At 39.7% G+C, this 56747-nt stretch carries 65 protein-coding genes (1 of these 65 running past the window's edge); 50 read left to right on the top strand and 15 right to left on the bottom strand.

What is annotated here, in order from left to right:
- The 4 genes in view from BUC01_RS09220 to BUC01_RS09205 are tightly spaced (at most 53 nt apart) and all read right to left on the bottom strand, a layout consistent with a single transcriptional unit that may run on beyond the window.
- Positions 1–4, bottom strand: the 5' end (the start) of a protein-coding gene (locus BUC01_RS09220) for an OmpA family protein (protein WP_025835507.1). Its footprint begins 1121 nt before the window's first position; the window shows 4 of its 1125 coding nt (coding positions 1–4); its start codon is at positions 2–4; its stop codon lies beyond the left edge, outside the window.
- Between the two features lie 53 nt (positions 5–57).
- Positions 58–807 (bottom strand): YjbH domain-containing protein, encoded by a 750-nt coding sequence (locus tag BUC01_RS09215; protein WP_025835509.1) that lies wholly within the window; start codon positions 805–807, stop codon positions 58–60.
- A gap of 51 nt (positions 808–858) precedes the next feature.
- The gene (locus BUC01_RS09210) at positions 859–3054 is read right to left on the bottom strand and encodes a peptidase associated/transthyretin-like domain-containing protein (protein ID WP_159106544.1); all 2196 of its coding nucleotides are present in this window, start codon (positions 3052–3054) and stop codon (positions 859–861) included.
- A 16-nt stretch (positions 3055–3070) separates the two neighbouring features.
- Positions 3071–4093 (bottom strand): hypothetical protein, encoded by a 1023-nt coding sequence (locus BUC01_RS09205; protein ID WP_243462769.1) that lies wholly within the window; start codon positions 4091–4093, stop codon positions 3071–3073.
- Between the two features lie 300 nt (positions 4094–4393).
- On the opposite strand from BUC01_RS09205, the gene BUC01_RS09200 reads away from it, so the two are divergent.
- From BUC01_RS09200 to rplT, 12 genes are all read left to right on the top strand, one after another.
- Positions 4394–5533, top strand: coding sequence for a site-specific integrase (locus BUC01_RS09200; protein WP_025835513.1), 1140 nt, complete (start codon positions 4394–4396; stop codon positions 5531–5533).
- 842 nt (positions 5534–6375) lie between these two features.
- Complete coding sequence (locus BUC01_RS09195; RefSeq protein ID WP_025835514.1) at positions 6376–7623, top strand: hypothetical protein; 1248 nt, start codon at positions 6376–6378, stop codon at positions 7621–7623.
- Between the two features lie 10 nt (positions 7624–7633).
- Positions 7634–9124, top strand: a complete 1491-nt coding sequence (locus BUC01_RS09190) for a peptidase associated/transthyretin-like domain-containing protein (RefSeq protein WP_073313474.1) — start codon at positions 7634–7636, stop codon at positions 9122–9124.
- Positions 9125–9170: 46 nt separating this feature from the next.
- Positions 9171–9917 (top strand): YjbH domain-containing protein, encoded by a 747-nt coding sequence (locus BUC01_RS09185; protein WP_025835518.1) that lies wholly within the window; start codon positions 9171–9173, stop codon positions 9915–9917.
- 56 nt (positions 9918–9973) lie between these two features.
- Positions 9974–11179 (top strand): OmpA family protein, encoded by a 1206-nt coding sequence (locus tag BUC01_RS09180; RefSeq protein WP_073313471.1) that lies wholly within the window; start codon positions 9974–9976, stop codon positions 11177–11179.
- Positions 11180–11308: 129 nt separating this feature from the next.
- Positions 11309–11731, top strand: a complete 423-nt coding sequence (ruvX, locus tag BUC01_RS09175) for a Holliday junction resolvase RuvX (RefSeq protein ID WP_025833641.1) — start codon at positions 11309–11311, stop codon at positions 11729–11731.
- A gap of 50 nt (positions 11732–11781) precedes the next feature.
- Entirely contained in the window at positions 11782–12336 is a 555-nt protein-coding gene (gene def, locus BUC01_RS09170) for a peptide deformylase (protein WP_025833639.1), read from the top strand.
- 116 nt (positions 12337–12452) lie between these two features.
- Positions 12453–14507 carry a tetratricopeptide repeat protein gene (locus BUC01_RS09165; protein ID WP_025833637.1) on the top strand — a complete coding sequence of 685 codons (2055 nt, stop codon included), beginning with the start codon at positions 12453–12455 and terminating at the stop codon, positions 14505–14507.
- A gap of 78 nt (positions 14508–14585) precedes the next feature.
- Positions 14586–16526 carry a threonine--tRNA ligase gene (thrS, locus tag BUC01_RS09160; RefSeq protein WP_025833635.1) on the top strand — a complete coding sequence of 647 codons (1941 nt, stop codon included), beginning with the start codon at positions 14586–14588 and terminating at the stop codon, positions 16524–16526.
- Between the two features lie 123 nt (positions 16527–16649).
- Positions 16650–17231, top strand: a complete 582-nt coding sequence (gene infC, locus BUC01_RS09155) for a translation initiation factor IF-3 (RefSeq protein WP_051568832.1) — start codon at positions 16650–16652, stop codon at positions 17229–17231.
- 68 nt (positions 17232–17299) lie between these two features.
- A complete protein-coding gene (gene rpmI / locus BUC01_RS09150) occupies positions 17300–17497 on the top strand; it encodes a 50S ribosomal protein L35 (protein ID WP_007214084.1) in 198 nt (65 codons plus the stop codon).
- Between the two features lie 96 nt (positions 17498–17593).
- Entirely contained in the window at positions 17594–17944 is a 351-nt protein-coding gene (gene rplT, locus BUC01_RS09145; RefSeq protein WP_007214085.1) for a 50S ribosomal protein L20, read from the top strand.
- Between the two features lie 519 nt (positions 17945–18463).
- On the opposite strand, the gene BUC01_RS09140 is transcribed toward rplT, so the two are convergent.
- The 7 genes from BUC01_RS09140 to BUC01_RS09110 all read right to left on the bottom strand — a co-directional run bounded on the left by BUC01_RS09140 (position 18464) and on the right by BUC01_RS09110 (position 24875).
- Positions 18464–19771 carry a phenylacetate--CoA ligase family protein gene (locus BUC01_RS09140; protein ID WP_025833627.1) on the bottom strand — a complete coding sequence of 436 codons (1308 nt, stop codon included), beginning with the start codon at positions 19769–19771 and terminating at the stop codon, positions 18464–18466.
- 22 nt (positions 19772–19793) lie between these two features.
- Positions 19794–20375 carry an indolepyruvate oxidoreductase subunit beta gene (locus BUC01_RS09135; RefSeq protein ID WP_025833626.1) on the bottom strand — a complete coding sequence of 194 codons (582 nt, stop codon included), beginning with the start codon at positions 20373–20375 and terminating at the stop codon, positions 19794–19796.
- A gap of 4 nt (positions 20376–20379) precedes the next feature.
- Complete coding sequence (locus BUC01_RS09130) at positions 20380–21972, bottom strand: thiamine pyrophosphate-dependent enzyme (protein WP_073313468.1); 1593 nt, start codon at positions 21970–21972, stop codon at positions 20380–20382.
- A gap of 99 nt (positions 21973–22071) precedes the next feature.
- On the bottom strand, positions 22072–23109 hold the full coding sequence (mltG, locus tag BUC01_RS09125; RefSeq protein ID WP_073313466.1) for an endolytic transglycosylase MltG: 1038 nt from the start codon (positions 23107–23109) through the stop codon (positions 22072–22074).
- 276 nt (positions 23110–23385) lie between these two features.
- Complete coding sequence (locus BUC01_RS09120) at positions 23386–23784, bottom strand: hypothetical protein (protein ID WP_025833625.1); 399 nt, start codon at positions 23782–23784, stop codon at positions 23386–23388.
- A 9-nt stretch (positions 23785–23793) separates the two neighbouring features.
- Positions 23794–24159 (bottom strand): hypothetical protein, encoded by a 366-nt coding sequence (locus BUC01_RS09115; RefSeq protein ID WP_025833624.1) that lies wholly within the window; start codon positions 24157–24159, stop codon positions 23794–23796.
- Between the two features lie 17 nt (positions 24160–24176).
- The gene (locus BUC01_RS09110) at positions 24177–24875 is read right to left on the bottom strand and encodes a LexA family transcriptional regulator (protein ID WP_025833623.1); all 699 of its coding nucleotides are present in this window, start codon (positions 24873–24875) and stop codon (positions 24177–24179) included.
- A gap of 134 nt (positions 24876–25009) precedes the next feature.
- On the opposite strand from BUC01_RS09110, the gene BUC01_RS09105 reads away from it, so the two are divergent.
- The 18 genes from BUC01_RS09105 to BUC01_RS09020 all read left to right on the top strand — a co-directional run bounded on the left by BUC01_RS09105 (position 25010) and on the right by BUC01_RS09020 (position 32193).
- Positions 25010–25246, top strand: coding sequence for a hypothetical protein (locus BUC01_RS09105; RefSeq protein WP_025833622.1), 237 nt, complete (start codon positions 25010–25012; stop codon positions 25244–25246).
- Between the two features lie 42 nt (positions 25247–25288).
- Complete coding sequence (locus BUC01_RS09100) at positions 25289–25489, top strand: hypothetical protein (protein ID WP_025833620.1); 201 nt, start codon at positions 25289–25291, stop codon at positions 25487–25489.
- A gap of 36 nt (positions 25490–25525) precedes the next feature.
- Complete coding sequence (locus BUC01_RS09095) at positions 25526–25711, top strand: hypothetical protein (RefSeq protein WP_025833618.1); 186 nt, start codon at positions 25526–25528, stop codon at positions 25709–25711.
- A gap of 433 nt (positions 25712–26144) precedes the next feature.
- Positions 26145–26318: a hypothetical protein gene (locus BUC01_RS25460; RefSeq protein WP_175560874.1), complete on the top strand. Its 174-nt coding sequence runs from the start codon at positions 26145–26147 to the stop codon at positions 26316–26318.
- Complete coding sequence (locus BUC01_RS09080; RefSeq protein ID WP_025833615.1) at positions 26308–26538, top strand: hypothetical protein; 231 nt, start codon at positions 26308–26310, stop codon at positions 26536–26538. The genes BUC01_RS25460 and BUC01_RS09080 overlap by 11 nt, the downstream gene beginning before the upstream one ends.
- An 11-nt stretch (positions 26539–26549) precedes the next feature.
- Positions 26550–27050: a hypothetical protein gene (locus BUC01_RS09075; protein ID WP_025833613.1), complete on the top strand. Its 501-nt coding sequence runs from the start codon at positions 26550–26552 to the stop codon at positions 27048–27050.
- Positions 27031–27876: a PDDEXK family nuclease gene (locus BUC01_RS09070; RefSeq protein ID WP_025833612.1), complete on the top strand. Its 846-nt coding sequence runs from the start codon at positions 27031–27033 to the stop codon at positions 27874–27876. Before BUC01_RS09075 ends, BUC01_RS09070 begins: the two co-directional genes overlap by 20 nt.
- 8 nt (positions 27877–27884) lie before the next feature.
- Positions 27885–28340: a DUF4494 domain-containing protein gene (locus tag BUC01_RS09065; protein WP_025833611.1), complete on the top strand. Its 456-nt coding sequence runs from the start codon at positions 27885–27887 to the stop codon at positions 28338–28340.
- Between the two features lie 56 nt (positions 28341–28396).
- The gene (locus BUC01_RS09060; protein WP_025833610.1) at positions 28397–28720 is read left to right on the top strand and encodes a DUF1064 domain-containing protein; all 324 of its coding nucleotides are present in this window, start codon (positions 28397–28399) and stop codon (positions 28718–28720) included.
- 159 nt (positions 28721–28879) lie between these two features.
- Positions 28880–29536 (top strand): DUF6291 domain-containing protein, encoded by a 657-nt coding sequence (locus BUC01_RS09055; RefSeq protein ID WP_073313463.1) that lies wholly within the window; start codon positions 28880–28882, stop codon positions 29534–29536.
- A complete protein-coding gene (locus tag BUC01_RS09050; RefSeq protein WP_025833607.1) occupies positions 29530–30114 on the top strand; it encodes an nSTAND3 domain-containing NTPase in 585 nt (194 codons plus the stop codon). The genes BUC01_RS09055 and BUC01_RS09050 overlap by 7 nt, the downstream gene beginning before the upstream one ends.
- 4 nt (positions 30115–30118) lie before the next feature.
- The gene (locus BUC01_RS09045) at positions 30119–30439 is read left to right on the top strand and encodes a hypothetical protein (RefSeq protein ID WP_025833605.1); all 321 of its coding nucleotides are present in this window, start codon (positions 30119–30121) and stop codon (positions 30437–30439) included.
- Positions 30427–30786 carry a hypothetical protein gene (locus tag BUC01_RS09040; RefSeq protein ID WP_034524544.1) on the top strand — a complete coding sequence of 120 codons (360 nt, stop codon included), beginning with the start codon at positions 30427–30429 and terminating at the stop codon, positions 30784–30786. The genes BUC01_RS09045 and BUC01_RS09040 overlap by 13 nt, the downstream gene beginning before the upstream one ends.
- 10 nt (positions 30787–30796) lie before the next feature.
- Positions 30797–31003, top strand: a complete 207-nt coding sequence (locus BUC01_RS09035; protein ID WP_025833601.1) for a hypothetical protein — start codon at positions 30797–30799, stop codon at positions 31001–31003.
- Positions 31004–31022: 19 nt separating this feature from the next.
- Positions 31023–31259: a hypothetical protein gene (locus tag BUC01_RS26165; RefSeq protein WP_073313460.1), complete on the top strand. Its 237-nt coding sequence runs from the start codon at positions 31023–31025 to the stop codon at positions 31257–31259.
- 10 nt (positions 31260–31269) lie between these two features.
- Positions 31270–31437: a hypothetical protein gene (locus BUC01_RS25455; protein ID WP_159106518.1), complete on the top strand. Its 168-nt coding sequence runs from the start codon at positions 31270–31272 to the stop codon at positions 31435–31437.
- 166 nt (positions 31438–31603) lie between these two features.
- Entirely contained in the window at positions 31604–31867 is a 264-nt protein-coding gene (locus tag BUC01_RS09025) for a hypothetical protein (RefSeq protein WP_025833599.1), read from the top strand.
- The gene (locus BUC01_RS09020) at positions 31864–32193 is read left to right on the top strand and encodes an HNH endonuclease signature motif containing protein (RefSeq protein ID WP_025833598.1); all 330 of its coding nucleotides are present in this window, start codon (positions 31864–31866) and stop codon (positions 32191–32193) included. Before BUC01_RS09025 ends, BUC01_RS09020 begins: the two co-directional genes overlap by 4 nt.
- Positions 32194–32259: 66 nt before the next feature.
- Here BUC01_RS09020 and BUC01_RS09015 read toward each other — a convergent pair whose 3' ends face one another.
- Positions 32260–33327 carry a GTP pyrophosphokinase gene (locus tag BUC01_RS09015; protein ID WP_025833596.1) on the bottom strand — a complete coding sequence of 356 codons (1068 nt, stop codon included), beginning with the start codon at positions 33325–33327 and terminating at the stop codon, positions 32260–32262.
- A 254-nt stretch (positions 33328–33581) separates the two neighbouring features.
- On the opposite strand from BUC01_RS09015, the gene BUC01_RS09010 reads away from it, so the two are divergent.
- From BUC01_RS09010 to BUC01_RS08915, 20 genes are all read left to right on the top strand, one after another.
- Positions 33582–33935: a hypothetical protein gene (locus BUC01_RS09010; protein WP_025833594.1), complete on the top strand. Its 354-nt coding sequence runs from the start codon at positions 33582–33584 to the stop codon at positions 33933–33935.
- The gene (locus BUC01_RS09005; RefSeq protein ID WP_073313457.1) at positions 33916–35631 is read left to right on the top strand and encodes a terminase large subunit; all 1716 of its coding nucleotides are present in this window, start codon (positions 33916–33918) and stop codon (positions 35629–35631) included. The genes BUC01_RS09010 and BUC01_RS09005 overlap by 20 nt, the downstream gene beginning before the upstream one ends.
- A 3-nt stretch (positions 35632–35634) precedes the next feature.
- Complete coding sequence (locus BUC01_RS09000; RefSeq protein ID WP_073313454.1) at positions 35635–36909, top strand: phage portal protein; 1275 nt, start codon at positions 35635–35637, stop codon at positions 36907–36909.
- A gap of 29 nt (positions 36910–36938) precedes the next feature.
- Positions 36939–37520 carry an HK97 family phage prohead protease gene (locus BUC01_RS08995; protein ID WP_025833592.1) on the top strand — a complete coding sequence of 194 codons (582 nt, stop codon included), beginning with the start codon at positions 36939–36941 and terminating at the stop codon, positions 37518–37520.
- Positions 37521–37522: 2 nt separating this feature from the next.
- On the top strand, positions 37523–38659 hold the full coding sequence (locus BUC01_RS08990) for a phage major capsid protein (RefSeq protein WP_073313451.1): 1137 nt from the start codon (positions 37523–37525) through the stop codon (positions 38657–38659).
- A 66-nt stretch (positions 38660–38725) separates the two neighbouring features.
- Positions 38726–39022 carry a head-tail connector protein gene (locus tag BUC01_RS08985; RefSeq protein WP_073313447.1) on the top strand — a complete coding sequence of 99 codons (297 nt, stop codon included), beginning with the start codon at positions 38726–38728 and terminating at the stop codon, positions 39020–39022.
- Positions 39022–39339, top strand: a complete 318-nt coding sequence (locus BUC01_RS08980) for a phage head closure protein (RefSeq protein WP_025833590.1) — start codon at positions 39022–39024, stop codon at positions 39337–39339. Before BUC01_RS08985 ends, BUC01_RS08980 begins: the two co-directional genes overlap by 1 nt.
- A complete protein-coding gene (locus BUC01_RS08975; RefSeq protein WP_025833588.1) occupies positions 39332–39826 on the top strand; it encodes a hypothetical protein in 495 nt (164 codons plus the stop codon). Before BUC01_RS08980 ends, BUC01_RS08975 begins: the two co-directional genes overlap by 8 nt.
- A gap of 1 nt (position 39827) precedes the next feature.
- Positions 39828–40223: a tail completion protein gp17 gene (gene gp17 / locus BUC01_RS08970; protein ID WP_025833587.1), complete on the top strand. Its 396-nt coding sequence runs from the start codon at positions 39828–39830 to the stop codon at positions 40221–40223.
- Between the two features lie 11 nt (positions 40224–40234).
- On the top strand, positions 40235–40720 hold the full coding sequence (locus tag BUC01_RS08965; RefSeq protein WP_025833585.1) for a phage tail tube protein: 486 nt from the start codon (positions 40235–40237) through the stop codon (positions 40718–40720).
- Positions 40721–40773: 53 nt separating this feature from the next.
- Positions 40774–41088 carry a hypothetical protein gene (locus BUC01_RS08960; RefSeq protein WP_025833583.1) on the top strand — a complete coding sequence of 105 codons (315 nt, stop codon included), beginning with the start codon at positions 40774–40776 and terminating at the stop codon, positions 41086–41088.
- Positions 41089–41156: 68 nt separating this feature from the next.
- The gene (locus BUC01_RS08955) at positions 41157–41402 is read left to right on the top strand and encodes a hypothetical protein (RefSeq protein WP_025833582.1); all 246 of its coding nucleotides are present in this window, start codon (positions 41157–41159) and stop codon (positions 41400–41402) included.
- A gap of 4 nt (positions 41403–41406) precedes the next feature.
- Positions 41407–43725: a hypothetical protein gene (locus BUC01_RS08950; protein ID WP_025833581.1), complete on the top strand. Its 2319-nt coding sequence runs from the start codon at positions 41407–41409 to the stop codon at positions 43723–43725.
- Positions 43722–45776: a hypothetical protein gene (locus BUC01_RS08945; RefSeq protein WP_025833580.1), complete on the top strand. Its 2055-nt coding sequence runs from the start codon at positions 43722–43724 to the stop codon at positions 45774–45776. The genes BUC01_RS08950 and BUC01_RS08945 overlap by 4 nt, the downstream gene beginning before the upstream one ends.
- The gene (locus BUC01_RS08940) at positions 45773–52507 is read left to right on the top strand and encodes a carbohydrate binding domain-containing protein (protein ID WP_073313444.1); all 6735 of its coding nucleotides are present in this window, start codon (positions 45773–45775) and stop codon (positions 52505–52507) included. Before BUC01_RS08945 ends, BUC01_RS08940 begins: the two co-directional genes overlap by 4 nt.
- A 16-nt stretch (positions 52508–52523) precedes the next feature.
- Positions 52524–52796 carry a hypothetical protein gene (locus tag BUC01_RS08935; RefSeq protein WP_025833572.1) on the top strand — a complete coding sequence of 91 codons (273 nt, stop codon included), beginning with the start codon at positions 52524–52526 and terminating at the stop codon, positions 52794–52796.
- A gap of 6 nt (positions 52797–52802) precedes the next feature.
- Positions 52803–53024 (top strand): hypothetical protein, encoded by a 222-nt coding sequence (locus tag BUC01_RS08930; protein WP_025833570.1) that lies wholly within the window; start codon positions 52803–52805, stop codon positions 53022–53024.
- Between the two features lie 3 nt (positions 53025–53027).
- On the top strand, positions 53028–53486 hold the full coding sequence (locus BUC01_RS08925; protein ID WP_073313441.1) for a phage holin family protein: 459 nt from the start codon (positions 53028–53030) through the stop codon (positions 53484–53486).
- Between the two features lie 10 nt (positions 53487–53496).
- The gene (locus tag BUC01_RS08920; protein WP_025833569.1) at positions 53497–53895 is read left to right on the top strand and encodes a D-Ala-D-Ala carboxypeptidase family metallohydrolase; all 399 of its coding nucleotides are present in this window, start codon (positions 53497–53499) and stop codon (positions 53893–53895) included.
- Positions 53892–54347, top strand: coding sequence for a DUF6808 domain-containing protein (locus BUC01_RS08915; protein WP_025833567.1), 456 nt, complete (start codon positions 53892–53894; stop codon positions 54345–54347). Before BUC01_RS08920 ends, BUC01_RS08915 begins: the two co-directional genes overlap by 4 nt.
- A 132-nt stretch (positions 54348–54479) precedes the next feature.
- Here the strand turns inward: BUC01_RS08915 and BUC01_RS08910 are convergent, their stop codons facing one another.
- The 3 genes from BUC01_RS08910 to BUC01_RS08900 all read right to left on the bottom strand — a co-directional run bounded on the left by BUC01_RS08910 (position 54480) and on the right by BUC01_RS08900 (position 56476).
- Positions 54480–54899: a DUF5053 domain-containing protein gene (locus BUC01_RS08910; RefSeq protein WP_025833565.1), complete on the bottom strand. Its 420-nt coding sequence runs from the start codon at positions 54897–54899 to the stop codon at positions 54480–54482.
- Positions 54900–54942: 43 nt separating this feature from the next.
- Positions 54943–55137 (bottom strand): hypothetical protein, encoded by a 195-nt coding sequence (locus BUC01_RS08905; protein ID WP_025833563.1) that lies wholly within the window; start codon positions 55135–55137, stop codon positions 54943–54945.
- Between the two features lie 97 nt (positions 55138–55234).
- On the bottom strand, positions 55235–56476 hold the full coding sequence (locus BUC01_RS08900; protein WP_025833561.1) for a phage integrase SAM-like domain-containing protein: 1242 nt from the start codon (positions 56474–56476) through the stop codon (positions 55235–55237).
- Positions 56477–56747 lie beyond the last annotated feature (271 nt).

Raw genomic sequence — 56747 nt, 5'->3', positions numbered from 1 at the left:
TCATTGTTTTTTAGTTTTAGTTCGTTTAACTCTTTAATTTTAATTTGCCTCAATCACTTACTTTAAATAGATTTTATAAGCAAGTCCACCTGTGAAATATTTCATTCTTTGCAATTCTACTTGCATATGCAAATGATTGAAAAGCAAATAAGTGGCGCCCAACGCAAAATCTTTCGAATCATACTCTGCTATTATTCTCAAATCAGGAGCAAAACTTGGATTGTAACTAATGCCTGCCGCTATTCCGTTGAGACTGTACTCTACTCTTTCATTATACAAATAAGAGAGGTGTACACCGATTTCCTCGGTTCCTATTGGAAGGTGTTTGGTCGCAGCTATATAGAAACGGCTAAAATATCCATTCCCGGTTTTCGAACTTACGACTCCGCCTCCGGAGGAGGTGAAAGGGTCTGAAGTTCCCAGAACCACAGTCGGCATATATTTCCAGAATTGTCCTTCTTTCAAAGCCCGCAGTCGGACGGAAAAATATCTGTCCTGATTCGTAAATCCTGAATAACCATAAGGTTTCAACCCCAGTGCTTCCGCTTTGAAAAGGGTGCAGGTATAAGCAACCTCTATCCAGGGCAGAATGGTTACATTCAAGTAATAATTATACGTATGGTAATACCACGTAGGAGGAGTTATCTCCTTGTTCATAAAATTACCGCCAAGCATCACTGTCTTATCTCTCTGCATTTCTGCAGAAGGGGCATGCAGCAAGCCGGTAGTTCCATAAGTTAATTGGGCCGGGAGCATGTATGGTGCACTGACAAGTAACACTGTGATAAACAATCGTTTTAGTCTCATTAGATACCATTTCATGCTTTTCCCGGTTCAATTATGTTTTTAAGAGTGAAATTATTCAAAGTCAATAATACCACCACCGGCGTTCAAGTCGGTACCGTGTCCGTGTCCGGAGTGATTCAGTTCATCTCTCACCTCTAAATCATAAGACATGATAGATTTTACTGTTACAGCTACATCAACTTCAGTCTTATCTGCCTTGATTACTTTAACCGTGTAAGTCTTAATCAATTCAGTCTTTGTCAGATTAAAGCCTGTTACTTGCCTGTATGCAGATATAGTCTTATCGATGCTGAACTTGGTATCAACATAAGCATTCACAGGAGCAACACCTAAGTTATCAGCCTTAATCATCTTAGTAAGCATATCAGTGATATAAGTAATGGTGGATTCTTTCATGCCTTTCAGAGCATCAGCGGTAGCCATAGAAGGAGTTTTGTCCACATACATACTACCTCCCTTATAAGAGCCCTTAATGGTTACCAGTTGAGGAGCAGATCCTGTATAACATGCTTTCTCCAAGAAAGTAGCAGGAAGAATCGGTTTAATGCTGACAGTATCGATACCGTTTTCGTATCCGAACTTAAATTTAGAGAAGTGGCTGATATTACCGATAAATTTACCATCTACATAAGTAGCATAGTTACGTTTGCCACCTACCTTATCAATAGTCCATGCTTTCGTTACTTCATTGTAGTACATAACGCCCAGACAGAAGTCGGGTTCTTCGTTGCTCGCTACTGTAACAGGTGATTCAAATTTAACCTGCATAGGAATAGTGAAAATGACACCGCTTGGGGTACCTTCATAAGTACGTACGGCAGTTTCTGATTTTTCAGTAATTACATCGCGGGAAACTGATATATTTTCAGCAACGGCAACAGTGGTAGTTCCGCCGGTTTCGTTGGCCTTAGTATAAATCACCTTTGTACCTTCCGGAATGACGATGCGATCTTCTTCCTGTACAACAGTACTACTGCTACCTTCACCCTTTACAATATCAGAAACCAAAGGTATATTAATTTCAGTTTTCACTTCGGTTACAGCTACCTCTTCAACCTTAACTTCCTCACCGGTTGATTCTTGCATTGAACTAATAATGTCTTCAACTGTTACCTTAGTCTCTTCACCTGTCTCATGGTCAACGATAACTGCCTCTTCTTTTTTAGCTTCTTCAGGAGTAGTAGTGGTTGTTTCACCGCTTCCTACAACATCAGCAGAAGTACTACCACCAATTGAACCGTCATCACCTTCCGGAGCTTTGTCGGCAATACTCTTCAATGTAGCGTTTACGGAAGTTACAGAAGTTTCACCTGCGGCAACAAGTTTAACCAAGAAGCTACAAGCATACGGATAGAAACCTGTCTTGTTGATTTTTACTGTAGCTATAGTAGTCGGAGTAACGACATCAGTCGGGAGAGTAAGTGAATAATAACCATTCTTACTTCCCACTTCATAGTTTTGACCGCTGTTAAGACTGATAGTTACAGCTGCGTCAGCTATAATTACGCCATTTGTATTCCAGATGTTACCCTCAATCACATATTTAGCAGGACTTACATCTGCTATCTTCTGCAATACTACCTGCACTTTGCTGGTTATCACATTGACGCCTTCGCCTTCCACTGTACCGGCGTTAGCGATCACGATGTTAGCATAACCGGTTTCATAACCTTTCACGTTGATAACCGCTACATATACACCCGGCTCAATGTTGTTTACATCGCTATCTACTGATTTGAAAGTATTACCGGAAACAGAAACACTCAATCCGGGGATAACAACAGCACCATCAGTGAGGGTGATAGCTTTACCCGCGTTATCAAAGACGCCGCCTTCGATGTTGTACTTGTTTGTCTTTGTCTTCGGCGTTTCAGGAGTAGAAGACGAATAAAGAGCGGCATTTACAGTGTAAACCCTTGTACTACCTTTCGCAACTTCTTCTACATTAACAGAAGTAACAACTGTCTTGTAGCCAGCCTTAGAAATTGTAATTTTCTGCAAGCCTACGCTTGTAGTGAATTTGTAAGTACCATCCGCTCCTGTCGTAGTACCATTTACAGTAGCTCCAGCCAGAGCTGCCCCTGTTTCTGCATCTGTTATGATACCACCAACGATGTACGTAGCCTCTTCCGGAGTTGGTGTAGGTACATCGATTTCCTCTTTCTCGTAGCAACCGGCAAAGATGCCACACATTGCTACTAACATTAACGCCAGTCTGACGTTAAAACTGAATAATTTACCATTCATTTTCATCTCAATAAAATTAAAAATTTAACAATTCTGATTTAATAAAATATGGGTTAAAACTATTATTATGCATTATGTTATCATCTGGCATAGCCCTATATCCTTTATAATAATATTGCTCGTTTCCGGCGTTGTATGCAAGTCCCATGTTATAGGAAGGCGTGATGCGGGGAACATAACCATGCCGTTTATACTTATAGGGTGGCAAAGCGATTTGAAATCGAAATCCTCCGTTCGCTTTTACGCCTTTAGCTTTCATTGCATAGAATCCAATGGAAACATAGCGAAAATGCCTGATCATGTCAACTCTCACTCCTTTTTCTCCTAACAAATATTGCTCAACCTTCATGCTCGTCTCAATATTATAATACCGAGGCCAATAAAATTCGGCTCCCAATGACCATGTAAAACGCTTCTTTGTTCCATAGTGCATTGTAAAGCCATTCCAATAACCGGCTCCCGTATATCCGATCCGCCCTGTCAAAGAGAACCGTTCATCCCATATACAATGATGAACTGCTTGAAAATCCAAGCCATATCTTTCACTACTAAAATGTCCTATAGTGAATGTCCCCCAAATGTTATAAGGCAATCTTAACTTCTGTGATATACCGATAAATCCAGGATGTACTTTATCATATAAATAAGGGTATCCATCGTTATAAATAGGTACTACTATTTGAGCTGTTAGTTTCATTCCTTTCCAGAGTGAAACTTCCACAGCAGGAGACAGATTAAATAGAACCTGGTATATCTGTGTGATTATCAGATTCTTCAATGATAATTCCGGATATATCACCACATCCACCTTAAACAAAGAACTATTCTTTCTTTTTACTTTATCAGCTTTCTTCCAGCTATTACCCAGGCTGTAGCTTACATCCCAGTCCCTACGGCTTACTTCAGGTACGCTGTCGCCTATAATCGGATTATAAAGCAAAGAAATTTGAGGTATATTATTATCCAGAACTACAATACGGCATGGCTTTTTATCCGGAAATCGAAATAAGGGTCTATTGAGATAAATAAAACAGACAATATACTATCATTTAACGCATTGCATAATAGTAAACAATAACATTACTTTTCAATAATGTTTCTTTTTTATACATTTATATTGTATATTTGTTGCTGACTTGTTACTATTTCTGCATCTATGAAAAGAACAGGGATCCTTTTTATTTTTCTAATATTCAATAATTTAAATACAAAAAGAAGCAATAGAATAGAATAAAGTTCAAATGCTCAATCATTTGAAACTTGTATTTGTTACCATAATGTTACCTATTAAATTAGGATGTATATATTTATGATTAAAACAGGTAGGCTAAACAATAATATGAAAGAAGAACTTAAAATTAAAGAACCAATAAAAATAAGGGTTAAACATTTGGCTAATGGAAACAAGTCGATATACCTTGATATGTATATGAATGGAAAGCGAAAATATGAATTCCTGAAATTATATATAATACCTGAATTCAACAAGTCGGACAGGGTGCGCAATAGCGAGACTCTTAAATTGGCAAATGCCATTAAGGCTCAGCGAATTATCGAGTTACAGAATCAGGTTCACGGTTTCAAGACCAATAAAGTATCTCATATAAAGTTGATTGATTACTTGCAAAGTGTAGCTGAAAAGAAATCTGAAAATGAAGTTCGTAGAACTGCCTTACATGCCGTAATTTGCCACCTCAAACGTTATGATTCTCATGACATCCAACTTAACAGAGTGGACAAAGAATATATTATGGGATTTTTGGATTATCTAAAAGATGCCAAACAGGCTCACAGCAAAAAAGAGAAATTGCTGCATGCTAATACCCAAGCCTATTATTATAAGATGCTGCGGTACTGCCTGAATTATGCAGTGTCTGAAGAATTGATATCATCCAACCCTATGAATAAAATAAAGAATGAAGAAAAACCGCATCGAAACCGGACCGAAAGGGAATTTCTCACTATAGGCGAATTGAAAAAACTGGCTCAAACGCCTTTTTATAACACTTTATTAAAGAAAGCTTTCCTTTTTAGTTGCTTTTGTGGATTAAGACATTCTGATATCATAGCGCTTACATGGGAAAATATCGAGATAGATGAAAACGGAAATTCCAAATTGCACATTATTCAAAAAAAGACTAAAGAAGCTATCTCTCTGCCTCTTAGTCAAGAAGCAATAAAACAGTTGCCCAAAAGGAAAGGTTGCAACCATAATGATAAAATCTTTAAAGGATTGATTACCTTGGGCAGAACTAATGAAATTTTGCCCAGATGGGCAGAGCAGGCCGGAATTAAGAAGCATATTACATTTCATACCGCTCGCCATACTCACGCAACTATGTTACTGACTTTAGGAGTCGATTTGTATACTGTTTCCAAACTGCTTGGACATACTAACATACAAACAACACAGGTTTATGCTAAACTTGTAGACGAAAGCAAGAAGAAGGCAATCGACCTCATTCCAAGCATAACGTAACCCATAGTCCATAGCTACAAACATTTTGAAGAAAAATGAAACATTTTTGTAACACACAAATTCTGATATTATTTACAAAAAACAAAGTTATGCATAAAAAGTAGCATATAAATACGCATATATTCGACCGGTATGCATGAAAATGTAGATCCCCCCCCTTTCTTGCTAACAAGAAGTCAACTTCTTGCGAACAGAGAATCAACTTCTTGTCAACAGGAAGTTAACTTCATGTAGAATGAACCTTCTAAGCCTTATAAAAGACACTTCAAAGACTCAAAATAGCACATTTTTTCATCTATTTCATCTATAAATAAGTTACAAAATAATATATCATTAAGTTTATTAAATCAAAATAGAACCATCTTAAAGATACACTTATCCACAAAGTCCTACCAAAAATGCAAATAGACAATTTAAATATTATCTTTTTGATCAATGTAAATCTTATAAGATTACGTTTTTCTCGCAATCCTTTCCAACTGTTTGCAAATAAGCCATAGAAAGTATATTAGAAAATACAAAATGACAAAATGATAAAAGATAGATTATTTCTACTCATATCAAGAGATATGATAATTCGTTTTCTATAAAGGCAGCATATAATCAAAATTACTTTTATAGCCATATTTTTTGTATAAATATAGCATCCATTAGCCATTTACTAACCTCTTAATCATGCATAATAAGCTCTTGGATAAAGAATATCGCCATTAAGAAAGCTGTTATGCAAAAAAAGCTACATTATTTTATTTTTTCATGTAAAATTCTTTGGTATTATTAAAAATGTGTCTATTTTTGCACCATATTTTGTGTCGTAGAGATGCAGAAATTTAATAAAAAAGATGAGGTATACAAACTCTAACATGGTAAAGTGTCTAACTATTAAAGCAATAGCACGATGTGCGGCGCTCTTTTTATTCTGTTTGCTTCCTTTAAAGGGAATTTGCCAAACAGGAGAAAATACGGTAAATACTTTAGTAGAAATGGGATTTGAGAATGTGGGGTGGACGGAAGATGGCAAAGAACGTGTATATGTTCTGCAAAATTCCGCATATCGTCTGAATGGAGTAGGTATTGGCAAAGCCGTAGATGTTATCCAAAAGATGGGTTTACCGGATAAAAAGCCATGTCGGGTAATCGTTCTTGACAATAACGTGCCTCAGATTTCTCTTTACTATAAGCCAATTATCGGTGACAGCGTTCCAGAGGCAAGTCGTGCGGATTGGAATGTTAGTTATGATTTAGGTGGAACGTGGAAAGAAGCACGGAAAATAAAGAGAGAAAATAGTTCTTTGTTTAAGGTAGATGTGGTCGTATATCCTGAGCTCTCGTTGAAGAATTTGGTAATCACGCAGATTTATCAGGTACTTTTTAATTTATCACCAGCAATTGAGGTCTCGTTATGGAAAGGAATGAAGTTAACTGCTCAGATGGTTTGCCCAGTTTATAATGATGGATATGGGACTCTTGCTGGTAAAATACATCCAGGCTTTCTAACATTGCAACAATGTGTTCGTTTACCTTATAATATGTGGCTTACAGGAACCGTTGGAGCTTTTAATGCTGGGCGTTATGGAGGTGATCTGAAATTGCTTCATGTACTGAAAGCCGATGAACGCTTTTCGTTCGAAGGGCGTATCGGGGTGACAGCCACTTATGAATGGGATGGATTTGAAGTTTACTATGGAACTAAAACACGCTTGACATGGAGTTTGGGCGCTAATTTTTATTGGCCGCAATATAATGTACAAGTAAGTTTAAAGGGTGAACAATATTTGTTGGGGGAAAAGGGTATACGGCTTGATTTGATTCGCCACTTTCGTTATTGCTCAATTGGTTTTTATGCTACAAAAGCACAAGGAGCTAAATCGAACGGTGGCTTTAGATTTCAGGTTGCGCTTCCACCTTATAAATATAAAAGAAAGGGATATATACCTCGCGTGACGCCGTCCAAGAATATGGGTATCGCTTATAATGCGGGCAATGAACGCTATTATTATAAGGGATTCCGGGCGAATGCTAGTGAGAATATAATGAGTAATAATAGTTTTAATCCATATTTTATTAAATCAGAATTACTAAATTTTTAATTTTATTGAGATGAAAAAGAAAAGTTTCTTTAATGGCTACAATGCTAAATTAGCATTAGCCGTAGTGGCCTTGTCTGGGGCTCTTTTAACCGGATGTTACAAGGATGACGGTTTAGATGTAAACGGTCCTGCTGGGGAAATAACTCTCCCGGAACCTGTTTATACTATTGCAGGTAATGTTTTGGATGCTGAAACCTTGAAACCAATTGCTGAAGCTGCTGTATCAGGTGATGCAACTGCAACTGTTGTTAATGGTGGTTTTTCAGTTGATGTGAAAGATCCGAAGTCTTACAACTTGACAGTAAAAGCAGCTGGCTATATGGATGCTACTGTTGCAGTAGATGTTAAGAAAGTAAATGCTGGACAATCGGCTGTGTATACCACTTTAGTTGCTATGCAACCTAAATATGATGGTAAATATACTTTGAATGTTGTGGATTCTGAATTAGGTGCTTTAGCTGCTGCTGATTGGAAAGTTACAACTCTTGCTGGTGAAGCAGTGTCATCTCCTTATGAGGGTGGTCAAACTTACCTGATTACTATTACGAAAGAAGGTTATGTGGTTAAATATGTAACTGTAGAATTGCCAAAAACAAGAACTGATGTAGAAAAGGTTATTAATGTTACTTTGACTAAGCAAGTGATTGGTAAGGTTAAGATATACGGTGAGCTTTCTTTGAATGGTCAATTGTACAATGCTAAATCTATTAAACTGAAAAATAGTAAAGGTAATCTTCTGGGTGTAGATGAAGGATATACTTATAACTTTGAGGTTCCGGCTACTGAGTTTGAAGTTGTAACGAGAGCTGTTTCTGAAACGAAGACTGCAACATTCACTTTTGAAATTGTTGACCAAAATAACGTGAAGATGTCTTTCAATAAGACATTTACAATTAAGGTTACGCCTGATGGTAGTATAGAAGAAGGTGATAGTGAGGTAGAAGCTCCTATTGAGTTCAAGGTAAATGTAGAACCTGATGATCTTGGAGTAGTGAATGCCTGGGATGATGTATATGTGATGACTGTCGATATTTGTAATGATAGCGACAGAGAACCATTACCTTTTACCTTTGAGTATCGTGATTATACAGGTGCAGAATCTGTAGTAGCTGAAAGCGATTACGTGAATAAATTGTATGAAGCAGGTTTAAAGAGTGGGGAATTGTATGAATCAATCGTAGATTTGATGACGATCAATGAAGAGAAATTTACTTCTACTTTGAAAGAGGGTAAACAAGAAGTTCCTGTACAAAAATTGCTGAAGACTATGAAAATTGTTCATAAGTATGCTAAGGTTGTTTATACATTGAAGGATATTACTGTAGATGGTGCTGTTGTGTCTGAATTTGAAAAGGCTTATGGAGCAAAGAATACTTTGAAGGAAGCTGCAAAAACTGATTTCGATGTGACAGATCTATATGATATTTCTCATTCACATGGTCATGGTCATGGTCATGGTGACAATCAAAACGCCGGCGGCGGTATGGTTGAAGCGGAATAATGATGAATGTTTTTGAACCGAAAGTATAAGAGAAAGCAATAGTGAAATGATAAAACGCTTAATAGTTAGTTGTTTGTTACTTTGTAGTACGCTTGTACTTTCGGCTCAATTAACTTATGGAACCACAGGATTATTGCATGCTCCTTCAGCAGAGATGCAGAAAGATAAAACAGTAATGCTGGGTGCCAATTTTATGAATAGGGAGATAACTCCTCCTACGTGGTACTATCACACATATAACTATTACTTGAATGTTACCATTTTGCCTTGGTTAGAGGTTGCTTATACTTGTACTCTTTTTAAGGCAGAAGCGTTAGGATTGAAACCCTATGGTTATTCAGGTTTTACGAATCAGGATAGATATTTTTCTATCCGACTGCGAGCCTTGAAAGAAGGACAGTTTTGGAAATATATGCCGGCTGTCGTATTAGGTACTTCTGATCCTTTCACTTCTTCTGGGGGTGGGGAAATAAGTACTACGGAGGGAAATGGTTATTACAGCCGTTTTTATATAGCTGCGACCAAACACTTCAATATAGGTAAGGAAGAGATAGGTGTTCACTTGTCTTACTTATATAACAGACGGAAGGAATATAAATTAAATGGTATTGCTGTAGGCATTAGTTATAATCCAACTTTTACTCCGAATTTAAGGATGATTGCAGAGTATGATTCGAAAGATTTTGCGTTGGGTGCCACCTATTTGCTTTTCAATCATTTGCATGCGCAAGTAGAATTGCAAAGAATGAAATATTTTACTGGTGGACTCATGTTCAGAATCACATTGAAATAAGTTCTGGTTGGAAAGTGAATAAGTACAAAGAGTTAAACAATAAAAAATAGAAAAAAATGAAAAGTAAATTAGTAATATTATCTTTACTGTTGTCGGGAGCAGTTGCTGTTGCCAACGCACAAACTAAAGAGAAGTACTACAGTGAGAGCTGGAAGGACAATATCTTTATTAGTGTGGGAGTAGGTGCACAGGCTGGTGCGAATCCTGACACCAAATTTGGTAAAACAGTGACTCCGCTGATTAACCTATCAGTCGGTAAGTATATCTCTCCCATTTGGGGAGTCCGTGGACAAATCTACGGTTGGCAATCAAAGCAGGAAACTGCTTATCCATTCCTGGATTTGGATAACCGTACAGAACGTAAAGAAAACTACGTCGGCTTGAATGCTGATGCAATGTTGAACTTGACTAATTTGATTTGCGGTTATAAACCGGGTCGTGTATTCGAGTTGAGCGTATTTGCAGGTCCTTCTGTAAATATCGTTAAGAATTATGGTGATTTGCAGTTGGGCTATAAAACAGATGATGGTGTAGTCGGTGCTGATGGTACGAAATATACTACTACTATTGATCCTGCAACTACTAAACCCGTTAATCACGAGTTACGTTGGTTAGTTGGTGCCAGTGTAGGTTTAGGAGCTAAGTTTAATGTAAACGAGAAATGGGCTATCGACCTTGAAGCTCGTGGACAGGTTACTCCTTCTATCTTGGGTGCTTACAGTAGTGCAAACACTGATGGTTACATTCATCTTACTGCCGGTGCTACTTATACTTTCGGTGGCAAGAAGTTTGTTCCTTGTGGCTCAAGAGTTGATCAGGATGCCATCAACAACGAAGTGAACAAGTACAGAAGCGAACTTGCACAGGCTCAGGCTGACTTGGCTAACGCTAAGAATGCTTTGGCTAACGCTAAGCCTGTAACTAAGGAAGTAGTGAAAGAAATCGAAGTTGCCGGTCCTCGTGCCATCTTCTTCAAGATTGGTAGCGCTCGTATCGATGATTACGGTTTGGTTAACATCCAGTTGGCTGCTAAGATTCTGAAGGCTAACCCGGATAAGAAGTACAAAGTTGCCGGTTACGCTGACAAGGCTACTGGTAGCGCTTCCTGGAACCAGAAGTTGTCTGAAAAACGTGCTCAGGCTGTTTACGATGCATTGATTAAAGAAGGCGTAAGCAAAGACCAGCTCGAACTCGTAGGTTTCGGTGGTACAGCTAACATGTTCGGTAAGAACTATTTGAACCGCGTAGTGATTCTGGAATAAGATATGAGGTCATAGAGTGTAAACTCTATTAAGAAGAGGGTGCTTAACATTGCTTAGGCACCCTTTTTTGTTATTATGGCGTCAGATGAGAGCAAATATCAAATTTTAATCGTAATTTTGTGGCCTATTATGAGTAGAATTTTAGCTATTGATTATGGTAGAAAGCGTACGGGAATAGCTGTTAGCGATACGTTACAGATGATTGCTAACGGGTTGACCACTGTGCCTACGCATGAACTGCTGGCATTTATCATTGATTATATAGGAAAAGAGCCGGTAGAACGTATTCTTGTCGGTCTTCCTAAACAGATGAACAACGAAGCCTCAGAGAATATGAAACGTATCGAGCCTTTTGTCCGCTCATTGAAGAAAAAACTGCCGGATATGCCTGTTGAATACGTTGATGAGCGTTTTACATCTGTTCTGGCGCACCGGACAATGCTGGAGGCCGGATTGAAAAAGAAAGATCGGCAGAACAAGGCGCTTGTAGATGAAATTAGTGCGACTATTATTCTACAGAGTTATTTAGAGAATAAACGTTTTACCTTATAATATAATAAGGTGTATATATAGTGATTTAGTAATTTGTAATTAGATAAAGAATGATTTTACCCATTTATGTATACGGCCAACCCGTATTGAGAAAAGTGGCGGAAGATATTACTCCCGACTATCCTAACTTGAAAGAGTTGATTACGAACATGTTTGAAACGATGGATCATGCAGAAGGCGTAGGACTTGCAGCTCCACAGGTAGGCCTTCCTATTCGCATCGTAGTTATTGATTTGGATGTACTGTCTGAAGATTATCCTGAATATAAGAATTTCCGGAAAGCATATATCAATCCCCATATCCTTGAAGTGTCAGGTGAAGAAGTGTTCATGGAAGAAGGTTGCCTGAGTCTTCCGGGTATTCATGAATCTGTGAAACGTGGTAACAAGATCCACGTAACGTATATGGATGAGAATATGGTGGAGCATGATGAAATAGTTGAAGGTTATTTGGCACGTGTGATGCAGCATGAGTTCGACCATCTGGAAGGAAAGATGTTTATCGATCACCTATCTCCCTTACGCAAACAAATGATTAAGGGAAAACTGAATGCAATGCTGAAAGGGAAGGCTCATTGCACGTATAAGGTAAAGACCGTGAAATAGGCTAATCTTATAATAAGGTATAAAAGGCTCAAAAAATATAAAAAGTCTTCCGCTAATCCTGCGAAGTAAATGAAAAGCGTTACTTTTGTTTCGTTTACAAGCATTTATAAGACAAGATGATAAAAAAGATACTGACGGCTTTCCTGTTGCTTCCCACATTGTTGTGTGCGCAAATCAATACGGAACGCGTGATGACAATCGCGCGTAACGCATTATATTTTGAGGATTATGTGCTTTCCATCCAATATTTCAATCAGGTAATCAACGCGAAGCCTTATTTATATGAGCCTTACTTTTTCCGTGGTTTGGCGAAGATCAATCTGGATGATTTTCAGGGTGCGGAAGCAGATTGTGATGCTGCTATTCAGCGTAATCCTTTTGTTGTAGGCGCCTATCAGATACGTGGGCTGGCGCGTATCCGTCAGAATAATTATGAGGGTGCTATTGAAGATTATAGGATGGCTTTGAAGTATGATCCGGAGAATATTGTGCTTTGGCATAATCTTTCTCTTTGCCATATGCAGAAAGAAGACTATGAGGCAGCAAAAGATGATTTGGGAAAGCTGCTGAATATTGCTCCCAGATATACACGTGCCTATTTGATGCGTGGTGAAGTGTCGTTGAAGCAAAATGATACGATACAGGCTCTGAATGACTTCGAAAAAGCGATTGATATGGACCGTTATGATCCTGATGGATGGAGTGCGCGTGCCATCGTTCGTTTGCAACAAGGAAAATATGCGGATGCGGAAGGTGATTTGAATCAGGCCATTCATTTAAGTGCGAAAAATGCAGGTAATTATATCAATCGTGCGTTAGCTCGTTTCCACCAAAAGAATCTGAGAGGTGCCATGAGTGATTATGATCTGGCATTGGATATCGACCCCAACAACTTCCTCGGACATTACAACCGTGGTTTGCTGCGTGCGCAGGTGGGTGATGACAACCGTGCAATAGAAGACTTTAACTTTGTCCTGCAAATAGAACCGGATAATATGATGGCAACCTTCAACCGTGGTTTGTTGCGTGCACAAACGGGCGATTATCGTGGTGCTATCGCTGATTATTCGAAAGTGATTGATGAATATCCAAACTTTATGGCAGGATACTATCACCGTGCCGAAGCCCGGAAAAAAGTGGGTGACCGTAAAGGAGCGGAACAGGATGAGTTCAAAATCATGAAAATGCAGATTGATAAGCGCAATGGTGCCACTGCTGATAATAAGGATGCTTCGGGTAATAAAGATGTTGCGGACAACACACAGGATGGTGATGATGGCAGCACGACGCGAAAGAAGTCCGATAAGAATATGGAGAATTATCGGAAGATTGTGATTGCTGATGATTCGGAAGCGGATCAGAAATATAAGAGTGACTATCGCGGACGTGTACAAGATCGTAACGTGACCATTAAGATGGAACCGATGTATGCGCTGACATATTATGAAAAATCGAGTGAAGTGAAGCGTATTGTCCATTTCCATAAATATATCGAGGAGTTGAACCATGAGAAGATATTCCCGAAACCGTTGCGGATTACTAATATGGAAGCTCCGCTGACGGAGGAACAGGTGAGATTCCATTTCGCTTTAGTCGATTCCCATACTTCGGATATCGTAGCGAATGATAAGGATGCCAAGAAGCGTTTCTTGCGCGGACTTGACTTCTATCTGGTGCAAGACTTCACCAGCTCCATAGACGACTTTACCCAGGCAATTCTGTTGGATGACAAGTTCTTCCCGGCTTATTTCATGCGGGCATTGGTACGCTGCAAACAATTGGAATATAAGAAAGCCGAGGCCGGCCTAACAGAAGGCGTTCCCGGTGCTTCCGTTGATAGCAAGAAACAACCTGAAGTGACAGCTCTGGATTATGATATAGTGAAAAATGATCTGGATCACGTAATCCAATTGGCTCCTGATTTTGTTTATGCCTATTATAACCGTGCAAATGTACTGTCCATGTTGAAAGATTACCGTGGTGCATTGGAGGATTATAACAAAGCAATCGAGTTGAATAAAGATTTTGCTGAAGCTTATTTTAATCGTGGTCTGACCCATATTTTCTTAGGTAATAATAAGCTGGGTATAACGGATCTGAGTAAAGCCGGTGAACTTGGTATTGTGTCGGCTTACAATATCATTAAGCGATTTACTGACACGCGTGAATAACATTTTTTTGCTAAAAAATAAAATATCAAAAAGAATTAGCTATTTTTGCGTTCTGAAAATTGAAATATACACAACATTATGATAAAGATTACATTTCCAGACGGCTCCGTACGCGAATATAATGAAGGAGTAACGGGGCTGCAAATTGCAGAAAGCATCAGTTCTCGCCTGGCACAGGAAGTGCTGGCATGTGGTGTGAACGGTGAGATTTATGATTTAGGACGTCCTATCAGTGAGGACGCAAAGTTTGTTCTCTATAAGTGGGAAGATGAGCAGGGCAAACATGCATTCTGGCATACCAGTGCCCACTTGCTCGCTGAAGCGTTGCAAGAACTGTATCCGGGCATCCAGTTTGGTATCGGTCCTGCCATTGAAAACGGCTTCTATTATGATGTAGATCCGGGTGAGGCTACCATCAAAGAGTCTGATTTGCCGACTATTGAAGCAAAAATGGCGGAATTGGTGGCAAAGAAGGAAGCTGTTGTAAGAGAAAGTATTTCAAAAACGGATGCATTGAAGAAATTCGGTGACCGTGGCGAAACCTATAAATGTGAATTGATTTCCGAATTGGAAGATGGTCATATCACGACTTATACGCAAGGTGTCTTTACGGACTTGTGCCGTGGCCCGCACTTGATGACTACTGCTCCGATCAAGGCTATTAAGTTGATGTCGGTTGCAGGTGCATATTGGCGTGGACATGAAGACCGCAAGATGATGACACGTATCTATGGTATCACCTTCCCGAAGAAGAAGATGCTGGATGAATATCTGGTTATGGTGGAAGAGGCCAAAAAACGTGACCATCGCAAGATTGGTAAGGAGATGGATCTGTTCATGTTCTCCGATACGGTAGGTAAAGGTCTGCCGATGTGGCTGCCGAAAGGTACTGCACTGCGTTTGCGCCTGCAAGAGTTCCTGCGTCGTATTCAGGCACGTTACGATTATCAGGAGGTTATCACTCCGCCGATTGGTAACAAGTTGCTTTACATCACTTCCGGTCACTATGCAAAATACGGTAAGGATTCATTTCAACCCATTCATACGCCGGAAGAAGGAGAGGAGTACTTCCTGAAACCGATGAACTGCCCTCACCATTGTATGATTTATAAGAATTCTCCGCGTTCGTATAAAGATCTGCCTTTGCGCTTAGCCGAATTCGGTACGGTTTGCCGTTATGAACAGAGTGGAGAGTTGCATGGATTGACGCGTGTACGTAGCTTTACACAGGATGATGCGCATATTTTCTGCCGTCCCGACCAGGTGAAAGATGAATTCTTGCGCGTGATGGATATCATTTCTATCGTATTCCGTTCTATGGACTTCGCCAATGTGGAAGCACAGATTTCTTTGCGCGATAAAGTGAACCGTGAAAAATATATCGGTAGTGATGAAAATTGGGAAAGAGCCGAACAGTCTATCATTGAAGCCTGTGAAGAAAAGGGATTGACAGCCAAAATCGAATATGGTGAAGCTGCCTTCTATGGTCCGAAACTGGACTTCATGGTAAAGGATGCTATTGGCCGCCGTTGGCAGTTGGGTACTATCCAGGTGGATTATAACTTGCCGGAACGTTTTGAATTGGAATATACGGGAGCTGACAACCAGAAGCACCGTCCGGTAATGATACACCGTGCACCGTTTGGTTCAATGGAACGCTTTGTTGCCGTGCTTATCGAGCATACGGCAGGTAAATTCCCATTGTGGTTGACGCCTGAGCAGGTGGCTATTCTGCCTATCAGCGAGAAATTTAATGATTATGCACAGGAGGTGAAGAAATTCCTGAAGCAATATGATATTCGTGCGATAGTAGATGACCGTAATGAGAAAATCGGACGTAAGATTCGTGATAATGAATTGAAGCGTATTCCTTACATGCTGATTGTGGGTGAAAAAGAAGCTGAAAACAGCGAAGTTTCTGTCCGCAAGCAAGGGGAAGGCGATAAAGGTACTATGAAATTTGAAGAATTTGCTAAAATTTTGAACGAAGAAGTTCAGAATATGATAAATAAATGGTAACTTTGCGCCCACTTGTGAAAGCATAGCATATACGATGTTCTAAAGATCGCTTTTACTTAATAATAAAAAAATAATAATTTGGGAGTAGTAAATAAGAAACAAACTGGAAATAGAGGTTATTTAATGAAAAATGACAGCTTAAAAGGGCAGTATCGGATTAATGAGCAAATCCGTGCCAAAGAAGTCCGCATAGTGGGCGATGAAGTAGAACCTAACGTGTATCCTATAGCTCAGGCATTAAGACTTGCCGAAGAGCATGAAGTGGATCTCGTGGAAATCTCTCCGAATGCACAACCCCCTGTTTGTCGTATCGTCGATTACTCTAAATTTCTTTATCAGCTGAAAAAGCGTCAGAAGGAACAGAAGGCAAAACAGGTAAAAGTAAATGTGAAGGAGATTCGTTTCGGTCCTCAGACTGATGATCACGATTATAACTTCAAGTTGAAGCATGCCATCGGCTTTTTGGAAGATGGCGACAAGGTGAAAGCTTACGTATTCTTCAAGGGGCGTTCAATCTTGTTTAAAGAACAGGGAGAGGTACTGTTGCTGCGTTTTGCCAATGACTTGGAAGAATATGCAAAAGTGGATCAAATGCCGATTTTGGAAGGGAAAAGAATGACAATTCAGCTTTCTCCGAAGAAAAAGGATGTGCCAAAGAAGCCGGTCGCACCGAAAGTGGCTCCGGCTGAGAAAACAGAAGAATAAAAAGAAATGAGTAACGCCGTAGGTATAGTGCGTTGCCATATAATTTAAATAATTTAAAAATAAGTAAGATGCCAAAGATGAAGACTAACTCCGGTTCTAAAAAGAGATTTACTCTTACCGGAACAGGTAAAATCAAAAGAAAGCACGCTTTTCACAGTCACATTTTGACTAAGAAAACTAAGAAGCAAAAAAGAAATCTGTGCCATTCAACTACAGTTGACGTGACGAACGTAAGCCAGGTTAAGGAACTCTTAGCAATGAAGTAAAAAGCGTACAAAGTATTTTAAAGTATTAACCGAATGCATTAGCTTTAAGTCCGTTGCGTGAAGTAATGGCGCTAACATTCAAAAATTAGTAAAACTATGCCAAGATCAGTAAATCACGTTGCTTCAAGAGCAAGAAGAAAGAAAATTTTGAAATTAACCAGAGGTTACTTTGGTGCAAGAAAGAACGTATGGACCGTTGCCAAGAATACTTGGGAGAAAGGTTTGACTTATGCGTTCCGTGACCGTAAGAACAAGAAAAGAAACTTCCGCGCTTTGTGGATTCAGCGTATCAATGCTGCAGCTCGTTTGGAAGGAATGTCTTATTCTAAGCTGATGGGAGCTTTGCACAAAGCAGGAATCGAAATCAACCGTAAAGTTTTGGCTGATTTAGCGATGAACCATCCGGAGGCTTTTAAGGCTATCGTAGCTAAAGCAAAAGCTGCTTAAGTTTATTTAGCAAATAGTTTACAAAGTGCTGATTACGAACGAGTAATCGGCACTTTTTGCTTATATAAGGGAGGATATAGCAGAAAATGTACTGTATGAGAGAAACAATTTCATGTTTTTCCTTGTTTCTTTGACAGAAACTTACTACATTTGTTGTAGAAAATATAGCCGCATTGATTGGATCGGGAAACTCATCAAACTATTATGAAATACCGAGACAAGCTTCGCTTCTCAATGGCGGGCCACGCCCTTCGGGGTAACCTTTGAGTCGGTGGATTACAAAGAGGACGAGCGCTCAAATCATGTCATTCGGAGTTTCATCACATCATCGGTGCGGCTTTTTTATAAAGGGAACGGTAATCTTGGTTGGTTACCGTTCCCTTTTCTTTTTAATGCCACTCATCTCCGGAATATATGTTATAGGTTTATAACAACAGAGATGACCTTCAGACATCTAAAGGTCACCTCTGTACGCCCAAACCAAAGCGTGGGAGTTGTGAGTATTCTCCCCCTGTATGTTTAGTGATTTTGGCGCAAGTCTTTTACTCTGACAGCTTTTCCTTCGCTCTGCGGTAATGAACCTTTTTTCACGAGCTTTAGCTTGGGAGTTACTAATATTTCATCTTTCAGCTGACGGGTAATTTCTTTGCGTATCTTCTCCAGCTCGATATAATTATCGGTAGAAAGATCGCTGAGTTCTACTTCTACAATCATTTCATCCTGGTTGTTTACAGTTTCCAGCGTGATGAGATAATTGCTGCCCAATTGAGGGAATTGTACCAATACTTTTTCGACTTGCATCGGGAAGATATTGACTCCCTTGATGATAAACATATCATCGCTACGTCCCTTGATGCGGTCAATACGCAGATGCGTACGTCCACAAGGGCATTCTCCGGGGAGGATACGGGTAAGGTCTCTGGTGCGGTAGCGTAGCAGAGGCATCATTTCCCGGTCAAGAGTGGTCAGAACTAATTCGCCGATTTCCCCGTCGGGAACCGGTTCTCCTGTTTCCGGATTGATAATCTCGACAAGATAGCAGTCTTCCCAAAAGTGCATACCTTCTTGTTCCTGACATTCAAAAGCGACACCGGGACCATTCATTTCTGTCATTCCGAAGCTGTTGTAGGCCTTAACGCCTAACATGCGTTCGATCTTTTTGCGTTGTTCGTCCGTGTGAGGCTCTGCACCAATAAGAAGTGTTTTCAGGCTGGTGTTTGCCGGGTCTATGCCTTCTTCCTGGAATACCTCTGCCAAACGAATGGCGTAGCTGGGAATGGCATGTAGCGCGGTTGTTTTAAAATCAGTGATGAATTTAATCTGGCGTTTACTATTTCCGGCCGCAGCAGGAACAGTCAATGCTCCCAGACGTTCTGCGCCATATTGGAACCCTAAACCGCCAGTGAACATTCCGTATCCGGAACTATTCTGGAAAACATCAGTTTTACGTACACCCACCATATACAGGCAGCGGGCTACCAGGTTTGCCCAGGAATCCAGATCGTGTTGGGAATGGACAATGACAGTCGGTGTACCGGTGGTTCCGCTTGAGGAGTGAATACGTACACCATCTTCACGCATATTACCTGATACCAGTCCGAAAGGATAGCAAGCACGCATATCTGCTTTAGTGGTGAATGGGATTTTACGGACATCATCCAACGTTTTGATAGTATCGGCAGTGATGTTATGCTCTTGGAATACTTTCTTATAATACGGTGAATTAGCCGCAATATTTATCGTTTTTTTGAGCCGCTGAAGTTGCAGTTCCTGCAACTTTTCGCGGCTCATGGTTTCTATGTCTTCTTCCCAGTATCTGTTATTCATGGTTTTGGTATTTTTGGAGGTCTTACATTAATTTTTCAGCGATTTCCTTTCCGGCCGCGAGTGCTTTGAGATTCATCTCTACAATGGCTTCACCTTTGCGCTCGAAGATTTCACGGATGCTGGTTTGTATTTTCCCATAATCGATGCCAAGAAAGGGGATAGTTGCTCCGAGCAGAACGATGTTTGCTACACGGATAGAACCAATTTCTTTGGCTACTTTGTCTACATTGAGAACAATCTTATGAGGCAATTTATCTAATTCTGCTTTTATGTCGGCTTCTGCCGGATAGTTGGGGATGTTGACGAACGGGGTTTCGTTAGTCACTAACCAACCTTCGGGACTTAGATAGGGAAGATAACGTAACCCTTCCATGGGTTCAAGTGAAATAATCAAATCGCATTTGCCCGAAGGAATGAGATCGGAAGCGATAGGTTGATCGCTGATACGGAGGTTGGACTGTACGTCGCCACCGCGCTGGCTCATGCCGTGAACTTCCGCTTGTTTCATATATAGTCCGTCTTTAAGAGCGGCTTTACCGATTACCGTGGCGATAGAAAGGATGCCTTGTCCACCTACGCCGGAAAGTATGATATCTTTTTTCATGGCTTTACTTGTTTCGTTTTTTACGTGCTAAGGTTTGAATACATTCTCTGCGTGGAATGATAACGGATACTCCGTGGTAATCAATTTCTTCACGGATAATCTGCTTCATTTCTTCGTAATTCTTTTTAAGGGGAACTACTACACGGATGTGTTCGGGTGCTACACCGATGCCACTACAGATGGCTTCAATGCGTCCTGTTCCGGCGGAGTCCTGACCACCTGTCATGGCGGTAGTTTCATTGTCAGAGATAACAATGGTAACATTGGCATTCTCGTTGACGCAGTCTAAGAGTCCCGTCATTCCGGAGTGTGTGAAAGTGGAATCGCCGATGACAGCTACTGCCGGATGGAGTCCGCCGTCGGAAGCACCTTTTGCCATAGTGATAGATGCTCCCATGTCTACACATGAGTTGATGGCATTGAATGGGGCATTGGCTCCCAATGTGTAACAGCCGATATCACTGAATACTTTGTGAGTCGGGTATTCCTCTTTTAATACTTGTGTCAGCACTGTGTACATGTCACGGTGACCGCAACCTTCACATAAAGCAGGCGGACGCATTTCGACAAGAGCAGGAATGCTAAACTCCGATTTGTTTTCTTTTCCTACGCTGCGTGCCACCTTGTCCGGATTTAGTTCACCGTCTTGTGACAATGTGCCGTCCAGGCGTCCTTTTACTTTTACGCCAATGCCAAGATAACCTTTCAGTTGTTTCTCAACGAAGGGCTGACCGTCTTCCAATACTAAGATTTCGTCACAGGCCTCTACCAGTTGTAGGAGTTGTTTGTGGGGCAGCGGATATTGACCTATTTTCAATACAGGATATTCGCAGCCTTCTGGGTAATTTTCCATTAGGTAGTTGTAACCGATGCCACAGGCTATGATACCCATCTTTTTGTTTGGTCCGTCAATATACTTGTTGTATGGAGAGTTTTCAGATGCTTCAACGAATTCAGCCTGGCGTTCCAGTAAAACTTTGTAGCGCTTGCGTGCGTTACCCGGCAACAGGATAAACTGACGCGGGTCTTCACTGAAAGATATCCCATTCTGAGGCTGTTGTGCCTTTTGTTCTACTCCGGAGCGGGAGTGTGCCAGACGGGTTACCATACGCAATAATACCGGTTCGCCAATCTTTTCAGAGAAAGCAAAGCCGTTATAAACCATGTCATATGCTTCTTGTTGATTACTTGGTTCGTACATGGGAATTAGTGAGAAGTCACCATAGAAGCGGCTGTCTTGCTCATTCTGAGAGGAATGCATGCTGGGATCGTCCGCAGCTACGACAATTAATCCGCCTTTTACACCTGTGACGGCTGAATTGATGAAACAGTCTGCAGCCACATTCATACCTACATGCTTCATGCAAACCAATGCTCGTTTACCTACAAATGACATACCTAAAGCGGCTTCCATTGCTGTCTTTTCATTAGAAGCCCAACGACTGTGAATATTTTGTTCAGCCGTAATAGGTGCCATTTGGATGTATTCTGTTATTTCCGTGGAAGGGGTGCCGGGGTAGGCGTAAACACCTGAGAGTCCGGCGTCTAATGCAGCTTGTGCAATGGCTTCATCGCCAAGTAAGAGTTGCTTGCTCATATCTGATTATTTAAATGTTAGTCATGGATTATTAAAAAGGAAAATAATCTGCGTTTTTCATTCGCAAATATAGGCTTTTGCTTTTATTTTATTATGATTTTACTTGAAAATCTTTCTTTCGTTTAAAGCATTCCAGTATTTTCTGGCATTTTTCATGTGGTCAGCATAATTGGATGCGAAATTGTGGGTGCCTGAGAAGTCTTCTTTGGCGCACATATAAATGTAGTTGTGCTTCGCATAATTCAATACGGCATCAATACCGATGGGGGAGGGAATGCGTATGGGCCCTGGGGGCAATCCTGCGTTTAGATAAGTATTGTATGGTGAATTCACGTTCAAATGTTCATTGGTGATTCTTCTTAAACCGAAGTCTTGAAGGGCAAACTTGATGGTAGGGTCTGCCTGCAATGGCATTCCTTTATGTAGCCGGTTGATATATAGTCCTGCGACCATAGGTTTTTCTTCGTTGTTGTTTGTCTCTTCTTCTACAATAGAAGCAAGAGTGGATACCTCTTCCGTTGTCATGCCGATGGCTGTGGCTTTAGCCAGTCGCTCCTGGTTCCAGAATTTCTCATGTTCTTTCTGCATACGCTCGAAAAACTCATTTACACTCATATCCCAGTAGACCTGATAAGTTTCGGGGATGAACAAACTGGAAATTGTCTCTTTCTCATATCCCAGTTTCTTCTGAAATGCACTGTCATTCATAACAATTGCAATTTCGGCGGAGTCTACCATAAGCTGTTTCCCTACACTGCGTGCAAGTCTGTCTAAAGTGCGTACGTTGCTAATGGTCAGGTTTATTGGTTCCTGATAACCTCTATATAAGCGGCTGAAAACATGATATACGTTTTCTCCCGGACGGATGGCGTAGCGTCCGGTGTGGATGTTTGAATTGTAGTCGCGCCATTGAGCCATCCAAAGAAAGCCTGTGAAACTTTTGGGATGTCCTTGTTTTTGTACCTTATTATATATGGAGTCTGCTGTATCGTCTCTGTCGATATAGATATAAGCTGTCTTTTGGGGGTGAAATTGCGGATAGAATAAATAGTAATAGAATGTTCCGGCACAAGCTGCACCAATAAGGCACAGACTCATCAATCCTCCTATGAGAATTATCTTTGTCTTCTTTTTCATCTGTTTCGGCAGTTTTCTTTAGTCATGCAAAGGTAAGAAGAATCTATGGAATAAAAAAAAGAGATACATAAGCATCTCTCTCTTTCTGAGCCGCTAGCCAGACTTGAACTGGCGACCTACGCGTTACGAAAAATCGCTTTATTCGTAGGGTAACGGGCTGATATTTAATATCTTTTTTCTTTGTAAATCTTCTTTACGACACTGTTTTTGATACTCTAATAAGGATATCAGTTAGTAATATATTGTTTAAACACTCTTTCGGCTATTCGCTTTCGCTTAGTCTTCTTTGGAAATAAAGAATATATCCGTATATTCATCCGAACGTCTAACAAATAACATTCCACCATCTATTTGCGGGTGTTCCTTATCTCTTTTTGATAACAAGGTTGTTTTTATACCCGATTGAATTTCAAACGCGTTGTATAAATATAAATCTCCATTTTTCGCAGGCTTTTCGATGCTATAAGATAAAACCGAGTAACCACCTATTGTTATATTTACTATATTATTAGTTACGTTAATAGTGGCTATCCCATCTTTAAAAAGATTATCAAATACAGTTTCATTATTAAGAAATCCCTTTACTCCTAATACCTTATATTTTCCTTCTGTCAACTGTGCAAAAGAGCAAATTGAGCACGTTAATAAAAATGCAATAAAAAGTAGTTTTTTCATATTGTTTGGTTATTTATAATTTGAAATTCTATTTACTATTGGTTGAGCTTTATTTAAAGCGGATAGCATGTTGTCACTGCTATAAATTTTGCTTGCATGCTCTCTGATATATGCTACATCTTCTTTAGATAGATATTTTATGTTAGTATCTGTTATGTTGATTTTTAAACCTTTTGTTTCTTTGTTATCTATTATTTCATCTAATATAATAATATACAAATCAATAGGTGCATAGCTTCCAGAAATAGAAATTTCTGTATTACTGGAAAATAAGTTATTAGCTACTTTATACTTGCATCCTCTAAAGTTTGAGTTTTCTTTAGAACTGCAAGAAGAAAGAGACATTATAAAAATGATAATTAGTAGTTTTCTCATGTTATTTCATTTTTTTATTAAATCCATGTTTTGACACTAACAACCCCAACAACTAAAGCCCAGTCGTACACCTCATTTATAGGAACATCATATGGTTTATAACCTTCGTCTTTATTGAAGGGAACACATGTTATATAACCTTCTTGTTCGGATTGCTCTATTTTCTTAATCATTATTCCGTCGTAGGTTGTAAGTGCGTAGACCTCACCCCAACGAATATGAGAGCGACTTCTAACAATTCGACAACCTACTATATCCCTGTCGTTGATACTGCGTTCTGGAACGTTCCGGTTTATCATGCTTCGCCCGCCTGCCCGTATTGTGAAATCACAGCCCGGCATATCGGGGATAACATAACGTTCGCAGTCTCCTTTCATTATAGCGGAGTTAAAGCCATTCGGCAGACCGCATGAGGCTGTTACTATATCTATGTGCGGTATAGCCTTGCCTGCTAGTTCTTCATAATGAGGGGTGAAATTACTATTATCTTGGTTTTCTTCTTGCTTTTTATCCGTTTGAATATTCTCTCCACTGATTAACCATTCTACACTAACTCCTAAATATTCGGCTAGGATAGAAATATTACCTATATTAGGCTTTGTTCCGTTTAGGTAGTTTAATACTGACACCTTAGATACTTTAGTGTCTCTACCAATAGCATAAGGCGTTACCCCCTTATTCTCAATGGCTATTTTTAATCTATCTTTAAACTCCATAGTGCGTATGTTAATAAATGTTGTTATAGGAAATAATTATTTCCTATTTTGATTATAGGAAATAAAAGTTTCCTATCTTTGTCGCATCAAAGTTAATCAATCAATCAAGAATAACAAACTAAAAGATAGGAAATATGAAAAAGGTAGATAAGAAAAAGACATTGGCATACGCTGTTGCATTTTACTTTGACGGCAAAGTGGATTTTTTAATGGGTAACAAGAAATACCAGCACATTAATACTGTCTACGATGAAAGGGAAGACGGTAGAGGGTTTAATACTGTCGAAATTGTTTACGACTACAAAGCAATGAAGTATGCGGCATGGTGTGTAGACGAGAAGTTAGGCAACAAAGAGATTACAATATTATAAGTTTAACCAGCAGGGCGAAAGCCCTGCGCAATATAGAAGATTATGAAATTAAATAAAACAGAAACTGAATTATTACTTGCAATTATTACAGGTAGTATTTCTCGCGACTTCGCTAAAATGCAAGGTAAACGTTATGATGAAGCAATAAATAGCCTTAAAGAAAAGGGCTTTATTAGGGTGAATCAACGTGGAATATTGGAGCTAAATTTATCTGATAGCTATTTAAAACAAATAGGTTACTAATCAGGTAGTTTTCGGACTACCACAATTACCAATATTATGAAACTGAAAGATTTAAAGAAAGGTGTTTTTTTCAAACTGAAAGATAGTGATACCGCTCCGGTATGGATTCGGGGCGAGTATGTACGCTCTGAAAAGAAGTACAGTACATTCAAATTCGATGATATCAATCACGAACGCCTTCTATCTCCCGATAAAGAAGTAATAACGGATTTTGAATTTTAAACGATATGGAAAATCAGACAATAATAAAATCAACTCTCACTGAAATGCCGATAGGCGAATCTGTTCATTTTCCTTTGAATAAAAGGGGGTCTATCCGTACAACTGCATCTAATTTAAAGTTAGACGGCTTTCTATTCAAAACAAAAATACAGGTAGAAGATAACCTAATTATAGTAACCCGTAAAAAGTAAAGCGATGGCAATCGAATTTGATAGATATCATACCGTTTTGAGAGCCGCCCAAAACGTAGCGTTCAGCAAAAGACAAGCTCAAGTGCTTGTAGGCGGTCAAAGACGGCTTGAAAGGCTTGTAGCCGAAGACAGAATAAGAGCAATAAAGACTACCGACAAACAAAACGGTAGATGGGAATGTAACGGTTCTGATGTCCTACGCTATACGATAGACCCCAATTTTAATCATTAAATTTATAATAATGCTAACATTGAAACAAAGTCCGGTAGCAATTATCGGCATGTTGTTAACCTGTTCACTGGCAGAAGGTGAACCCGAACCGGGAAAACTCATTATCGCGCTTTGTGTGCTTGTATTAACAGTGTCGTATGTGCTTGCATGCACATACGTAAACCAAAGGAAATATGAAAGCTGAAATCAAATGTAGGCATTGCGCCGACTGCAATAAGGTGATAATACCGGATGATGGCGTAGAAGTGGACACCGAAGTAGTAGAACACGGACAGCATATACAGGAAACTATAACTGTTTGCCAAGAATGCTACAGGCAACTTTATCAAAATGACTATATGAGCGAACTTTATTTTTATGAATTTGGAACGCTTGACACGATGGATAAACCAATTCAATTATAACATATAATAAAATGGAACATCTAACACACTGGAAAAACCAGTTCAATTATGATTATTTGGGCGCGTATTCCCTGCCAGATGGAAAGGATATTATACTAACCCTTAAAGAGACTAAAAAGGAGATGGTAACGGGCGCAAATGGGCAAAAAAGTGAATGCTTTGTCGCTTATTTCCATGAGAACGCGAAACCTATGATTCTGAATAAGACGAATTGCAAAACAATAGAGAAGCTGTTCAATACGCCCAATATCGAAGAATGGGTAAACAAGCAGATACAAATAGGTTCTACCCGTATCAATGCTTTCGGAGAAATGACAGACTGTTTGCGCGTTCGCCCGTTTGCTCCGAAACTATCAGAAGAACGCCCGACGGTTCAAACTGGTTCGGTGATATGGAAAAATATACTGGACGGGTTAGCAGGTGGGTACACTGTGACTCAAGTACTGACAAAGTATAAACTTACTAAAGAGCAAATTAAAGAATTGCAGAAACATGAAATCAGTAGCAACTAAATCACCCGAACAGAAGGAATACGATTGGAAGGCAAAGAGACACGGGAAAATAACATCTTCCACTTTGCCCGACCTAATGAAAGCTGGTAAGGGAACACCCTACGGTAAGGCATTTTTTGACGCGTTGTATCTCGTAAGATACGAGCGTAGGACTGGAATAACACGCGAAAATGGTGCATGTAAGGCGTTCGATTGGGGGCATGAAAATGAACCTTTGGCGGTGGAGTGGGTAAGGAGTCAGTTAATAGATGAGGTGAAATCCTGTACAACTGACTTTCCCGATATCGTGTTCAATGAACCCTTTGCTGGTTTTGGAGATAGCCCCGATTTCTATGTATATGGTTTGGATGGTAAAATAAAGGCATTGGGTGAAATCAAGTGCCCAATGAGTCAAGGGAAAATAGAAACCTTGCAGTTCCTTAACGAGATAACGGAGAAAGACGAATACTATTGGCAGTTCCTCGGTCACTTCGTTGGTATGTCGGACGTAGATGTATTGTATTATGTCATATATGACGGGTACACCAATAACGGGCGGATAATTGAAATGCACCGGGCAGAGCATGAGGCGAACATTCAGAAACTGGCAGACCGTATTAGATTCGCCGATGCTCTTGTAGATTGTTCTCTTAAGACCGGGCTGGATTTCCCCGAATGCATTGAGGCGGCAACGGTTATCCTGCCGCTTCGGTTAGAGATTGAAGTACTTACAAAACAGGCGAAGGGGAATGTTCCTATACAAAATCAGATACGCCGGATTAAAAAAGAAATACGCAAAATTATCGCAAGTAAAAAGGCTTGTTCCCAACACACTATTAATATTTAAAACAGAAAATTATGTTACACACTTGGTTTGAAAGCAAAGTCCGTTATGAGAAAACAATGGAAAACGGAAAGGATAAAAAAGTAGTTGAACCTTACTTAGTTGATGCATTATCTTTCACAGAGGCAGAAGCACGCACCATTGAAGAAGTGACCCCGTTCATTTCCGGTGAGTTTTCCATCATGGCAATAAAGCGTGCATCTTATGATGAAACGTTCTTAGGCGATGGCGACCGCTTCTTTAAATGTCGTCTGGCATTTATTACGCTGGACGAAAAGACGGCGGCAGAGAAGAAAACAAAGTCTAATATTCTTGTACAGGCTGACAACTTGCAGGAAGCAAAAGACAAGGTGGTAGAGCAAATGAAAGGTACGATGGCAGACTACACCATAGAAATGGTGAAAGAAACTGATATTATGGACGTTTACCCGTATTCAGCTAAAGAAAAAGAAGTATCTGAGAAATAAGACAGTGGTAAGGGGTCGGTAAAATGGCGACCCCTTATTCTCTAAAAACTACAAAGATGGCAAAGTATAATAATATCAAGTACAAGGGTTATGATTCAAAGAGGGAATACTATCGGGCGCAAGAACTGAAACTGCTAGAAAAGAAAGGAATTATTTCCGGTCTACAGGAACAGATAAAATATGAGCTAATTCCGTCGCAACGCGATAATAACGGCAAAGGTAAAGTCGTAGAACGTTCTGTTTGCTATAGGGCTGATTTTCAATATTTGCGTGATGGTGTGTTAGTCGTTGAAGATAGTAAGGGAATGAGAACGAAAGAGTATATCATCAAACGAAAGCTGATGCTGTACATGTATGGAATTAAAATAAATGAGGTGTAGAGATGGCAAAGAAAAGTACGATAATGGGAAATTGCAGGACTTGTAAGAAAGCCGGGGCAGAAGACGATTTTATGTGCTTCTGCTCTGCTTATAAGACATACAAGTCAGTGGGCGTTAGGGTTTGTCCCTTGTATCTCAAGAAGTAAGAGAGGCTTAATTATGCGTGAAAGTTTTGTGTTTTATAGAAGTTTCTACGATGCTATCAAAGATTTGCCTAGAGATGTTCAGGGTGAGATTTACACGGCTATAATGGAGTATAGCCTATACGGTAAGGAAACTGAAAATCTAAAGCCTATAGCTCGCAGCGTGTTTACGCTGATGAAACCGCAAATAGACGTGAATAATAAACGGTTTGAAAATGGTAAAAAAGGTGGTAGACCAAAAAGCGAAGGTAAACCGGATGGAAACCAAAATAAAACCAATGAAAAACCAAAAAATAACCAAAACGAAACCAAAGACGAACCTAATGTAAATGTAAATGATAATGTTAATGTAAATACAGAAAATACACCTAACGGTGTATCAAAGAAGGACGCGGCTAAAGCCGCTACGCTCAAACGAAAAGACGAGTTCTATCAAACCTTAGTTCCCTTTGTCGATAAGTACGGCAAGGAAATGATACGAGCCTTTTTTGAGTATTGGAGCGAATTAACGAGAACTGGAACAAAGATGCGATTTGAAAAACAAACGACGTGGGAGGCTAGCAAACGGCTTGCAACGTGGGCAGGCAGAGAGAAAACACGTCGCCCGAATACAGACGTAGGAACTGTGTTGCATGATAACTCGCAATCTAAATACGATGAAAAGTTATGGTGAATACGATAGAACATTTGATTAAAGATATTGGGTTTAATCCTATTCCGAATACAGTTAATATCTCTATTTCAAAGTCTTTACACCAGTCGAAAGTACTGTTATTTAGTGGGCTTAACTACTTTACTAACAATATGGCAGTATGGCAACCAGAATATAACGAGGTTGCAAAATGGCTCGTTGACAACAAAGGACGCGGCTTGCTTTGCCTCGGAAATTGCGGACGTGGAAAGACGCTCATTTGCGGGAAAATTATCCCGATTTTATTAAATGACCGCTGCAATAAGGTTGTATCATGTTACGATGCGCAGCAATTGAATGCAAATTTAGACGCTGTGAAGCAAAAACATATCATTTACGTGGATGATATAGGCACGGAGTTTCTAAGCGTAAAATACGGCGAAAGAAGGCTGTCTTTTGCGGAGCTTGTAGACGAAGCCGAAAAGAAAGGGAAATTATTGATTGTAACTACTAATTTGTCACTCTCTGAATTACGCGATAAATACGGTGAAAGAACCGTAGACCGATTACGCGCAATTACTACGCCTGTTGTGTTCAAGGGTGACAGTTTAAGGAAATAAACCAATGAGAAGACATAAAACTAAGATGTTCGGCAAAATAGTAGCCCGCATCGACATAGACAATTTTAAACGGCTTTCGGAGATACGCGATAAATACGGGTTCAGTTCCAACTATGAGATTATACAATATCTCGTTGCCTGTTTCCTTCGCGTTGCAGACCCAGAACATGACGAAACGGAAGAACCCGTACCGGACGAAATAAAAGACATGTTCGCGGATTATTCGGAAGCGGAGAAGCATTTTGAATTTGTGAAACCAAAGCGGAAACTACCGCAATACAAGTTAGATGAAATACACGGACAGTTAAGATTATGGGAAAATTGAAGAAACTATCTAATGCAAACTATTTGCATGATGTTCCGGTACAATGTGCCGCTGTGAACAGTAAAAACAGAGCCTATATTGATAGGTTCGTTTCAGAGAATTATAAACGCCTTAGCAATCAATTTAAAGCTATAGGTAGTAATATAAATTCTAGTTGCTTCGGCAGCATGGATAAACTAAATGAAACGCTGTATGCACTTTACATTGACCCTAATTTAGACTTTGGATGCTGGGACGAAGCAAACAGCTATATGCTGAATAAATTCACTGAAAAAGAATTGCGTATTCCGGTGAAGAAGGTTAGCAAAAATGAGGAATTACAAGACAGTGAAAGTATTAACGAATAACAAGAAAAATATGAATGAATTTAATGCAGGTTGGTGGAACTGCTTTTGCAGTTATACGGAAGAATTGAATGACAGATATTACAATTGGGCAGAAACAGCCAAAGCTCAGTTAACTTCTGCCGGAGTGACAAAAGATGAAATCGCTTTTGTGCTCAAAGAATATTCCCTTGGTAAAAAGACCGAAGCTATGTTGAGAGAGTATTTACAGGGGTTGTAACCTTCAATACAATAAATATATGAATATAGATACAGAGTTTAATGTAGGTGATAGTGTATGCTATCTAAGTGGAGACAATATCTGTCATTCCACTATAAGCAAAATTACTATTGAAATATCCTATACAGATCGTAGTTTTTTGATGGTATACAAGCTGTCTGACGGTTTAAGTGTACCGAGAAATAATTATCCACAATGGGATAAAATGCTCTTTAGGAACAAAGAGAGTTTGATAGAATATTTATCTGAATCATAACTATAAAGAAATGAAGAATCCAAAGTATTATTATTCCCGTCACATGGGTAGCTATAAGCTATATAAAGACAATGGCAACGGGACAGCGACTAAAATTAATCAGAATTGGGACGAAGAAACCATACGCAAACAGTGCTACGAGTTGAACGGATGGAAGTATAAACCGAAAAAGAAATAATCATGTATCTAATAAACAGAATTGTATGTGTATCATCAGATACACGGTCTGCCTACAATGTCGAATTACAGACAGAAGATTTAGAAAAGACACGTGCAGAATTAGTCGGCATGTATCAATGTGAGAGAATAAATTTTGAATATACTGAATTAAAAGAAAAGATTAAATGAAAACAGCAATATATTTGATAGCAGATAATATACACAAAAATAATACCGTATCTGTTAATATAGCAATGGAGGCAATAAGTGTACAACGTGATGAAACAAGACATCACGCAGTAGAAGTCTGCAAACAAATGTGCCCATCAAAGGTTAGCCGCGGTTGTGCGAACCTGCTGCATAAGAGAGAAACGAAAACGACGCGTTGCGATGGTAATTGTGCACGTGTGAAATACTTCATTAATGGACTTGACAAACAAGAACTATGAGCCGGAATCCGATATACATAAAACTTATTAACTCTGCACGCTGGAAAAAACTCCGCGTGCAGAAACTAAAAGCTAATTCGGTTTGCGAAGAATGCGCCAAGCGTGATGTTAGTACACTTGCAACTGAAGTACACCACATTACACCAGTCGAAAGCGTTGCAGGTGTGGCAATGATGGAGCGATTAATGTTTAACTGGATGAACTTGCAAAGTTTGTGCCACATGTGCCACTCTGAAATACATAAGAGTGCGTTTAGCCACTCGAAAGAAGCGATACAGGCTAATAATAAACGAGGTGCTAAACGCTTTATTGATAGGTATTTGTGAAAAAATGGCTTGTGTGAAATAGTTGGTATTTATTAGGGGAATTGTACACCCTCTATGTATATAATCTTATTTAGAGGGTGTTATTTCATTTATCTTGTTAAATGCTTTGTTGTATAACCGAATCTCTTTTCTTGAAAAAGTTTTATTACTAACATCTGCTAATTCTTTTAAGCAATCTCTAGATAAAGCTATGTAGTAGCATAAATAAAATATTGGCGTAGTTATGTTTGTGCCAGAAATAATATCTGCATCATTTATGTGAACTTCTTCTATAAATTGTATATATTTCTCTTTCACCGATATTGCTGTTCTTTCTAAATCTCCAATAGTCTTAATATTTAAATAAGATAACGAGTTAAAAAGTAGCTCGTTAGTATATGCTTTGTAGTTTATTCTGCATTGTCTAATACTTACTATTTTTTGAATAGCCTCTTTGTTTAGAGGATTGTTTTTAGCATAGGATGTTATTGAGGCTTGATTAATTTCGATGTCATTAGGTCTTTCTTTGATTAATTTAGGTAATGTGTGTTCGTATGAATAAAGGCTCTTCTTTAATCTATCAAATTCGATATCTGCAGTCTCTAACAATGCAGACAATCTATTAAAGCCTCTAATAAAATCATCTGGAACTGAGATAGAACTTTTATATCCTAAATCATGTTCTATTTCTGCCCAAGCGTGTTGTAGTATTGAACGTATTTGTATTTCGAATTTTTTATCCTTAATTACTTTAAATTCGGTTAGTTTACACCTTTCATCACTGAAAGAAGCAACAAAATGCAAAGAACGATAGCCAAATACATCATTATCTAGCTTCCTCTTATCTATACTATTTGCAGTGTCGACATTAAATTCTTTTTTTATCATATCAGCAACTAAGTCTACATCGCTATCTAAATAAGTAATAATTCTGATACCTACTATATCTGTGATATCAGTTAGTCTTTTGTATTTATCTTCTTTAAGGCTTATCTTATTAGATAAACTATCTTCTTCTTTAATTCTACAACTTATTTGATGAATATGTATACTATTCTCGCGTAGTAACTCATTGATAAGTATCTGTAGCTTTTCTGCAACTCTTTGATAAATAGGCTTTTCTTTTTTATATTCGTCTATAATGTTATTTTTCATGGTACTCTCTTTGTTTTAATTGTGACAAATATAACTATTTTTTTATGTCTTGTTGTTTTATACTTGATTTTATTTGAATGGGGGCGGTTTTTTTTTGCGAAGGGTGAAGGGCTTTAAACCCACTCCCCCTAGTTTTTACACGCGCGAAGTTTTTTTCAAACGGTGGGGTTCGTTGGGGGGGATTGCTTTTTCTGGTTAAGTCACGCGCTACCAAACACTAACATAAAAAACTTATGTGCAAAAGCGTGTGCAAAATGAGTGATTTAGACGACATCAAAAATAAAATCCGCGATGCAATGACTTCGCAAGGTACGTACATTCCCGATTTGGATTTGTGTATAGAACTTTGTGCGGGTTCTTATATGGCGTTCCGAATTGCTCTTTCTGATATATCCAAAAAGAGAATGAAGTCTTTTGTAAAAGAGAAAACGCGCGAGGAAAACACGAAGCTTGTAGCACATCCGGCATTCAAAGTTTTATTTGATTCGCTGGAAGTGACGCGTAAACAATTACGTGAACTTGGTTTGACGTTACAGACTCTTTCTGTTTCCGAAGATGATGAGGTTAACGATTTTATAAATGAAGTGAATGGAGCCGGGGAACAGTAATTTATTGATTGAATTAAAGCGAGTTACGGTTGCGTCATTACAAGCGATAAACGTTTACTCTTATCGCCTGGTATTAACTGACGAACGATTGAACAGCTATGTTTGTGCATGTATAGATAACCCGGACAAACATAACCTGTATGAGCTTTTAGCTGTATCACGTTTCTTTCGCTTCTTAGACAAATATAATTTTAGAACGTCGGAGGTAAAGAAATACATAGTTTTCTATGAGAATTTAAAATTTAGCGGCACAAAGGGGAAAACCAAATATAAGTTAACCCCTGTACAGGTATTTCAGTTCGCCAATATTTTAGGGTTTTATCATCCCGGCACTAATCGGCGGGTTATTCGTGATGTGCTTTTGTTTGTGCCGCGTAAATTCAGCAAAACAACGTCTGTCGCTTCTTTGGCGATATATGATTTGCTTTTCGGTGATGCAAATGCGCAAACGTATGTAGCTGCAAACTCATATAATCAAGCAAAGGTTTGTTTTGATGAGATACGAAACATACTTAAGGCATTAGACCCGAAGTTACGCCGATTTACGATAAATAGAGAAATTATCTATAACAGAATAAAGGGAAAAACATCATTCGCCCGGTGCTTGGCATCTAATCCCGACAAGTTAGACGGTTTGAACGCAAGTACGGTTATATTGGATGAATACTCACAGGCAGACAGCGCGGCATTGAAGAACGTTCTAACGTCCTCAATGGGCGCGCGTCTCAACCCTTTAACCGTCGTTATAACAACGGCATCCGATAAACATACAAGTCCTTTTGTCGAGATGTTAAAAGGCTATAAAGCCATCTTACGCGGAGAACTGGATAACGACGCAATATTTGCACATATATTTGAACCGGATGTAGACGACGAAGAGGGCGACCCGGAGACATGGCGAAAAGTACAACCGCATTTAGGCGTTACGGTTTATGAGGATTTTTATAAAAGTGAATATCAAAAGGCTTTGTATAGTGCGGATGATGCGTTGGAGTTTCGCACGAAATTACTTAATATTTTCGCTTCTAATAGTGCAACTACTTGGATAGAGGCGAAACAAATAGAAGAGCGGTTTAAAAAGGTTCAGATAGAAAACATAACGAGTAAACCGCCAACAATGGTAGGCGTTGATTTATCTGTGAGAGACGACTTTTCAACGGTTACATATAACCTTTATTCAGTTGATAGTAGATCGTTTCATTCTTATACAGACTATTATTTCCCGGATGGTGCATTGGAAAAGCATCCGAACTGTGAGCTATACAAAGGTTGGGTTAAAGCTGGCTACTTGAAATTGTGCAAAGGTGATATTATTGACTATCAACAGATAGTTGATGATATTTTGAAAATGGCTAACTATTTGTGTATTATGGGTATTGGGTACGACCCGTATAAGTCTGCCGAATTTGTGAACCTTTTGTCGTCTTCCGTAGGTGGTGAGGCTGATATAATTAACCCGGTTAAGCAGACATACGGCACATTTACAAGCCCGGTAGAATCGTTTGAAATTGCCATTTATAGTAATAAAATTAGTTTCGACCCGAATCCGATAACTCCTTATTGCTTTGCTAATGCGGTTTTGGATGAGGATAGAAATTGCAATAGAAAACCTATTAAAAAAACGCATAATGCAAAGATTGATTCTACGATAACCAATTTAATGACTTTTCATTTATTCAATAACTTAACATCTTAGTATATGGGACTTAAAGAGTATTTTTCAAACAAGATAGGAAGCGCGCAAAGGCGAGCGGATGAACCCGGAAAAGATGCAGTGGTTAGCCCTTCTTTGCCGAAAATTCCTAATCAGCCTATCAATGTGTATAGTACTGACCAAGCAATGAAGCTTTCTGCTGCATATCGCTGCACTGCTATTCTATCTGGTACGATTGCATCTATGCCGCTATTGATTGAGCGGAAGTCTAACGGGTATTTCTCATTAGACGAACAGCACGAACTTTATCGGCTTCTTGACGTACAACCAAATTCACGAATGAACATTTTTGAGTTCATTAGAAATATGGTTTGTCATATAATCAATGAGGGAAACGCTTACATTGTGATTAAGCGCAAATTTGGCGCGGTTAGTGAATTGGTTTTGTGCTCAAAGAATACAGTCTTTTATGATATTCTGCATGATTATTATACCATCTCAGACCCTTACAACCATCTTTATGGCAGATATGAACCCTATGAAGTTATTCATTTAAGAAATAATTCTTTAGATGGCGGCTATACAGGTGTTAGTACTATTACATACGCTAGTCGTATTTTTTCAATTGCTGCAAGTGCTGATAATCAGAATCTGCGAACGTTTCAGAATGGTAGTAAAATAAAGGGGCTGGTTTCTGGAAAGAGTTTAAGCGGTGCTATTGGGACTAATACCCTAACCGATAAGCAGGGAAAGGATGTTGGAGAAAGAATTGAAGAACAGTTTAACGGTGGTAGGGATATAGCCTATATATCGGGTGATATGTCTTTTCAACAACTTTCTATTAATCCTATTGATGCGCAATTACTAGGGACAAAGGAACTGTGTGTGTTAGATATTTGCCGCTTCTACGGCGTGCACCCGGACAAAGTATTTGCAGGACAGCCTACTAATTATAAAGCTTCTGAAATGAGCAATGTATCTTTCTTAACCGATACATTACAGCCTATTTTGAGGCAGATAGAAACGGAGTTCCGCGCGAAACTCATAGCTAACCCCGTGGCGCATGTATACCGGATAAGGTTTGACCGTGCGGCACTCTATCAGACAGATTTAACTACACAGATGGCATATTATAAGGGGCAGATAGAATCGGGGCTAAAGACACCTAACGAAATACGTATGATGCAAGGTGATGCACCATTACCCGGCGGAGATGTAGCGTTTATTTCGTGCAATGTTGCCCCAATCAATTCAGCCAAAATAAAAGGGGAAACCGCATCCATTATTGAAGATGAAAAAATGGAGATACCAAAGTTATAGTAAAAAAGGGTAATGTAAAACGCAATTAAATGGAAATACGAAGTTTTAGCGAATTAGGTGCACCGCAGGTTACAGGACGAACGGTTGAGGGCTACGCTGTAGTATTCAATCATGAAAGCAAGGTACTTTTTGATAAAGCAAAAAAACGCTTCTTTATTGAAATTATCGAAGACGGGGCAATCACTGAAGAACTTTTACGCTCATGTGATATAAAGGCTCTTTTAGAGCATAACAGGCAACGAATGTTAGCGAGATGCACCTGCGGAATCGGTTCTTTATCTTTAGAAATTGATAGCTACGGACTGAAATATAAATTTGAAGCACCGAACACTGACGACGGTGATTATGCTGTAGAAATGATTACTCGCGGAGATATTAACGGTTCTTCTTTTGAATTTTATGCGAACGAGAAAAATGTTACTTATTCAAAGAGAGACGGTATTGTTATTCGCAAGGTTCACAAAATAGACTTGATAACGGATGTTTCGCCCGTGTCTGACCCTGCCTATACTGGCACTGATGTTACTGTTCGCAGTATTGACGACTTTATAGACGAAACAGAAGATAAAAGCTACATACAAGAAATTAATAATTTACGAAAATTTATTTGATTATGAGAAAAGATTTTGAAAGAGTTGCAGAACTGAAAGAACGGATGCGTTCAATGTTGGATAAAGCGGAAGTAGAGAAACGTTCGCTGGATGAAAAAGAGAAGGAAACATTTGCGGCGTTGAAGACGGAAAAGGAATTGCTTGAGATGAAGCTGGAACGGCGCAACTTAGATAGAAGTAATCCGGCTTTTGTATCTGTTAATCGCCCGGCATTGTTTGCAAATGTAGTTGATGCCATTGTGAACCGTCGTTCTCTGGACGAATACGGCGATGCGGTAAACGAGAACGGCATTAAAGTAGAGCAACGCGCCGAAGTGATTACGGACGCGTCAGCAGTGGCAAATTTGACACCTGTAGTAATAGGCGAAATTATTGAACCTCTCGAGAAAGGCTTGGTTATTGATAAACTTGGTATCAAGATGCAAAGCGGCTGTGTTGGTGAATTGACATTCCCGACGCTTGCGGCAATTGAGGCTAGTATTATGGGTGAAAATGTCGCCGTTACTGATACTAAATTGGATATTGGCAAAATTACGGCTACGCCTAAACGTATTTCTATCTCTGTGCCTGTATCTCGCCGCGCTATTACTCAGTCAAATTTGGCGTTACAGAATCTTGTTCTGAAACAGATGTCTTTAGGCGTTGCCCGTGTGTTGAACAAATGGATGTTCAGCGGCGCAAAGTTAGCGAATGCAAGTGACGGTGTATTTGTGAAAGCTGCACCGGATGCAACTTATACAGCGGCAAACGGTATTAAGTTTAAAGACGTTGTGGCATTGGAAACTAAAGTTCTTGATGCAGGTGTTGATACTACGGACGGAACGGCGGCATATATCTGTAGCCCGAATGTTTACGGTGCTTTGAAATCGACTCCGATTGAATCGGGTTCACCGCGCATGATTATAGAAAATAATATTATGAACGGTTATCCGGTAGTAGTTACTAACTATATGGATGCTGATGCGCTTGGTTTTGGCGTGTTCTCTTATTCTGCTATCGGACAATTTGGAGATATTGACATTGTTGTTGACCCATATACAGAGGCGAAGAAGAACAAAGTAAACTTTGTATTGAACACTGAATGCGATATCGTTGTAGCCCGCAAAGAAGCCTTTGCCGTTCTGAAAAAGGCTGCGTAATATTTTTGTTTGATTGTTAACCAAAGGGGCAGGGCGTAATGTCCTGCCTCTGCTTATTTTAACACAATGGATGAATACGTAACATTAGAAGATTTGAGGCAGCATTTGAACGTTGATTTTAACCATGACGACGCATATATAAGCGGTCTGATTGAACCAGTTCAACTTGCTATAGAAGCCTACTTAAACAGACCGTTAACGGAACTGGTTACAGACGGGAAAATAGATCGCCGTATCTGGCACGCTATAAGAATACTTATTGCAAACTACTATGCGAACCGTGAAGATATAACATTTGCTGCTGCTAATGTTATTCCCGGACATATTGCGCTGTTGCTACAACCTCTTAAAAAATATACATAATGCAGGCAGGGCTACTAAGAGAAATAATTCGCTTTCAAGAGAGTAAAACGCAACGTGACGAATTGGGCGGTTTTTCGGACAATTGGGTAGATGTATTTTCAAAGCGCGCTGATGTGAGGTTTGCATCCGGCAACCGGACACTGGTAAACGGTGAAGTATTTAACCCGCTGGCGATAACCTGTAAAATAAGGTATTGTAGAGATGTGCATGAGAAAATGATTTTTATTTATGAAGGAAGAAAATATAAAATCATCTCCATCAATCGCGATAGACTACAACAGTGTACAATCATACAAGCAGAGTTAATAAATGAGTAATGAAATCATATCCGGGCACAGGGTCAGCGTTGACGTGGAGCAAGTAAATAGACTGTTGACACAGCTAAATGATAAGGATGCTAAAAAAGCTATAAAGTCGGCTATTCGTAAGTCTGCATTAATAATTAGAAAGGAAGCTCAAAACAGATTAGTTTCCTTAATACCGAATGCGAATAAGTCGGTTACTAAGAAAGGTACGACTTATAAGCCGTTGAAGAATGATATCAATTTAGCGGTCTATAGGGATGCAGGCGGCGCACGCATTGATTTGCTGAATAAAAGGAAAAAAGGTGCACGCGCTTACGTTCTCCGTTTCATTGAATTGGGTACGGTAGAACGCGCTACCAAGAAAGGGGCGAATAGGGGTACTATGAAAGCTTACAACTTTTTTAGCGACGCGGTTAACGCGAAGAAGAAAGAGGCAGAAGACGCTTTGCAACAAAATATATTAGATTCAATAAATAAGGTAATAAATAAGAATAAGTAAAATGAGCTTATCTATCGGTGCACATATATACGAAAAATTAGCGTCGTCTGCAAGCCTCAAAGAGCTTGTAGAAGATAAAATATTCCCGTTGTCAACGGTGCAGGAAACTACTTTTCCGTTCATTCTGTATAAAAGAAACTCTCTCGTTCCTAATGTAACGAAAGATAGGTATGCTACAGGTGACAATGTGGAGGTTGAGATAGTTGTAGCAGATAATAAATATCTGCGGTCTGTTGCTATAGCGGAGGAAGTACGCTCTTTGATTGAGCGAAAAACAGGCGAATATAAAATGTTCTCTGTTGTTGATGCAGTATTGATTTCTACCGATGAATCATTTGCGGAAGATACATTTATTCAGCGACTTACATTCTCATTTGAGACTGAACCAAACATTTAAAATTAAATTATATGTCAGCAAAACAAGTATTAGGAAAAGATTTGATGTTGTTCATTGGCGGGAAAGCAATCGCGCTTGCAACATCGTGTAAATTAGGACTATCGGCTGAAACGATTGACACACAAAGCAAAGATAGTGGAATGTGGAACGAAAAGAGTATAAAGAAACTTGCTTGGAACTGTTCTAGCGATAACTGTTTCAGTGCAGATGAGGACATTAACGGTTATGATAAATTGTTTGCCTTGTTTGTTGCGGCTGAACCTGTTGAAATAGCTTTCGGTATACCGAAGAACAAAGGAAATGAAATGCCTGCCGCTGGTTGGACTTTACCCGCAAAGCCATACAAAGGTAAGGCTGTTATCACATCTTTGGAACTGAATGCACCTGACGGAGATAAGGCAACTTTTTCCGTATCGCTTGATGGTACTGGTGCACTTGCGCCCGCGGCTGAACCTGCGCCTGCGTCTAGTGGGGCAGGTGAGAATAAATCTAAGTAACCTTATTATTGCTAATTGGGGCGGTGAAAGCCGCCCTTTCTAATTTATCATGTATGAAAAAGATTATTATTAAAAACGTAGAATACATTTTAAAGAATATCCTAAAGAACTTCTTTGTTTATGAGGAGATTACAGGCAAACCGTTTGTCTTCGGTAAATTGATAGATGAGTATGTATTGTTTTACAGTACATTAATTGCCAATAATGAAACTTTCTTTATGCCGTTTTCGGAGTTTATAGACCTTTGCGATACAGACCCAAGTTTATTTAATGTTTATAAATCGTTCGTCGTTGACGAACTGACCTTACAGCAGCAAACCGCCGAAGCTAACAATAAAAAAGGCTCAAAAAAAAAGAAAATCCGGTAAGCGTACATGAGTTATACGAGCGTGTAGTAGGTGAGGGCGGTATATCTCCCGAATACTTTTTGTATAAAATGACATTCGGAGAGATAGAAACATTTCTTGCTGGCTTCTATCGCCGTAATCGTGAGACGTGGGAGCAAACGCGCATACTTGGTTATATAATAGCGCAGGCAAATAGCACGAAGAAACTGAAACAGACTGATATAATCCGTTTCCCGTGGGACAGCGAAGATATAGAAATTAAAGATACAAGCGTTTCAGATGAAGATATGAAACGCCTGCGTGAGATGGCAAAACAAATAGAAAAAACTCTTTAGGAAAATGGCTGATATAATTACTCGTTTACTTTTAGATACCAAAAACTTTGACGCTAAATTAGACCGCTCAAAGTCTAGCGTGAATAGTTTTCAAGGCGGTATTAGCAACATGGCGAAAACTGCCGGGGCTGGCGTACTTAAATTTGCTGGTACTTTAGGTATAGCTATGGGAGCAGGTGAGGCATTTAATAGAGTTCTGAATAGTAGTCAGACGTTAGGGGATATGACGGCTAGTAATATGGCTGCTTTAAAAACTTCTGTAGATGAATTTTTCTATTCTTTAGGAACTGGCACTTTTGATAATTTTTTGTCTGGGCTGGGAAGCGTTATAGACAAGGCAAAAGAAGCATATAGCGCTATTGACCAATTAGGAAATACGCAAATAAGCTACGGTGTGTATTCTGCCAAAAATCAATCAGAAATAGCAGACGCACAATATATAGCTAAAAATAAGTTCGCTAGCGTGGATGAAAGAAGTGTTGCTTTTGATAAATGGCGAATGGCATTAGAAAATCAACAAAATAATAATCAGACTCTGCAAAAACAATTAATAGAAGCTGCAAGTAAAGCTGTAGAATCTAGGACTGGTGCTAACATTCAAATCACATTAGAAGACTTGCTTAATTCCTTTGAAGTTGACTTGTTAAACCCAGAAAGTAGGACGATTGTTAAGGAGCGTGCTATGAGAGGAACTAATAATTATACTGCTTGGAGTAAGGCACATAAGGATGACAAGGAAGGTATAGACCAACTGGCACAAGTACAAAAACAGAATATTATTACTCACACAATGCTTGAAAAATATAGTGATGATGAGTTAAAAGATATAGCTGCTAAAATAACCCAATATTACCAATTAAATTCTGCATTAAAATCCACAGCTAGAGAATATAACGAAACTGCTAACGAATTTAATAATGCAAACAAGGCAGTTAAAGGCTTTACGGCTGTAGCCAGTTTGGAAGGATATAAAGTGTATAGCGGTTCGTCTACGCCTACCGGAACAAAGCCTACGCCGTCACCTGCTGGCTCTGCTGGTTTTTTGAACGAACAGATAGCAGCTAAGAACAAAGAATTATTAAACGCTACAACCGTGCAAGCGCGTGCAGAAATACAGAAAACAATTAGTGAGCTTGAAGCGCGGAAGATAAATTTAAATATTGCAACAGAGAAAGAAATATTTAGGGATAAGTACGGGGAAAATAAATTGGATGCGACCAAAGCGCAAAAACAGTTCTCGGAGTATATTAATGTAGACAAGGAAATTTCGGCTAAAAGTAAGGAACTGACAAACGCAACTACTGAGCAAGCGCGTGTTGCTGTACAGAAAACAATTAGTGAGCTTGAAGAAAAGAAAATCAAGTTAAAAGTTTCGATAGAAAAGGAGATTCAGACAAATAGCGTAGATTCCAAAACGAAAAAGGATTTTTCCGAATATGTTTCCGTAGAGGAAGATATTTTAAAGCAGAATACATTATTAATAAATACTACGACGGAACAAGCACGTATTGCCGTACAAAATACTATTGATGAACTTGAAGCGAAGAAAGTTCAGATTACTGCAAATGTTAGTGTGAAATCTGATATGTCGTCAGAAATGGCGGGTGTACTGAATAATGGCAGTATAGACAGGAAGGGAAAGCAGATAACTAAGGGTTCTAATGCTACTGATATAAGTGGTATCAAACTTCCTAAGTACGAACCCATCTTTAAAAAGGAAGATGTAGACTTGAATAATGATTTCGCTGACTCTCTTTCTGGAATTGGTGATATGATGGGTAGTTTATCTAGTCTGTTTGATGAAAATACAGCTTCTGCTTTGCAATGGGGCAGTACACTTTTGATGGCTATTGCGCAGGCTACCCCGGCTATTCTTGGAATGATGGGGGTGAAGGAACAAGATACAGCTACTACAAATAAGAATACAACTGCTGAGGTTGTTAATGCAGGTGCTAAGGTTATGTCGGCGCATTCAAGCATTCCATTTGTTGGAATTGCATTAGGTTTAGCTGGGGTTGCCGCTATTATTGCTGCTATGTCAAGTATGCCACATTTCGCAACAGGCGGTATCGTTCCCGGCACGTCGTTTGCGGGTGATAAAGTTCCGGCTTTATTGAATAGTGGTGAAATGATTTTGAACGGGTCACAACAGGGCAATTTGTTCAAAATATTAAATAGTGGCATGTATGACTCATTGTCTCGGACTATTTCACCATTACCCGAAAATAGCGAAATACGGTTATCTAGCAACATTACAGTAAGGGGAGATACTTTGTATTTAGCATTAAATAATTACATGAAACGGACAGGGAAAAAACTATGAGCTACGAAACTATCTATATAATACCTTTCACGTCGATAGACGGGCATAGATATGAGATTGAAATACAAAAAGATGGTTATACCGGAGATGTTATTTCTTTAACTGCATCCGGTGACGAACCTTTCACCGTTTCTATTGATGATGAAAGGTTTGTATATACACCTACACGCTTATCAACTGCTACGATAAGAATAGCGGGTAACGACTATTTGCAACAACTTTTTTCGGTTAATTATCAGCAATACCGTGTTACTTTATTGTGTGATGGCGTTCCGGTTTGGTGTGGCTTTACCAAACCGGAGCTATACACGCAAGATTATGCGTCAGAAATATTTGTGCTTGAAGTAGAATGTATTTCGGCTATGTCGGTGCTGGAATTTATAGACTACACAATTGAAGGGAAAGATAAAGAATTTGTTTCTATCTGGCATTTATTACAGCGGTGTATTTCTACGGCTTCCGGACGGTACAATTCTGTTTATATTCCGCATGTTTACGCGTCTAATAAAGAGGCTTATTCTACCTCTGAAAACATCCTTTCCGAAATGACACTAAGTGAACAGAACTTCTTTGATGAAGATGATAAGCCAATGAAATTGAAAGAAGTATTAGAAGAAATCTGTAAGTTTCTTAACTGGACATGTGTAGACTGGAAAGGTGACCTTTACTTTGTTGATATAGACCATTCGGGTGTCTATTATAAATATGATGTAATGCTGGAAACAAAAACCGAGGTTAGCGTAAATACATTGTTAGTTCAAAATATAGGTTTTGCAGGTTCTGAACATTCCTTGGATATTCTTCCGGGTTATAATAAAGTGACAGTGAAATGCAGTAACTACCCGGTAGGACAAATATTCCCGGATGAAGATTTGAACAAACTGAAACTGTATACCTCGCAAGATAAACAATCTGGGGATAAAGTGACAGCTAAAAGATTCTATTATCCAAATGTTTATCACTTGTATCACTATAATCCGAAAGGAAGTCCCCTTTCAGAAGAAGATTTTGAGACATATAAAAATAATCCAGATTCTTTAATGGGTTGCATGGTGATAAAACGGTGCGAATATAAAATTGTTGATGGAGAGCCGGACATATCTAATTATAACTGGGAGAATTTATTGCAAGTTCGTAGGGGAACTAAAAGAAGTGATGGCAACTACACTTGGCTTTCTCGCGTGCCAATATTATCCTTTGAAAGACAATTACCTGTAGCGGCTTATTTAGATGGTGCTGTGGCGATTAGTTGTTCTGTACAAGTTACTCAGAATGATGATTTATCTACGGATGATAAAAAAAGAAATGGTTATGTGCGGGCATTATGCGAATTTTCGATAGGTGACTACTATTATAATGGAAGTAGCTTTGTAAACAACTCTGCAATAGAACGTTTTGAGGTGAAATTTCCATTGTCTGACATGGCGGGAAGTGGCTTTGCATCTATTGAAAATACGAAAAAGTTATCCCAACCTTATGACGGGTTAACAGGGTATGTAATAGAACTACCTAAAGGGAAACCTTTGACCGGAGACGTGAAATTTAAAATGTTTCCGTTGCAACCACAACCGGGAAATTATACAGAGTCTTTTGCAGGTGTCGGGTACTACATCAAAGACTTAAAGATGGAATATAAGCGTAGAAATGATTTAGACGATTTATCGGATAATTCAGACCGTACCTATGAAAACGTCTTGAATGAAAGTTACATTAATGAATTGGACGAAATAGAGTTTAAGATATCATCATACAATAATGATGGTACATGTTACAGTAAGGTTATGTTAGGTAATGATTATTTGAAAGACAATCTGTATAACTGTATTCTTGATAAAAATATACGCCCGGAAGAACTATTAATAACGCGGTGTATCAATCAATATAAAGCAACCAAAATAGGATTAACGCAGATAATAAAGAATGTAAATGATATAACACCATTGACGCGCTTAACAGATAGATTTATGGCTGGTAAAGTGTTTGTTATCGCTGGTGGTGATATTGATTATTACGCAAACAGTTTTAGATGTAAAATGATAGAGTTGCAATGATTGAGATAAAAACAAAAACAATGCCTGCGACGCCCCGGTCAAAAAAATATCCGGTTGGGGCTTCTGTTCTTCATACAAGTGGCGGCACTACTATAATGCAAGGTGGTGGCAGTGGTGAAAGTGTTGATATCGTTAAAAGAGATGATATTCGGTCTTTTACAGACGCTAATGTTTTGTCTGCGCTTCGTGCGTTGGCTGAATTTATTAGCAAGAAAGATGATAGTGATATTACGGCTATTGTAAATTATCTCAATGGCTTAAAAATCAAAGGAAATCACGTAAACCGCTTGCTGTTGAAAGATACAGAGGCGGATGTAGTATCTGACACTGATGTTATGTCTGCATTGCGGGTATTATCGGAAATAGCGGCGAACAATGAAGATTTAAAAGGGAAGTTTCTTTCAAAGCTTAACCCGGACGAAACGAAGCATCTATTAAGGCTGTTAGGTGGTTTATACGTAGAGAACGGAATACATACCGATACTTTAGAGGCATCCGGTAATATTTCCGCTCAGAATATTTCCGCTACAGAAACTATTTCGGGTCAAGATATTACGGCTTCTGAAAACATAACCGGGAAAAATGTATCTGCCACTGAATCAGTATCGGGTCAAAGTATTTCCGCTACAGAAACCATTTCGGGTAAAAACATTACGGCTTCTGAAACCGTGTCTACTCAGAATGTAGATGCTACGGGTACGGTGTCGGCAAATATGATAGATGCTACTGAAACTATATCTGGTAAGAACGTATTGGCTTCTGAAAGTGTAGCGGGTGAAAATATCACAGCTTCTAATACTGCATCCGGCAAGAATGTTACCGCGAAAGAAACCATATCCGGCAAAAACGCTACGATTTCGCAGAAAACGACTACACTAAACTTGCTTGTACAGGCTTTAGCTAACGTGTATGACTTAAATGTTTCTCATGTTGCTACTCTTTTCCAAACAGTTATTAAAGACTATATCAGTTCTGAACTGTACACTCCTGGACTGACAGGCAGCGGTATGAAATTGTATAAGGCTGTGTCGGGTGACTGGAACTTAGAACTGGATAATTTGACGGTTCGTAAGGCTATGACTATCTTTGAACTTATCATCTCAAAGATACGCGCTGTTAATGGTGGGCTGGTAGTGTCTCCTGCGAACGGAAAGGTTAAGTCTGTTCTTCTCACAAATGATATTTACCGTCTTGAAATAGAGGGCGACATGATGTTTGTTGCTGATGACCTTGTACGTTGCCAAACGTTTGCAAAGACTGGAACTAAATATTATTGGGTGCGCATAACTTCTGTGTCCGGTCAATACATTTTCATAAACAAAACAGAGTTTACTTCATCCGTCCCGGCTGTCGGCGATGACCTTGTACAGTTCGGTAACAAAACGAATGCTGCACGTCAGGGCGTTTTGTATCTGACCGCTTCCGAAGATGGTAAGCCGCGTTTTTCGGTGTTGAATGGCGTTAACTCCACTGACTTAACAGGCAAAATAAAGGTTATTCTCGGTTGTCTTGATGGAATTACCGACACTGCGTTTTCTGCCGATTCTCAACCGTTCGGTTATGGCTTGTATAGCGCGAATGTTTTTTTGAAAGGCATTTTTGTATTACGCAATGGAAAAACCTTTGAGGATGAATTGAACGGGCAAATAACAGCCGTGCAGACGGCGTTTGAAATCCGTGAGGGTGTTATTAGTTCAAAGGTAACAGAAGCTACTACCGCGGCAACGAATGCCAAAAAGAGCGAAACATCTGCGTCTACCTCTGCCAGTACTGCAACAACTAAAGCCACTGCCGCCGCTTCTTCCGCTACGAGTGCATCAACATCTGCAACTACCGCAACGACGAAAGCGAATGCGGCGGCTTCATCTGCTACTGCTGCATCCGGTAGCGCAACGACCGCAGGGCAAAAGGCTACCGCCGCCGCTAACTCTGCGACTGCTGCGGCTGGCTCGGCTACTGCTGCACAAAAAGCCGCTGAAAGTGCTGAAACCGTACTGGAAGAAGTGACTACCAAAGAAAGTAGCATAACTCAGACAGCCGGGCAAATTGCTACGAAAGTGACGGAAGTAAACAAGAAAGTGACGGAGGCAACAACTGCGGCAACTACCGCCACGACGAAAGCTACCGCCGCCGCCACGTCTGCCACCAATGCAAAAACAAGTGAAACTAATGCGGGAACAAAAGCAACCGCCGCCGCTAACTCTGCAACAACAGCCGGGACTAAAGCCACTGCCGCGGCTAATAGTGCTACTGCTGCTGCCGGGTCTGCTACAAATGCAAAAAGTTCTGCTGATAGTGCTGCTGCCAAGTTGACTACCATAACAGAGAAAGAAAGTAGTATTAATCAAACAGCCTCACAGATTTCGACAAAAGTAACGGAAGTAACTAAAAAGGCTACAGAGGCGGCAACGTCAGCATCTAACGCCGCGTCTTCTGCTACTTCCGCGTCGGGTTCAGCATCAACTGCAACTACAAAGGCTACCGCTGCTGCTGGCTCTGCCGCTGCCGCTGCAACTTCTGCTACAAACGCCAAAAGTTCAGCCGATACCGCCGCCGCTAAGCTGACTACAATCACTCAGAAAGAAAGTAGTATCAATCAAACAGCTAGTAGTATTACTACTAAAGTTACGGAAGTCAATACTAAAGCCTCGCAGGCGGCAACTTCTGCCACTAATGCCGCTAACTCAGCTAGTACAGCTGGAACAAAAGCTACTGCTGCCGCTAATAGTGCTGAGTTGGCATTAGCGATGTCTAAAGGTAAGATGATTTATCGCGACCCGTCGTTTAAATCCGGTTTGAATAGCTGTTCCGTTTATAATAATTCCGGCAACGGCAATGTAACCGTTACCCGTGTCTCCGGTATTGCTGGTAATCCCAACAGTTCGGGTTATTGTCTTAAAGTGAAGACAACCGGAACAGCCTCACCCGAACGGGGTGGCTTTTATTGGGGAGCAACAGCGAAAGCCAACCGGGTGTTAATCGTTCGTCTTATTGCTAATATTCCAACCGGATATACCTTAAAGTTTGCAACAAATGCTCTTGGTACAGGGGCTTCTCATAAGTGGCTTACTGCCTATGTCGGTACTGGCAAATGGGAAGAATACGCCTATAAAATAGTATGTGGTGCATCCGGTACATTCTCTAGTACAGGTTTCTTTTATCTTTCGGGAGGTAGTGCCCCGACCACTGCCGCGCCTTTAGAATGGCATATCTGTTATGCTACGATGTTTGACGTAACCGATGCTGAGATAGACTATATATCTGATGCCGCCGCGAAATACACAACAAAAACAGAGCATACAAGTAGTATCACGCAGTTAAGCAATAGTATAGAACTGAAAGTTGCCAAGACTGATTTTAACGCATTGGGTACGCGTGTTTCTTCGGCTGAAACGACTATTAAGCAACACACCGATTCGATAGCTCTAAAAGCCGCTAAAACCGATGTTACTGCGCTTGGTACGCGTATGACAGCCGCCGAAGCTAAGATAACGCCGGATGCTATTAAACTTACTGTAAAGAGCCAGACGGAAACTATTGCTGCTAATGCAAAACAAGCGGCTATTACAGACGCGGCAGGTAAATACACAACAAAAACAGAGCATTCCAGTAGTATAACCCAACTAAACAACAGTATTGCGTTAAAGGTGGCTAAGACTGATTTTAATGCACTTGGTACACGTGTAGGCTCTGCCGAAACAACGATAAAGCAGCATACCGACCAAATAGCATTAAAGGCGGCAAAGACTGATGTAACGGCATTAGGAACAAGGGTTTCAGCAGCGGAGGCTAAGATAACGCCGGACGCTATTAAATTAACTGTTAAGTCTCAGACTGATACTATCGCCGCCAATGCTGCAAGCAATGCTGTGAACGGCATAAAAATAGGTGGAAAGAACCTCATACGCTACGTAACCGATACTGGTGCTAAATACTTTACCGGTTCTGGTGCTACGGTAACGGTTACAAATGGTATTGTTCGCGGAGTTAGTGCATGTTCAACTGCCGGATGGCCGCGCATTTTTAATTCATCGGTACGGAATATAGTTTTTGAATTGAACACCCCTTATACAGTTTCGTTTTGGGTACGCTCTAACATAGCGTGTACTCGTTCTTTTGGTATAGCAGAGAGCGGAGGAACTAAAGCTATATTTACCAAAGGTACTGCCATTACAACCGCGTGGACTCATGTAATTTATACATTTACTCCTGCGATTCAAGTAGGTACGGCTCATTTCTTTTATATCTACACAGGTAGCACTAGCCCGAATACAGATACAACGAATTGGGTTGAAATAAAAGAGGTAAAGTTAGAGAAAGGCAATAAAGCAACAGATTGGACGCCTGCACCGGAAGACGTTGACGCCCGTATAACAAGCGTGCAGACTGCGTTTGAAATCCGTGAGGGGCAAATAAGCTCTAAAGTAACAGAAGCTACTACCGCGGCAACGAATGCCAAAAAGAGCGAAACATCTGCGTCCACCTCTGCCAGTACTGCAACAACTAAAGCCACTGCCGCCGCTTCTTCCGCTACGAGTGCATCCGGTTCTGCATCAACCGCAACGACGAAGGCAAATGCGGCGGCTTCATCTGCTACTGCTGCCGCCACTTCTGCAACAAATGCTAAGAGTTCTGCCGACAGTGCAGCGGCAAAGTTAACTACGATTACTCAAAAGGAGAGTAGTATTAATCAGACAGCCTCGCAAATTTCTACTAAAGTAACGGAGATTACAACGAAAGCAACGCAAGCCGCCACGTCTGCCGCCAATGCAAAAACAAGTGAAACGAATGCCGGAACAAAAGCAACCGCCGCCGCCAACTCTGCTACAACCGCCGGGACTAAAGCCACTGCTGCCGCTAATAGTGCTACTGCTGCCGCCACTTCTGCAACGAATGCAGCGGCTTCGTTAACCTCTGTTACGACCAAACAGAGTGAAATAAATGCTACTGCCGCTCAGATTACTTTAAAGGTGACTGAGGTTACAACAAAGACAACGCAGGCTACTAATGCGGCTGAATTGGCTACTGCAATGTCTAAAGGTAAGATGTTATATCGCGACCCGACGTTTAAGGATGGAAAGTATAACGGTACAGCCGTTTATTTAGGTACTGGAGCAACTAGAAGCTATGTTGCAGTTACCGGGTGTCCTAACCCGGCGGTAAAAGCTATGAAAATCGTAGCTACACAATTTAACACCGCAACAGATAAACGTATAACTGGTTTCTATTTTGCTAATACTTCCCGTGCTAATGCTGTGTTTGTTGTGCGTATTATTGCTAATATTCCGACCGGGCGTAATTTGAATGTTTCCCACAATAGTTACGGAACAGGTGGGGCGACAAAATGGCTGACCTCAACGGCGGGGGCTGGTAAATGGACGGAGTACGCATGTAAAGTAACCTGCGGTGCATCCGGTACATTTAGCACTTTAAATTATTTTGCCTTAACTGGCGGTGCAGCCCCGACCGCCGCCGCGCCTGTTACTTGGTATGTGGCTTATGCTACGGTATTTGATGTAACCGATGTTGATGATACGCCATCACGCGAGGAAATTAAATCCGGAATGACAATAACAGCCGGAGGCATTTCTATTTTTGGGAAAGAGTTGTCATTGGCTGGTAAAGTAACCTTTTCTTCTTTGGATAGTGCTGCACAAAGTACTATTAACGGCAAGGCAACCCCGGCGCAAGTAGCTACAGCAAAAAGCGAGGCTATTAGTACGGCTGCAACTGATGCAACAACGAAGGCTAATAATGCAAAGAGTGCGGCAATATCCACGGCTGCTACCGATGCAACAACAAAGGCAAACAATGCAAAAAGTGCAGCTATTTCAACTGCGGCAACTGATGCAACGACTAAAGCCAATAACGCAAAAACTGCTGCAATCTCAACTGCGGCGACAGATGCAACAACAAAAGCAAACAATGCATTAACTAATGCTCGTAATGATGTAGCGGTCAAACTTGGATATACAAGTTATACCGACATGGTAAATAAAGCCACTGCAAAACAAACTATTATCGACGGTGGATTTATCCGCACAAGTCTTATTAAAGCTGATGATATCGTAACTTCAACTTTATTAGCTACCAAAATTGCAGCTACTGAGATAACAACAGGAAAACTGACTGTAACGACGGGTGCTAAAATTGGCGGTTGGAATGTAGAAGGTAATTCGCTTGCAATTCGGGATGAGTCGGAAGCTAAAATTCTTGTAGAACCTTCCGGTTATCGATTTTTAAGAATTAATGATACCAAAGGGACGCTAATGTCAATCCGTGCAGATGGAGTAACAGGTATTGGCATTTATACCCAAAATAAATCTGGTACATGCTTGAGCATGATAGCTCAAACAGGAGGAACAGCTGTTGAAAGTTATGGTAGCCACACGTTTGGACAACGTGCTGGCGAAACATGGAATGCTCCGGGTGTATTATGGGCGGGCAGAATCGTTTCCAATGGAACTATAGAATCATATTGGGGAAATGGTTGTACGGTTTCCAGCCGTAGAACGGGGGTAGGAAAATATACTATAACTCACGAACTTAAGCATATGCAATATTATGTTATGATTACCGGGACACCGTGGTCAACTGATGGTGAACGGTGGGTCGTTGGGATGATTGAAAATAGATATGATTCTTATTTTAGTGTGAGAATATTAGACACAGGGCGAGGATATGTAGACGCAGCTTTTGAAGTCGCTATCATTGGACGCAATAAATTTTAATTTTAAAAATATAATTATGAAGATTGATTTTAGAAAAATTCAAGTGCAAGACATTGAGGGGAATAATAGTACCCTTGATGTCAGCAAAGAGCTAGGTAATGCCATCTATGGTAAGACTGCCGATATTGGCGAACTGGAATTAGCGCGTGATATCTACAAAAACGGTGAGGTTGATGTAGATGCCGCAAACGCTGCTATTATTGGAAAGTATGTGCGTGAGGGGTTTCTCGCATTTGTGCAGGAAGCCGTTTGCCCGTTGCTGGAAAACATTATTAACCCTAAAAAATAAGAGATTATGAAATTGGTAAAAATGAATGAGAGCGTAAATCGTAGTTTTAGTGGCAAAACTGCGACTGAAGAAGTCACTAGCGTAGGCTATGATATCACTGAAAACGATTCGGTCGTAGGTTCTGCAAATATTTCGCAGGGCGGTTATCTTGCTGTTAATGTACAGATGCCGGGGACTATGGACGAAATAAAAGCGAAAGTAGAATCTTTTTTCTCTGTAAAAGAATAGCGAATGTACTATCTGAAAAATCTATTAATAGGGCTGGCTACGTCTGTAGCCGCCTATCTTAACCCGATTAGTGGCGACATTAAAAGCCTTATTGCTCTGTTTGCAGTTAACTTCTTATTCGGCTTACTGGCTGGGTTGTTGGTTCATAACGAAAGTTTTAGCTTTAAAAAGGCGTTCCGGTGCATTCTTGAAGCGATGGCGTTCTTTGTGATGGTATGTGCTATCTATTACATAGGTGAGCAAAAAGGAAACCCGGAAGGTTCGCTGCAATGTGTTTCATTTGTGACTTATTCCGTGTTTTACTTCTATGGCGTGAACATTTTGCGAAACTGGAAACAACTCTGTACAAAAGGTAGTGCTACGTATAAGTGCGTGTCGTTTATCTATTATGTTGTTTCAGTCGAATTTATAAAGAATGTCCCGTTCCTAAATGACTATCAAAAAATAAAGATTAATCAATAAGCAAAGTAACATGAAATATTTCACGATTGCGGAACTGTGTCATAGTGACACTGCTAATAAATATCTGATTGATAACAGGTGTAAGAAAGAACATGTCGAAAATCTCACGGCATTAGTGAATAACGTTTTAGATCCACTTCGTGAGGCATACGGTAAGCCTATTACTGTTAATAGTGGCTTTCGTTGTCTGGCTCTCAATAAGAGGGTAAAAGGTGCGAGCAATAGCGACCATCTGCGCGGGATGGCGGCTGATATTTCCGGCGGAAATCAAAAGGAGAATAGACGCTTATTCTACCTTATTCAAGAACTTGGCTTGCCTTTTAAGCAACTAATCGACGAAAAAGGGTTCGCATGGGTACATGTCAGTTACGATGCAAACGACTTGAAAAAACAAATCTTAGCATTATGAAAAACGTTCTACCATACATTATAATAATCTGTCTTTCCTGTATCATCTTGTTTAGACCGGGTAATGGCTCACTTACAAGAGAGATTGTTTGTGATACGGTTTACTCAACTGACACAGTCTTTTGTCCTGTTCCAGTTGCGAGCAGCGAAAGAATTATAGATTCGGTGTCTTATCCTGTTTTCATCCCGATGCCGGGCGACACTGTGCATGATACCGTTTTTGTTTATATACCTATTTCACAGAAAGTATATAAAGATAGTCTTTATACGGCGTGGGTGTCTGGGTATCGGGCAAACTTGGATAGCATTAAAGTATATCAGAAGGCGCAAACTATCTTTATTCGGGACAAATTGAAGCGTAAGCGGTTAGGGGTAGGGGTGCAGTTAGGTTACGGTTATCCGTTCGGAATGTATGCGGGTATTGGTATTAGTTACAACCTTTTCCAATTTTAGTTGTTATATAACATGTAGAAGTAATACTTATTTTTGATAAGTTTGTGCCTCGGCTCGTAAGGGTCGAGGCTTTTTTGTCGATAAAAAACCCCGTAGCGGCTCAACTACGGGGCGGTGTCAATTTAAAACGCATTATGAAATGCGAATTGAGCCTAATTTCTTACTTAAATCATTTAAAGCGTGATTTAATTTTTCTTTTTCTTCTTTGGAAAATTCGCTAGGTCTGCCATTAACAATACATCCGTTGATTTTGTTGTTTAGCCATTGCTTAGATTTGCCAAAATAGTTTTTCGCTATATATGATAGAGAAATAAAGCCGCTTACGTCTGCAATTTGTTGGCGAACTGTTAGTTCATTTTTTACTTGGTCTAGCTCATTCCCTATTTCTTCGTAACATTGTAGCACGAAATCAGCTATTATATTCCCGTCTTCCTCTGATGGGTAAAGTGCGTTTATTTCATCTACTTTCTTCTGAAATTCCCCCATTTTATTGGGGTTATCAGATGTCATAATCCGTTTTAGAATCTCTAAATCTTTTTGCAAAGTACTCATATCTTTTTGTTTTTTAATTCTCCCCCGAAGGGGAGAACTGTTACTACTTTTTCTTTTCCAGCTTTTTTAAAGCTTCTTCAATCGTTGCAATGTCTTTTTCTAGCTGTCTTTTACGGTCGAGAACTGCATTCATTTTGCTTTCACTAATTTGTCGACTGCTATTGAAGATGTATTCCAGCATTTTCATTTCTGCCTTTTTCTTCATTAGTAAGTCGAGAAAGAACTCTTTTTCGTTCATAATGTATTCGTTTTAAATTGACTCTACAAAGATAATATACTTTTGTATATTATGCAAGTTTTTAAGTGATTATTTTTCTTTTATACCTTATTATATATTATATCACCATCATTTGCATTTGATTCCGTAGATTTATAAAGTCTTCAAAAATCTTTGGTTGTTTGGTGTATTCTATGACGCGTTTTATCGCTGCATCCGCTTGTGACTGCTTAACTTTCACATAAGAGTTAATAGTTATGTTTGTCTTAATAGAATGTCCTAGGCAATATTCTATAATTGGGTAGGGTATCGCAATTTCAGATGCAAACTGCGCAAATGTTTTACGAGCAGAGTAGAATGTGAGATTGCTTTTAATATTTAACTCTTTAGCCAACAGCTTTAGGCAGCTATTGATATAACAACACATGTTTGTATAGGTATAATTATAGCCTAAATCTAAACGTCCGTTTTTCCCTATATACTTATCTATAATATATCTTGCTTCTGGCTGAATGGTTATTCTGGTTATCCGGTCTTTTCTCTTATGTGCACCGCTTTTCTGTCTGATATAGTTTATTTCTTTTTGACTAAAGTCTATCTGTACGATATCGGCAAGGTTTGTACCACCTATATAAAAAGAGAGTAGAAACATATCTTTTGCAAGCGTTAATCTTTTGCTGTTGCCTGTATTGGCTTCTACTATCTTAATAAAGTCTACAATACTTATATCATAATCTTTGGGTTCAGAGGATGGTAGTTTGGTGTATGCAAACGGATGTTTTTCACATTTTATAAGTCCGTATTTTATAGCTTCGTTGACTCTTGCCTTAATATGACAGAGCCTTATTTGTCTATTTCCGTCGCTATAACCCTTACGTCTCATATAGGCGTCGAAGTGTTCAATAGTGATATGATTCATTATGACGAATGGAACTTCGCCCTCAGCAAGTAAGAAGATGCGCAATGTTTCTCTGTGCATTTTGGCATAGTTATCCCTTCCGTCTCTTTCAAATTCTGAAATCTTATTTCTAAAAAAATCCGTGAATGTAGTAGCATTTTGCGCAACTTTATCGACTTGTGTGATTATCTGTTTTAATTGCGTTGCGGTGTATGTGTCGTAGTTATCTACGTTTTTCACGCGTTCATTGTATTTCTTTAATTCAAAAGATAGTCTTTTGTTCATCATTGCAGCATCGTTACGAGCTACGATTTTATTTTCATACCATTGGCATAGGTCGGGTATTTCATACCCTGTTTTAATGTATGCCTTTTCTTTCTTTGCTGCAATACGCACAAAGATAGGGTACATTCCATTTGCAGTTTTTTTTGCTGCTAATACTGTTAATGATAATTTTGCCATAACTATTAAGTTTTGCGACACCCTTTTGGGACACCCTTTTTGCTTCATGGGTGAAAACAGCGTCGTTTTTTTGGGTCAGTCCGAAAACCCTGTGGGTATGTTATGTTAATAAGCGAAAGTGAATTATCTTTGCGGTTATATTTAAACAACAACAATCCAATGAATTCTAATCGCCCCCTACATAAGTTACTACGAGTCATCTTCCCCGAAGTTTTAATGGAGTATTTCGAGATCTCGGGTTGGCATGACGACTCTGTGAAAATCGAAGTTT

It is taken from the genome of Bacteroides stercorirosoris (assembly GCF_900142015.1).
Classification (GTDB): domain Bacteria; phylum Bacteroidota; class Bacteroidia; order Bacteroidales; family Bacteroidaceae; genus Bacteroides; species Bacteroides stercorirosoris.
This window is presented reverse-complemented; position numbering and strand designations above follow the sequence as displayed.

Excerpts from the sequence above, each read along its gene's own strand:
- BUC01_RS09215 (WP_025835509.1), bottom strand. The coding sequence starts at position 807 with ATGAGACTAAAACGATTGTTTATCACAGTGTTACTTGTCAGTGCACCA.
- BUC01_RS09210 (WP_159106544.1), bottom strand. The coding sequence starts at position 3,054 with ATGAATGGTAAATTATTCAGTTTTAACGTCAGACTGGCGTTAATGTTA.
- BUC01_RS09200 (WP_025835513.1), top strand. The coding sequence starts at position 4,394 with ATGAAAGAAGAACTTAAAATTAAAGAACCAATAAAAATAAGGGTTAAA.
- BUC01_RS09195 (WP_025835514.1), top strand. The coding sequence starts at position 6,376 with ATGAGGTATACAAACTCTAACATGGTAAAGTGTCTAACTATTAAAGCA.
- BUC01_RS09190 (WP_073313474.1), top strand. The coding sequence starts at position 7,634 with ATGAAAAAGAAAAGTTTCTTTAATGGCTACAATGCTAAATTAGCATTA.
- BUC01_RS09185 (WP_025835518.1), top strand. The coding sequence starts at position 9,171 with ATGATAAAACGCTTAATAGTTAGTTGTTTGTTACTTTGTAGTACGCTT.
- BUC01_RS09180 (WP_073313471.1), top strand. The coding sequence starts at position 9,974 with ATGAAAAGTAAATTAGTAATATTATCTTTACTGTTGTCGGGAGCAGTT.
- ruvX (WP_025833641.1), top strand. The coding sequence starts at position 11,309 with ATGAGTAGAATTTTAGCTATTGATTATGGTAGAAAGCGTACGGGAATA.
- def (WP_025833639.1), top strand. The coding sequence starts at position 11,782 with ATGATTTTACCCATTTATGTATACGGCCAACCCGTATTGAGAAAAGTG.
- BUC01_RS09165 (WP_025833637.1), top strand. The coding sequence starts at position 12,453 with ATGATAAAAAAGATACTGACGGCTTTCCTGTTGCTTCCCACATTGTTG.
- thrS (WP_025833635.1), top strand. The coding sequence starts at position 14,586 with ATGATAAAGATTACATTTCCAGACGGCTCCGTACGCGAATATAATGAA.
- infC (WP_051568832.1), top strand. The coding sequence starts at position 16,650 with ATGAAAAATGACAGCTTAAAAGGGCAGTATCGGATTAATGAGCAAATC.
- rpmI (WP_007214084.1), top strand. The coding sequence starts at position 17,300 with ATGCCAAAGATGAAGACTAACTCCGGTTCTAAAAAGAGATTTACTCTT.
- rplT (WP_007214085.1), top strand. The coding sequence starts at position 17,594 with ATGCCAAGATCAGTAAATCACGTTGCTTCAAGAGCAAGAAGAAAGAAA.
- BUC01_RS09140 (WP_025833627.1), bottom strand. The coding sequence starts at position 19,771 with ATGAATAACAGATACTGGGAAGAAGACATAGAAACCATGAGCCGCGAA.
- BUC01_RS09135 (WP_025833626.1), bottom strand. The coding sequence starts at position 20,375 with ATGAAAAAAGATATCATACTTTCCGGCGTAGGTGGACAAGGCATCCTT.
- BUC01_RS09130 (WP_073313468.1), bottom strand. The coding sequence starts at position 21,972 with ATGAGCAAGCAACTCTTACTTGGCGATGAAGCCATTGCACAAGCTGCA.
- mltG (WP_073313466.1), bottom strand. The coding sequence starts at position 23,109 with ATGAAAAAGAAGACAAAGATAATTCTCATAGGAGGATTGATGAGTCTG.
- BUC01_RS09120 (WP_025833625.1), bottom strand. The coding sequence starts at position 23,784 with ATGAAAAAACTACTTTTTATTGCATTTTTATTAACGTGCTCAATTTGC.
- BUC01_RS09115 (WP_025833624.1), bottom strand. The coding sequence starts at position 24,159 with ATGAGAAAACTACTAATTATCATTTTTATAATGTCTCTTTCTTCTTGC.
- BUC01_RS09110 (WP_025833623.1), bottom strand. The coding sequence starts at position 24,875 with ATGGAGTTTAAAGATAGATTAAAAATAGCCATTGAGAATAAGGGGGTA.
- BUC01_RS09105 (WP_025833622.1), top strand. The coding sequence starts at position 25,010 with ATGAAAAAGGTAGATAAGAAAAAGACATTGGCATACGCTGTTGCATTT.
- BUC01_RS09100 (WP_025833620.1), top strand. The coding sequence starts at position 25,289 with ATGAAATTAAATAAAACAGAAACTGAATTATTACTTGCAATTATTACA.
- BUC01_RS09095 (WP_025833618.1), top strand. The coding sequence starts at position 25,526 with ATGAAACTGAAAGATTTAAAGAAAGGTGTTTTTTTCAAACTGAAAGAT.
- BUC01_RS25460 (WP_175560874.1), top strand. The coding sequence starts at position 26,145 with ATGCTAACATTGAAACAAAGTCCGGTAGCAATTATCGGCATGTTGTTA.
- BUC01_RS09080 (WP_025833615.1), top strand. The coding sequence starts at position 26,308 with ATGAAAGCTGAAATCAAATGTAGGCATTGCGCCGACTGCAATAAGGTG.
- BUC01_RS09075 (WP_025833613.1), top strand. The coding sequence starts at position 26,550 with ATGGAACATCTAACACACTGGAAAAACCAGTTCAATTATGATTATTTG.
- BUC01_RS09070 (WP_025833612.1), top strand. The coding sequence starts at position 27,031 with ATGAAATCAGTAGCAACTAAATCACCCGAACAGAAGGAATACGATTGG.
- BUC01_RS09060 (WP_025833610.1), top strand. The coding sequence starts at position 28,397 with ATGGCAAAGTATAATAATATCAAGTACAAGGGTTATGATTCAAAGAGG.
- BUC01_RS09055 (WP_073313463.1), top strand. The coding sequence starts at position 28,880 with ATGCGTGAAAGTTTTGTGTTTTATAGAAGTTTCTACGATGCTATCAAA.
- BUC01_RS09050 (WP_025833607.1), top strand. The coding sequence starts at position 29,530 with ATGGTGAATACGATAGAACATTTGATTAAAGATATTGGGTTTAATCCT.
- BUC01_RS09045 (WP_025833605.1), top strand. The coding sequence starts at position 30,119 with ATGAGAAGACATAAAACTAAGATGTTCGGCAAAATAGTAGCCCGCATC.
- BUC01_RS09040 (WP_034524544.1), top strand. The coding sequence starts at position 30,427 with ATGGGAAAATTGAAGAAACTATCTAATGCAAACTATTTGCATGATGTT.
- BUC01_RS09035 (WP_025833601.1), top strand. The coding sequence starts at position 30,797 with ATGAATGAATTTAATGCAGGTTGGTGGAACTGCTTTTGCAGTTATACG.
- BUC01_RS26165 (WP_073313460.1), top strand. The coding sequence starts at position 31,023 with ATGAATATAGATACAGAGTTTAATGTAGGTGATAGTGTATGCTATCTA.
- BUC01_RS25455 (WP_159106518.1), top strand. The coding sequence starts at position 31,270 with ATGAAGAATCCAAAGTATTATTATTCCCGTCACATGGGTAGCTATAAG.
- BUC01_RS09025 (WP_025833599.1), top strand. The coding sequence starts at position 31,604 with ATGAAAACAGCAATATATTTGATAGCAGATAATATACACAAAAATAAT.
- BUC01_RS09020 (WP_025833598.1), top strand. The coding sequence starts at position 31,864 with ATGAGCCGGAATCCGATATACATAAAACTTATTAACTCTGCACGCTGG.
- BUC01_RS09015 (WP_025833596.1), bottom strand. The coding sequence starts at position 33,327 with ATGAAAAATAACATTATAGACGAATATAAAAAAGAAAAGCCTATTTAT.
- BUC01_RS09010 (WP_025833594.1), top strand. The coding sequence starts at position 33,582 with ATGAGTGATTTAGACGACATCAAAAATAAAATCCGCGATGCAATGACT.
- BUC01_RS09005 (WP_073313457.1), top strand. The coding sequence starts at position 33,916 with ATGGAGCCGGGGAACAGTAATTTATTGATTGAATTAAAGCGAGTTACG.
- BUC01_RS09000 (WP_073313454.1), top strand. The coding sequence starts at position 35,635 with ATGGGACTTAAAGAGTATTTTTCAAACAAGATAGGAAGCGCGCAAAGG.
- BUC01_RS08995 (WP_025833592.1), top strand. The coding sequence starts at position 36,939 with ATGGAAATACGAAGTTTTAGCGAATTAGGTGCACCGCAGGTTACAGGA.
- BUC01_RS08990 (WP_073313451.1), top strand. The coding sequence starts at position 37,523 with ATGAGAAAAGATTTTGAAAGAGTTGCAGAACTGAAAGAACGGATGCGT.
- BUC01_RS08985 (WP_073313447.1), top strand. The coding sequence starts at position 38,726 with ATGGATGAATACGTAACATTAGAAGATTTGAGGCAGCATTTGAACGTT.
- BUC01_RS08980 (WP_025833590.1), top strand. The coding sequence starts at position 39,022 with ATGCAGGCAGGGCTACTAAGAGAAATAATTCGCTTTCAAGAGAGTAAA.
- BUC01_RS08975 (WP_025833588.1), top strand. The coding sequence starts at position 39,332 with ATGAGTAATGAAATCATATCCGGGCACAGGGTCAGCGTTGACGTGGAG.
- gp17 (WP_025833587.1), top strand. The coding sequence starts at position 39,828 with ATGAGCTTATCTATCGGTGCACATATATACGAAAAATTAGCGTCGTCT.
- BUC01_RS08965 (WP_025833585.1), top strand. The coding sequence starts at position 40,235 with ATGTCAGCAAAACAAGTATTAGGAAAAGATTTGATGTTGTTCATTGGC.
- BUC01_RS08960 (WP_025833583.1), top strand. The coding sequence starts at position 40,774 with ATGAAAAAGATTATTATTAAAAACGTAGAATACATTTTAAAGAATATC.
- BUC01_RS08955 (WP_025833582.1), top strand. The coding sequence starts at position 41,157 with ATGACATTCGGAGAGATAGAAACATTTCTTGCTGGCTTCTATCGCCGT.
- BUC01_RS08950 (WP_025833581.1), top strand. The coding sequence starts at position 41,407 with ATGGCTGATATAATTACTCGTTTACTTTTAGATACCAAAAACTTTGAC.
- BUC01_RS08945 (WP_025833580.1), top strand. The coding sequence starts at position 43,722 with ATGAGCTACGAAACTATCTATATAATACCTTTCACGTCGATAGACGGG.
- BUC01_RS08940 (WP_073313444.1), top strand. The coding sequence starts at position 45,773 with ATGATTGAGATAAAAACAAAAACAATGCCTGCGACGCCCCGGTCAAAA.
- BUC01_RS08935 (WP_025833572.1), top strand. The coding sequence starts at position 52,524 with ATGAAGATTGATTTTAGAAAAATTCAAGTGCAAGACATTGAGGGGAAT.
- BUC01_RS08930 (WP_025833570.1), top strand. The coding sequence starts at position 52,803 with ATGAAATTGGTAAAAATGAATGAGAGCGTAAATCGTAGTTTTAGTGGC.
- BUC01_RS08925 (WP_073313441.1), top strand. The coding sequence starts at position 53,028 with ATGTACTATCTGAAAAATCTATTAATAGGGCTGGCTACGTCTGTAGCC.
- BUC01_RS08920 (WP_025833569.1), top strand. The coding sequence starts at position 53,497 with ATGAAATATTTCACGATTGCGGAACTGTGTCATAGTGACACTGCTAAT.
- BUC01_RS08915 (WP_025833567.1), top strand. The coding sequence starts at position 53,892 with ATGAAAAACGTTCTACCATACATTATAATAATCTGTCTTTCCTGTATC.
- BUC01_RS08910 (WP_025833565.1), bottom strand. The coding sequence starts at position 54,899 with ATGAGTACTTTGCAAAAAGATTTAGAGATTCTAAAACGGATTATGACA.
- BUC01_RS08905 (WP_025833563.1), bottom strand. The coding sequence starts at position 55,137 with ATGAACGAAAAAGAGTTCTTTCTCGACTTACTAATGAAGAAAAAGGCA.
- BUC01_RS08900 (WP_025833561.1), bottom strand. The coding sequence starts at position 56,476 with ATGGCAAAATTATCATTAACAGTATTAGCAGCAAAAAAAACTGCAAAT.